Below are 53,945 nucleotides of genomic sequence, written 5' to 3'. Positions count from 1 at the left end.
CCTCAGCCGCATGGGACCCGATCTCTCGGCCCGGGAACGCAAGGTGGTGGAAGCCCTCAGCAAGGGCATCATCAACAAGGTGCTGCACAGCCCCGTGACCCACCTGAGGGCGCCCCAGCCCCGCCCCCAGCGGCACCAGGCGATGCGGGTGCTGCATGAGCTGTTCGACCTCGACCTCCCCTCCGACGAGGTCTGAGCGGGGCAGGCGGGAGGAATCCCACAGATTTGTGCGCTGCCCGACCGGCCAGCCCGTGGGGGCCAGGCGCTCCGGTACGGTGCTTCCACGCTGACGGCAGCAGTCCTGGGGGGCAGTGATGAAGCGGGTTCTGGCGATCATCCTCGGAGGCGGAGCGGGCACACGCCTCTACCCCCTCACCAAGATGCGGGCCAAGCCCGCGGTGCCCCTGGCCGGAAAATATCGGCTGATCGACATTCCGGTCAGCAACTGCATCAACTCAGGGATCAACAAGATCTATGTGCTGACCCAGTTCAACAGCGCCTCCCTGAACCGGCATCTCACCCAGACCTACAACCTCTCGGCCGGCTTCGGCCAGGGCTTCGTGGAGGTTCTGGCCGCCCAGCAGACGCCGGACAGCCCCAGCTGGTTCGAGGGCACCGCCGACGCGGTGCGCAAGTACCAGTGGCTGTTCCAGGAATGGGACGTGGACCAGTATCTGATCCTCTCCGGTGACCAGCTCTACCGGATGGACTACAGCCTGTTCGTCGACCACCACATCCGCACCGGCGCCGATCTCACCGTGGGCGCGTTACCGGTGGATGCGGCCCAGGCCCAGGCCTTCGGACTGATGCGCACCGATCTTGAGGGCAGGATCCGCGAATTCTCGGAAAAGCCCAAGGGCGAGGCGCTCGAGGCCATGCGGGTGGACACCGCCCGGCTGGGGTTGTCCGCACCGGAGGCCGAACGGCGTCCATACCTGGCCTCGATGGGGATCTACGTCTTCAACCGGGACACCCTGTTCGACCTGCTGGCCCGAAATCCAAACTCCACGGATTTCGGCAAAGAGATCATCCCCACGGCACTCAGCCGGGGCGACACGCTGAACTGCTATCTGTTCGACGACTACTGGGAGGACATCGGCACGATCGGGGCCTTCTACGAGTCCAATCTGGCGCTCACCGATCAGCCCCGGCCTGCTTTCTCGTTCTACGACGAGAAATTCCCGATCTACACCAGACCCCGCTATCTGCCTCCCAGCAAACTGCTCGACACCCAGGTGACCCAGTCGATCATCGGGGAAGGATCCCTGCTGCAGGCCTGCAGCATCCACCATTGCGTGCTCGGGGTGCGGACCCGGATCGAGGCCGAGGTGGTGCTGCAGGACACCCTGGTGATGGGCGCCGATTTCTTCGAGTCGTCGGAGGAGCGGGCGCTGCTGCGCGAACGGGGCGGCATCCCGGTGGGCGTGGGCCAGGGGACCACGGTGCGCCGCTCGATCCTCGACAAGAACGTGCGCATCGGCAGCAATGTCACCATCGTGAACAAGGATCACGTGGAGGAGGCCGACCGGCCGGAACTGGGCTTCTACATCCGCAACGGGATCGTGGTGGTGGAAAAGAACGCCACCATCGCCAACGGCACGGTGATCTGAAACACCCGGCAGGTCCGGGGAGTGGGATCACCAGCCGGGCCCCTGATCTGAGCGGTTGCTGACAGAGTCCCCCAGCCGCCGGCGTCCGGGGGGGCCGGCGGCCACACTGAGGCCGACCGGCCTGCACGCCAGACACTCATGAGCAAAGCGCACTTCGGCCTGATCGGCCTGGGAGTGATGGGCGAGAACCTGGTCCTCAACGCCGAGCGCAACGGTTTCTCCAGCGTCGTCTACAACCGCACCTGGACTAAGACCGACGACTTCCTTCAGGGGAGAGCCGCCGGGCTGGACATCGTCGGCGCCCGGAGCCTCGAGGAGTTCGTCGGGGCCCTGGAGCGCCCCCGCCGCATCCTGATGATGATCAAGGCCGGGGAGCCGATCGACGCGATGATCGCCTCCCTGAGCCCCCTGCTGGAGGAGGGCGATCTGCTCATCGACGGCGGCAACTCGCTCTACACCGACACCGAGCGCCGGGTCCGGGAGCTGGAGCGCCAGAGCTTCGGCTACATCGGGATGGGTGTCTCCGGCGGCGCCAAGGGGGCCCTGGAGGGGCCCAGCATGATGCCCGGCGGCACCAGGAGCGCCTACGACGCGATCGAGGGTCTGGTGCGCAAGATGGCCGCCCAGGTGGACGACGGCCCCTGCGTCACCTACATCGGACCGGGCGGGGCCGGCCACTTCGTCAAGACGGTGCACAACGGCATCGAGTACGGCATCGAGCAGATTCTGGTGGAGGCCTACGACCTGATGAAGCGCGGCGCCGGCCTGGACGGGGTGGCCATGGCCGATGTCTTCGACGGCTGGAACCAGCTCGAGGAACTCTCCTCCTACCTGGTGGAGATCACCGAGGTGTGCCTGCGCACCCGGGACCCCGAGGATGGCGGCGATCTGGTGGAGACGATCCTCGACGTGGCCGGCCAGAAGGGAACGGGCCTCTGGACGGTGGTGAGTGCCCTGGAAATGGGGGTGCCCGTGCCCACGATCTACGCCGCCCTGAACGCCCGGGTGCTCAGCTCCATGCGCAGCGAGCGCCTGGCGGCCGAGCCGGTGCTGCCTCCCCCCCCGCCCCAGCCCATTGACCTGGGGGATCCCGCCGCCGGTCTGCCACCCCTGCGGGATGCCGTGATCCTTGCCTGCATCGCCAGCTATGCCCAGGGCATGGCATTGATGGTGGAGGCCTCCGCCCTGCACGACTACGACCTGAACCTTTCCGGCATCGCCCAGATCTGGAAAGGGGGCTGCATCATCCGTGCCCGCCTGCTGCAGCGCATCCAGAACGCCTACGAGGCCAACCCGGCCCTGGCCAATCTGCTGGTGGATCCCTGGTTCGCCGAGCAGGTCAACGCCCGGCTGCCGGGACTGCGCCAGATGGTGGCCGCCGCTGCCCTGGCCGGCATCCCCGTGCCCTGCCTGAGCAGCACCCTCGATTACATCGACAGCTACCGCACCGGCCGCCTGCCCCAGAACCTCCTGCAGGCCATGCGCGACTGCTTCGGCGCCCACACCTACCAGAGGGTCGACCGCGAGGGCACCTTCCACACCGAGTGGCTCTGATGGGGACAGCCCACAGCGCCACCTACCGGCTGGAGCTGGTGGACGGCACGGAGCAGCTCGCCCGCCGGGCCGCCGAAACGATCGCCGCCACCATCGATCTGGCCCTGGCCGAACGCGACCGGGCCCAGATCGCCCTGGCCGGCGGCACCACGCCCGAGGCGGCCTATCGCCATCTGGGCACCGAACATCTGCCCTGGAAGCGCGTCGATGTGCTGCTTGGGGATGAACGCTGGGTGCCGGCGGCGGATCCCGCCAGCAATGCCCTCCTGCTGCGCCGATCCCTGCTGGCCGAGCCCCCCGGCTCGCTGGCCTGCTTCCACCCGGTTCCCACCGAGCTGCCCAGCCCGGAGGAGGGTGCCGCCGCCTACGGCGCCCTGCTCACCCGGCTCTGCCCAGGGGATCCGCCGATCCTCGATCTGATTCTGCTCGGCCTCGGGGAGGACGGTCACACCGCTTCCCTCTTCCCGGGCACGGCCGCCACCGGGGTGGTCGATCGTCACGCCACGGTGAGTGAGGGCAAGGGTCTGCCCCGGGTCACCCTCACCGCGCCGGTGCTCAGCGCCGCCCGCCAGGTGGTGTTCCTGGTGAGTGGGGAGGGGAAACGGGAGGCGCTTCGCCGCCTGCTGGACCCGAATGAACCGGCGGCCCGCACCCCGGCCCGACTGGTGCGCCCCCAGGGCCCGGTCCTGATCCTCGCCGACGCCGAGGCGGCCGGCACCGCGCTGCGCCAGGCTTGAGCCGCCGATGGATCTGGCCTCGATGGTGGCGCCGTTGCTGGTGGTGAGCGGGGATGGGTTCAGCGGCTGGCTCGCCCTGAACGACACGATCATGGGGGGCAGCAGCAGCGGCGTGTGCCGCAGCGGGCCCGATGGGCTCGTGCTGGAGGCGGAGGTGGTCGAGGCGGGAGGAGGCTTCGTGAGCTGCCGTTCGCCCCTGTTCTCGCCGCCCCTGGATCTGGGAGCGTATCGGGCCCTGCAGTTCGACCTGGGCGGCGACGGGCGCCGTTACAAACTGGCGGTGGCCTGCAGCGACGGGGTGGCGGGCCTGACTGAACTGATCCCCGGCGGGCTGCGCTGGGTGGCCGAGTTCCCCACCAGCCCTGACGGCCCGGCCACGGTCGAGATTCCCTTCGACGCCCTGCGGCCCTCGGTGCGGGCCCAGCCCCTGAGCCTGCCCCTGCTCCGCTTCGATGCCTGCCACATCACCCGGCTGCAGATTCTCCACTCGAAATTCGGCGACGACGGCCGCCCCAATCCCGGTTTCCGGCCGGGCCCGCTTCGCTTCGCTCTGGCGGCGATCCGGGCCGTGCCCTGAGGAAATGGAGAACCATCCCGATCGCTGGCCTGATCCCTCAGCCGACGAGGGCGCCTGGCCCCGGCTCTGCCAGCAGGCCGCCGCCGCCGCCGACCTCTGCCTGAGGCCGTTCACCCATGCGGCGGTGGCGCAACCGGAACTGCCCTCCTCCCCTGGTGGATCGACGGGGCTCAGCGACTGCGGCCTCAGGCTGCTGGCCCGGCGCGCCGATGGGGAACGCTCCCCAGCCGACGACATCGAGCTGGAGATCTACCGCAGTGGCGACGATCTCCACCTGATGCTGAGCTGGCCGGAGCTCCCCGAGCGCCCCCTGCTCTGGCAAGGCAATCATCCCGTCTGGATGGATGGCGACAGCGGCCTGCGCTGCGACCGTCCGGACACCGGCGCCCAGCTGGAGGCCCTGGCCCGACGTCTACGGGCACTCCTGGTGGGAGGCTGACTTCTGGCCCGGTGGCCGCCGCTGACGGGCGGACGATCCGCGATCGGCTGCCGGCCGCGGTCGGGTTGAGCAGGCCGGCTGTGACGCTCCGGCGGCTGGGATTCATGACCACGGCATCAAAAGCCGGGATGGATCTCCATAGACTCACCAAAACATGGCCCTGATCTGTCATGGATAACCCAGAGGTTCAGACCGGCTTCGTCACCCAGGCCGATCTCAAGTTGCTACGAGATCAGGTGGATCAACTCCAGGTGATCCTGACGGAGCCCCGCAAGCCCTGGTACCTGGAAGGTTCCACCCTCACGAGCGCTCTGGCGGTGCTGGTGGCGTTGATTTCCTTCTTCATCTCCTCTTATCAGGGCGACCAGAAGGAACTCAGAGAGAAGCGGGAGGAGTTTCGAAGTGTGCTTGAAAAGCTGGTGTCGATGAGCGAAGAAGTTGATAGGCTAAGGAGCGCTGACTTCGACACCCAAGAAGTGAGCCGAAGACTTGATTATCTTCACGACAGCAAAGATCTCTATCGTTCCTCCGCTGAAATGCTGGCCCAGGATCTGGGTCCAAACGTGCTGTTTGCGGAATATCTGATCATGGGGGACCAATTCCAAGAAGACAACAACCACCGCAAGGCGACTGAATACTATGAGAAAGCATTGGCTCCATTAATTAAGATGAAAACATGGAAGACGGATGCTGACCTGGTTGAGCAGAATCGTGCCTATAGAAGATTGGCCAGACTGCAGAACTCATTGCTACTCAAGAACGTGGCAAAAATGAATTACTACTTTGATTTAGCCATCCAAGCCGCCAAAGGGGAGGGCAATGATCTGATGAGGTTCACAGCTGGCGCCACCTACGAAGATTGGGCAGAGGCCGAGAGAAGATTGAAAAATTACAAAGAATCGCTGGTCAAGCTTGAACTGGCCGAACAGGAGTTTCTCAAGATGTCTGACGACGACCAGAACAAGCACCGATCTCTTGACCGCGTAAAGCTCCGAACTGGCTATACTTTGTTATCTATGGCAGATGCAGAAATAAACCGGGGAAACCACAAGAGCTCTTGGGAAAAACTCGCCCAGGCTGAGCAGGTATTTCTCAAAATTTCCGACTACATAGACAATAAAAAGCAGAAAGCTCTCGCTGAACTGAGGAGGTTGCGGAAGCTTGCGTCGCCCTGGACTTCGGCGTCACCGCCGACACTGGGCCCGGCGCCACTCTGGCGATCCCCTCTTCTCGATGATGCGATCAAGAATCTGGGCCGTGAGGTCCCTTCCAGTAGATCGAGTGGCACTCAGCCCTGATCGGTGACCGCCCCCAGGCTGCTGCTGCTCACCAGGCGGGCGTACTTACCGAGCACGCCGCTGCGGTAGCGGGGTTCGGGAGCCACCCAGTCGGCACGGCGCCGTTCCAGTTCGGCCGCTTCCACGTTCAGCTGAATCAGCAACCGGTGGGCATCCACGGTGATGCTGTCGCCCTCCTGAACCAGGGCGATCGTGCCGCCCACGGCGGCCTCGGGGGCGACATGACCCACCACCAACCCGTAGGAGCCGCCACTGAAGCGGCCATCGGTGATCAGCGCCACTGACTCGCCCAGCCCCTTGCCCACGATCGCGGCCGTGGGGGAGAGCATCTCACGCATGCCGGGACCGCCGACGGGCCCCTCGTAGCGCACCACCACCACATCGCCGGCGCCCACCGAGCCAGCCAAAATCGCCTCCAGGGCGCTTTCCTCGCTTTCGAACACGCGGGCCGGGCCGGTGATCACGGGAGTCTTCACGCCGCTGATCTTGGCCACCGCCCCCTCTTCCGCCAGGTTTCCCTTGAGGATGGCCAGGTGGCCCTTGGCGTAGAGCGGATTCGACAGGGGCCGGATCACGTCCTGCCCGGCCGGGGGCTCACTGGGCACATCCGCAAGCACCTCGAGCAGGGTGCGCCCCTCAATGGTGCCGCAATCGCCGTGCAACAGGCCGGCATCGAGCAGCAGCTTCATCACCTGCGGGATGCCGCCGGCCCGGTGCAGATCCACCGTCACGTAACGGCCGCTGGGCTTGAGGTCGCAGATCACCGGCACCCGCTGGCGGATGGTTTCGAAGTCGTCAATCGTGAGCGGCACCTCGGCGGTGCGAGCGATCGCCAGCAGGTGCAGCACCGAGTTGGTGGAGCCGCCGACGGCCATGATCACGCTGATCGCGTTTTCGATCGCCTCGCGGGTGATCAGGTCGCGGGGGCGGATGTTCGCCGCGATGGCGCGCACCAGCACCTCGGCCGACCGGGCAGCGCTCTCCGCCTTCTCCGGATCTTCGGCCGCCATGGTGGAGCTGCCCGGCAGGCTCAGGCCCATCGCCTCAAAGGCCGAGCTCATCGTGTTGGCGGTGAACATGCCACCGCAGCTGCCGGCGCCGGGGCAGGCGTTTTTCTCGATCGCCAGCAGCTCCTGCTCATCAATGCGGCCGCCGGAGAACTGGCCCACCGCCTCGAAGGCGCTCACCACGGTGAGATCGCAGGGGCCGAGCCGACCGGGCTTGATCGTGCCGCCATACACGAAGATCGACGGGATGTTCATGCGGGCCATCGCGAGCATGGCGCCAGGCATGTTCTTGTCGCAGCCGCCGATCGCCAGCAGCCCGTCCATGCTCTGGGCGTTGCAGGCGGTTTCGATCGAATCGGCGATCACCTCCCGGCTCACCAGGGAATACTTCATCCCCTCGGTGCCCATCGAGATGCCGTCGCTGACGGTGATCGTGCCGAAGGTCTGGGGCATGGCACCGGCCAGCCGGGCGGCCTCTTCGGCGCAGCGGGTCAGATCATTGAGGCCGATGTTGCAGGGCGTGATCGTGCTGTAGCCATTGGCGATGCCGAGGATCGGCTTGCTGAAATCCCCGTCGCCGAAGCCCACGGCCCGCAGCATGGCCCGGTTGGGAGAGCGCTGGACGCCCTGGGTGATGGCGGCGGAGCGAAGCATGAACCTGACGGGATCACAGAGCAGCAACCTACCGAGCGGTTGGTGACGGGCCGCCCTCAGCCCTCGGGGGCCAGGCTCTCGAGCTGGCGGCGCACGTCTTCGATGGCCCGGTTGAGGTCGTTGACCTTCTGCTCGAGTTCACCGTCGCGGCCTCCCGACTGGAGAGCGGAGAGGCTGAGCGGAAGGCGTGCGGTGATTCTCCCCAGGGTGAGGCGACGTTGGTCGGCGGCGCGGAGCAGCCACCAGGCCAGACCCGCGGCCCCCAGCACTGATCCGGCCAGGGCGCTGGCGAGAATGGCGCTGCCTGTGGCGCTGCGCTCGGCCATGGTGAGTTCTCCGGACAGCCTCGGGGAACAGCCTAGATCCGCTCCGCCAGGCGCAGGGCGTTGGCGATCACCGTAAGGCCGGGCGAGACCATGGGGCAACTGGGGAAGACGCTGGCATCGGCGATGGTCAGGTTGGCCAGGCCGTGGACCCGGCCGTGGCGGTCCACCACCGAGCTGGCCGGGTCATCCCCCATGCGGCAGGTGCCGCAGGCATGACCCAGCACCGCCAGGGGCGCTTCGCCCCGGGGATAGAAGGGGGCCGGGCGCACCTGGGGGGTGAGCGGATCGGCATCGACGGCTTTGAGCACGGAGAGCCAGCGGTAGACGAGGCGATCGTGGGGTTCCCGGTTGTTGGGTTCGTACTGGATGCTCAGGCGATCACCCCGCAGCTCGATGCGGTTGTCGGGATCGGGGAGCACCGGGCTCATCGCCCACCAGCAGATCGATCGCACCGCCAGCTGCTCCAGGGCCACGTTGGGCAGCAGCCGGGCCACCAGCGAGAGCACCGGCGGCGATTCGGCGAACTGGGCGTCCTGCAGCACCCCCCCACCGGTTTCGATGTGGCCGAGCGGAACACGGACGTTCTGATCGCCCCAGGCGAAGTCATTGATGCCGAGACTGCGGGGGAACCGGCCGCTGTGGGGCTCGCGGGCCAGCTGCAGGATGGCGGTGAGCTGGGGTTTCATCAGGTGGCGTCCCACCTGGCCCCAGCCGTTGGCCAGGCCATCGGGGTGGAGATCGCTGCGGGAGCGCAGCAGCAGGGCCGGAGTGTTGACCGCACCGGCGGCCAGCACCACCTGATCGCCGCGGAACAGCCAGCGCTGTCCGTCGATCTCGGCTTCCACCCCCTTCACCTCATGGCCGCTGGGATCCACATGCAGCTGGGTGACCCGGGCGTTGCGGATCAGGCGGGTACCGGCATGGCCCAAAGCTGGCTGGACACCGAACAGTTCGGCGTCGCCGCTGGGATCCTCGGGCAGGCCCGACCAGCTCAGCGGCAGGTCGTAGGGGTGGCAGCCCTGGCGCTCCAGCCCCTGGCGCAAGGGCTCGAAGAGGGGGTCGAGCGGCCGGGGGGGCTGGGGATAGGGGCCGCTGCGGGGGGGCTCCTGGGGGTCGACACCGGAGCGGCCATGGACGCGGTACAGGGCCTCGGCCCGGTCGTACCAGGGGGCCAGCTCGTCGTAGCTGAGCGGCCAGGCCGGGGCCACGCCCTCCTGCAGGGGCAGGCCCTCGAACTCCCGCGGCCACATCCGCTCGAGCACGCTCCCCCAGATCTTGGTGTTGCCCCCCAGGGCGTAGATGGTCTGGGGGGCGAACGGGTCGCCGTCGGGACCGAACCAGGATTCGCTGGGGTGGTAGCGGTCCTTGCGGAACAGGTCGACGCTGGCCACATTCTGATCGGCCAGGGCCATCGCCCCTCCCCGCTCCAGGAGCAGCACCGAACGGCCCCTGGCCGCGAGGGCCCCGGCCAGGGTGCCCCCACCGGCACCGGAGCCGATCACGATCACATCGTGGTGCTGGTCGTCGAGGATCATGACCAGGCGTAGAGCAGAAGAAAGAGCAGCACCCAGATCACATCCACGAAATGCCAGAACAGGGAGGTGGCGATCACCCCCTGCTCGCCCCCCGCATAGTTGCCGGGGCGGAAGGATCGGACCAGCATCAGGGCCATCAGCAGGATGCCGCTGAGCACATGCAGGCCGTGGAATCCGGTGAGCAGATAGAAGCAGCCGCCGAAACTGCCGCTGGTGATCCCGAACCCCAGGCTGCTCCACTCGCTCGCCTGGCCATAGAGAAACGTGCCCCCCATGGCCATGCTCAGCAGCCAGAAGGCGCGGAAACCCCAGAGCTGGCCCCGGGTGAGGCAGCGCTCCGCCAGGGCCACCGTGCCGCTGCTCGAGACCAGCACCAGCGTGTAGAGCAGTGGCGTGCGCCACTCCAGCCCCTCCACCCCGGGCGGCAGCCACTGCAGGGCGGAGAGCTTCAGCACCGCATAGCCACTGAAGAACGCCAGAAAGATGACGCTCTCGGAGCAGAGAAAGATGATGAAACCCGTCAGGCTGTGGCTGGTGTGGGCCGCGGCGGGTCCCCGCGGGGGGGAACCCGGCTGCGCCGGCATCGTGGCGTCGAGGGGGGAGGTGGCTGCCATGGCTCAGGCCTGCTGCAGGGCGCGTTCGATGGCAGCCTGGTGCTCCACCAGGGGCCGGCCGGTGCCGTAGCCGTAGGGGGGACTGATCACGGTGGGCACATGATCCTCGAAGTTCTCCGCCGGGGGTGGTGAGGGCAGCAGCCACTCCAGACCGATGGCGTTCCATGGATTGGCCGGCGCCTTGGGGCCCCGCACCCAGGAGCTGACCAGATTGAGCAGGAATGGAATGATCGACACCCCCAGCAGAAAGCCCCCAAGGCTCGCGATCACGTTCCAGAACGCAAACTCCGGGTCATAGGAGGAAACACGGCGCGGCATGCCCATCAGACCCAGGGGATGCATCGGAAAGAAATTGAGGTTGGTGCCGATGAAGGTGAGCAGAAAATGGAGCTTACCGAGGCCTTCGTAATACATGTGTCCGGTAAACTTAGGGAACCAGTGATAGATCGCGGCATAGACCCCCATGGTGGCAGCCCCATAGATGACGTAGTGGAAGTGTCCCACCACGAAATAGGTGTTGTTGACATGGATGTCGACGGGTACGGTGGCAAGCATGATCCCGGTCACACCGGCGAACACGAAGTTGAACAAGCCGCCGAGGGCAAACAACATGGCCGTGTCGAGCCGCAACTTGCCGCGCCAGAGGGTGGCCAGCCAGGCGAACACCTTGATGCCCGTGGGCACGGCGATCAGCATGGTGGTGACCATGAAGGCATCGCGCATCCACTGGGGGACACCGCTGGGGAACATGTGATGCACCCAGACGATCAGGCTGAGGCCCACGATCACCAGCGAGGCCCAGACCACGAAGACATAGCCGAACAGCGGTTTACGGGCATACACCGGAAAGAGTTCGGAAAACACCCCGAACACCGGCAGGATGATCACATACACCGCCGGGTGGGAATAGAACCAGAAGAAATGCTGGTAGAGCACCGGATCGCCGCCCCCTTCCGGCCGGTAGAAGGAGGTCCCCACCACCAGGTCAAACAGCAGCATCACCGCGCCGCCGGTGAGCGCCGGCAGCCCGATCAGCTGGATCGTCTGGGCCGAGAGGGCCGTCCAGCAGAAGACCGGCATCCGGAACAGGGTCATGCCGGGGGCCCGCATCCGCAGGATCGTGGTGACGAAATTGATCGCGCCCATGATTGAGGACACCCCCGAGAGGGCCACCGCCAGGATCCAGAGCGCCTCCCCGTTGATCCAGTGGCCGAGGGGGTTCTGCAGACTCACCGGCGGATAGGACCACCAGCCCGAGGAGGCCGGGCCGCCGGGCACCAGGAAGCTGGCCATCAGGATCACCCCGAAAACCGGCACCAGCCAGAAGGCCGCGGCATTGAGTCTGGGGAAGGCCATGTCGGGAGCACCGATCATGCAGGGAATGAGCAGGTTGTTGAGCCCGTTGAGAACCGGAAAGATGAACAGGAACAGCATGATCGTTCCGTGCATCGTGTAGAGGCCGTTGTAGACGGTGCGATCGACGAGATCTGCCGCTGGCGTGATCAGCTCACCTCGCATGATCATCGCCAGCAGGCCGCCCACCAGCAGGAAGAACAGAGCTGTGGCGATGTACTGGATACCGATCACCTTGGCGTCGGTGTTGAAGCTGAAGAAGCGCTTCCAGTTATCCGGAGCCCCCGGCACCGGATGGGGAGCCCTCAGGATGCGCGCGGAGACGCCGGCGGAGGAGGTCATGGGTGGATCAGCCGTCGTGGGGAAGGGTGTTGGAGCCGGGAACGTTCACCAGAGGCGCCGGAGCCGGCACCACGGTGGCGTATCCACTGCTGCGGCTGTCGCCGGAGCGCCGGGCGTGTTCCCCGACGGCATCACTGAGGCCCGGCTGGAGGGGCAGGGTCGCCGCCCGCCGCAGCCAGGCCTGGTAAGCCTCCTCGCTCTGCACCACCACATCCACCTGGTTGGCGGCGAACCAGGTGCCGCTGTACTCGGAATCCCGCAGGCGGTAGCGGCCCTCCCGGGTGGGGGTGAGAAAGAAGGGAATCGAGCGTCCGGGGATCACCTGCTGCTTGAGGCGGAAGGCCGGCACGTAGAACCCGTGGATCACGTCCTCGCTCTCCAGCTGCAGGGTCACCCGGCGCCCGAGCGGCAGGTGCAGTTCGGTGGAGGAGATCCCCGCCGCCGGATACCGGAACTCCCAGGACCACTGGCGGGCGATCACCTCCACCTCCGAGCGGGGCAGTGCTCCGGGGCTCGAGGACGGGGGGCGATCGCGGGCATGGGCATGGTCCATGGGCCCAATCAGGGCAATCTCGCGGTTGACCTGGATCGTGTAGACAGCGATCGCCATCACCAGCACCAGGGGAATCACGGTCCAGACGATCTCCAGGGTGGTGTTCCCCTCGATCGGCTCGGCGTCGCTGATGTCGTATTTCTCGGCGCGGTTGAACAGCACCACCCAGGCCAGCACCGAGACCACACCGGCGAAGACGAAGGTGGCCACGGCGGTTTCGAAGGCGAACAGCCCGTCCACCAGCGGGGCCGCCGAGGAGGCCTGCACCGGCAGCCAGCGGGGCACCTGGCTTTCCACCCAGAGACTCAACCCGACCAGCAGAGCGATCCAGAGGCCCAGCCCGACCAGCCGCCTGAGGGGAAATCGCCGGGGCGTGGCCGTCATGGCAGGGCCTCGCGCAGATCGGCCCCGGCGGCGAGCAGTTGGCTGGCCGTGACGTGGACGCCGAACTCCACGGCCAGCTGGGCGCCCAGGGTGCCGTGCCAGGCCATCAGAGCGAACAGAACCAGGCCGACGAGCAGGTAGCTCCACTGAACCTGCCGGCCCATCTCCCAGCGCCAGCGAAAGCGCTGGAACCCCCGCCACAGCGCCATCAGCACGATGGCGAAGAGCAACGCCACACCACCGGCCCCATGCCAGAGCATGGTGGCGGTGCTGCCCATGGCGAAGCTGCTGGTGACCCCGGGCAGGGGATCGGCCAGCTGCATCTCCACGAAGCCGGCGGCCACCGTGCCGAAGCTGATCAGGCTGCAGGCCAGCAGGTTGTACCAGCCCACGTCGTGCAGACCGGCCCGGGTGACGGGCAGTGCCAGGAAGCGGAAGAGGCGCTTCTCGAATGGGAAGAGGGCTCCGGCGATGTCGAAGGCGATGGCGATCACGAACAGCCCGATCGTGAGGTGCACCAGGTTGGGGTGGATCGGCAGCCGATAGGGCAGGCCGTTGGCACCGAACTCCATCAGACCAGACCTGCGCGCATCGCCTCCACCACCTTGACGGTGTGCAGGCCATAGACCCAGATCAGCTGGTTGCCGAGCACCACCTGCACCACCACCAGCACACTGAGCAGGCTGCCCGCTCCGAGGAAGGCGAGGGGCAGCTGGCGGGGATCACGGCTGCGGATGACATACCGCCAGGCGGTGAGCACCGAGAGCACCCCGGCCAGGACCCAGCCCAGGGTGCTGTGCAGGCTGAGGATGTCGCGGGAGGCGCCGTAGGGATTGGCCAGCCCGGCCTCCACCTGGCCGAAGATGATCGCGATGAAGATCGCCACCGTGGCGAAGAGCAGGTTCCAGAAGCTCACCTCATAGAGGGCCGGCTTGGCCGCCAGCCGGCCGATCAGATCGAAGACGAAGGCGATCAGCGCCATCGCGATCACGAAGTGAACGACGATCGGATGGATCGTGTCCATCCAGGGGAGGTTGCGGTCGTTGAGGGGGGGAAGAAGCTCGAGCATGGAACGGGTCCGGCCAGTCGCTCTGAACCTCACTCTGGTTCAGCCTGCGCCGCCGCCGGCCGTGACCGCGGCCCTGGTCAGGGAATCCCGTTCTGGGCGGAGCGGAGCGGCTGCCTACCCTGGGCCCAGCCGTGTCCCCCCCATGTCGATTCCCGCGTCCCGTCCCCTGCGCTGGCTGGCCGCCGGCCTGGTCTTCGCGGCGGCGGGGCTCTCGGTGGCCCTGCCGTTCGTTTCCGCCACCCTGCTCACGATCGCGATCGGCGGCGTGGCGATCGCCAGTGGCCTCTCCCAGCTGATCCGCCTCACCGGAGCCCAGGACGGTGGCGGCCGGATCTTCCGCGGTCTGAGCGGGGTGCTCTACCTGGCGGGAGGGGTATGGATCCTGATCGATCCGGTGATCAGCGAAGTGAGCCTGACCCTGTTCGTGGGTCTGCTGCTGGTCATCGAAGGGGTGATGGAGCTGGCCTCGGCCGCCGCCTCCAAGATTCCTGCCAAGGGTCTGGTGCTGGCCGACGGCATCATCACGGCCCTGCTGGGGGGCGTGCTGATCGCTGAATGGCCGAGTGACAGCCTCTGGGCCGTCGGCACCCTGTTCGGCGTCGCCCTGGCCTTCTCGGGGGTCAACCTCCTCACCGCCCCGCTCAGCCCCGACGCCTGACCAGCCAGGCGGCCCCCAGCAACGCCGAGAGCACCAGGCTGATCTCGATCAGACCGCCGCTCCAGAACCAGTCCTGCTGGGAGATGGTGGCGAGCGGGGCTGAAGGGAAGGCTGGTGAGGCGACGGGCACGGATCCGGAGGGGTGGAGTGATGCCCAGTCTCACTCGCCGGCCAGGGACGGTTCGGACCGCCTCGAATCCACCGCCCCGAGCGTCCCCCCACCGGGAATGGCCTCCAGCGAGTGGGCCGCCCCCATGGCGGCCGCCGGTCGCGTGCGGTGGCCCATCGCCTCCAGCAGCCGGAGGGTGTCCGGGCTGATCCCCTCCTCGACGGCCAGCTCATCGGGCCAGAGCTGGCTGTGAATCCGGCTGGCCGCCACGGCGGAGGCCAGGTTCAGACCGTGCTCGAGGCGGTTGAGCAGCACCTGGAGCACCGTGGTGATGATGCGGCTGCCACCCGGGCTGCCGGTGGCCAGCAGGGGCCCGCCCTCGCGATCGAGCACCAGGGTGGGGGCCATGGAGCTGAGCGGCTGCTTGAGCGGTGCGATGGCGTTGGCCTCCCCCTGCACCAGGCCGAAGGCATTGGGCGTCCCGGGCCGGGCGGTGAAATCGTCCATCTCGTTGTTGAGCAGGAAGCCGGCGCCGGGAACGCTGATTCCGTTGCCATAGGCGAAGTTGAGGGTGGTGGTGGTGGCCACCATCGTGCCGTCGCGGTCGATCACCGAGAGGTGGGTGGTGTTGAGGTTCTCCGCGGTGCCGCCGGCGGGGCGGGGCTGCAGTTCCCTGGCGGGCCGGTGCCGCCCGGGGAGGATCGAGCGGCGCAGGGTGGTGGCGTAGTCCGCGCTGAGCAGTCGCTCCAGAGGCAGCGTCACGAAGCGGGGATCCCCCAGCCAGCGGTTGCGATCGCGGTAGGCCAGGTTCATCGCTTCCGCCAGGCGATGCAGGCCGGCGGCACTGTTCCTCCCCAGCGCCGCCAGATCGAACCCTTCGAGAATGTTGAGCATCTGGATCAGGGTGACCCCGCCGGAGCTGGGCGGAGGCATGGCGATCACGGCGTGGCCACGCCAGTCACCCACCAGGGGGGCCTGGGGGCGGGCCCGGTAGCCGCGCAGATCCTCGGCGCTGATCAGCCCACCCCGGCGGCGCATCAGGGCCACCAGCCATTCTGCCACCGGTCCCGCGTAGAAGCCCGTCTCCCCCTCGTCGCGGATCCGGCGCAGGGTGGCGGCCAGGTCCGGCTGGCGGAGGCGGTCGCCGGGGCGGTAGGGCTCACCGCCGGGCCGGAAGAACAGCCGACGCGACTCGGGGTCGCTCCGGAGCATCGGCGCCGCCGCCGCCAGGGAGTCGGCCAGGGCCTTGCTCACCACCACGCCGTCGTCGGCCAGGCGGATCGCGGGGGCGATCAGGCGGTCCAGGGGAAGGCGGCCATAGTGGCGGTGGGCCAGCAGCAACCCTGCCACCGTGCCGGGCACACCGGTGCTGAGCAGGCTGCGGGTGGCCTTGCGGCGATCCACGCGGCCGCTGGCATCGAGCAGGAGATCGGTGCGCGCGGCGAGCGGCGCCCGTTCGCGGAAGTTGATCGTCACTGCCCGCCCCAGGCCCACCCGCCGTTCGCCCTCCCGCAGGGGGGCCCCGGGTGAGAGCCGCTCCGGCGTCCAGAGCACCAGAAACCCGCCGCCGCCGAGATTCCCCGCCTGCGGATGGGTGACCGCCAGGGCCAGGGAGGCGGCCACGGCCGCATCCACGGCGTTGCCCCCGTCCCGGAGCACGTCGCGGCCCACCCGGCTGGCCTCGACCTCCTGGCTGGCCACCATCCCCCCCGCCGACCAGGTGGGATGGAAGCGCTGACCAGCTTCCTGGAGGACGTTGGGGCCTGGGGACGGTGCCGCGGCAGGGGAGGGAGCGGATGGGAATGGGGGCGCGGGTGCGGGTACGGGTGCCGCCCAGGGGGGCGACGCCGGCAACACGGTGAGGCCGACCAGCCCCAACGCGCTCAGGGGGTGCCCCAGCCAGGGGCCCGTCCGGGATCTGGGCCGCTCAGATCGGGCCATAGCCGCCGCCCCCGGGGGTCTCGATGATCAGTCTGTCGCCCGGCTCCAGGTCCAGCTCAACGCTTCCCCCGAGCAGCCGTTCGTGGCCGGCGGCGCTGATCAGGCGGTTGCGGCCCGGCTGACCGGCGCCGCCGCCGGCGAGACCGAAGGGGGCCACCTGGCGGGAGCCGGAGAGGATCGCGGCGGTCAGCGGCGCCAGGAAGCGAAGCTCCCGCACCACCCCATCGCCGCCGCGCCAGCGGCCGCTCCCGCCACTGCCCCGCCGCAGGCCGAAGGATTCCAGCCGCACGGGGAAGCGCTCCTCGAGGATTTCCGGATCGGTGAGGCGGGAGTTGGTCATGTGGCACTGCACGGCCGAGGCCCCGGCGAATCCGCCACCGCCGAGGAAGCGCCCGGCGCCGCAGCCGCCGCAGATCGTTTCGTAGTACTGGTGGCGCGCATCGCCGAAGCTGAGGTTGTTCATGGTGCCCTGGGCCGCCGCCATCACGCCGAGGGCCCCGAACAGGGCGTTGGCGATCGCCTGGGAGGTTTCCACGTTGCCCGCCACCACGGCGGCCCCGGGCCCGGGGTGGAGCAGGGACCCGGGCGGCACCACCAGCTCCAGCGGGCGGAAGCAGCCGGCATTGAGGGGCACCTCCTCCCCCACCAGGCAGCGGAACACGTAGAGCACCACGGCCCGGGTGATCGCCAGGGGCGCGTTGCGGTTGCCGGCATCCTGGGGGGAGGTGCCGCTGAAGTCGATCACCGCCCGGCGGCCGGGCCGATCGAGGCGCACCGCCACCTCGATCACCAGACCGCCATCGAGGGGCAGGCGGAAGTGGCCGGGGGCGAGCTGGTCGATCACCCGCCGCACCACCTCGGCGCCGTTGTCCTGCACGTGGGCCATGAAGGCCCGCACGGTCCCCAGCCCCTCCCGTTCGGCCTGCGCCAGCAGCAACCGGGCGCCGAGCTGGTTGGCGGCCAGCTGGGCCTGCAGATCGGCCAGCAGCTGCTCGGGGTTCCGCACCGGCCAGGGGCCCGCCGCCAGGCGCTGCCGCCAGGGGCCCAGCAGCAGTGTCCCGTCCCGCAGCAGCGGCACGTTGTCGAGCAGCAGCCCCTCCTCTTCCAGCCGCCGGCTGAAGGGGGGCATTGAACCCGGGGTGATCCCGCCCACATCGGCGTGGTGGCCGCGGGAGGCCACGAAGAAATCGGGAGCGGAGCCGGAGCCCGGCGCGAACACCGGCGTGATCACAGTGAGATCGGGCAGGTGGGTGCCGCCGTGGGCGGGGTGATTGGCGACGATCCCGTCGCCGGGACGCAGGGGCGGGTGCTCCCCCCGCCGCACCGCGGAGAGCAGGCCGGTAACGCTGGCCCCCATCGAGCCCAGGTGCACGGGAATGTGGGGCGCATTGGCCACCAGCTCCCCGGCGGCGTCAAAGACGGCGCAGGAGAAATCGAGGCGCTCGCGGATGTTCACCGAGCGGGCGCTCTGCTGCAGCCGCACCCCCATCTGCTCGGCCACGGCGCTGAAGCGATGGTGGAACAGCTCCAGGCTGACCGGATCCACCGCTTCTGCCGCGGCGGCTCGGCTGGCCCCGGCGCCCTCGGCTGGCCCCGGGGCGAGATCTGGCCTGGGGTCTTCTTTCCCATGGTCTGGAGCTTGGGCTGTATCGGGGTCTGCATCCGGGACCGGGGCCGCCGGGTCGTCGCAGGTCGCCAGCAGCAGGCCGCCCGCCTGCAGGGCCGCCGACCAGCCCGGGGCCAGCACCAGGGTGCCGGTGGCCTCCACCACCAGGGCGGGTCCCCGGAGCCGCGCCCTCTCCGCCAGATCCCCACGGCGGTGCAGGGGAACCCGGCGCCAGCGCCCCCCCCAGTGGAGCGGCACGGTTGGATCCTGTGGCTGCACCGGGGCGGCGGTCTGCCGGGTCGGTGGGGCGAAGGCCGCCGGATCGGGCCCCGGTGCCACCAGCTCCACGAGCAGCCACTCCACCACCAGCGCCGGGCCCGCCGGCCCATCAGCCTCCGGTCCATCGGCTTCCGGCCCGTGGCCGAAGCGTTGGCGGTGGGCCCGCGCGAAGGCATGCTCCAGTGCCGGCGCGTCCGCCAGCGGCAACGACAGGGTGAGCTCACTGGCGGGGAGCCGCACCCCGACGCTCAGTTCCACCGCGAGCGGGGGGGCACCGCCGGGACCTTCGAGCCCGGCCAGGGCGCTGGAGCCCTCCGCCACCAGGGCGGCGGCCCGCTGCCGCAGCCGCGCCACCAGCGCTGCATCGAGGGGTTCGCGCACCACCTCCTCCCGCAGCAGGCGCTGGTCGGCCAGGCCGATCCCATAGGCCGAGAGCACCCCGGCCAGGGGATGGAGCAGCAGCCGGCGCAGGCCCAGCCGCTCGGCCAGGGCGCAGGCATGCTGGCCGCCGGCGCCGCCGTAGCAGACCAGGGTGGCGCCGCGGATGTCATGGCCGCGCTGGATCGAGATCCGCCGGATCGCCTCGGCCATCCGGTCGATCGCGATCGCCAGGGCCCCTTCGGCCAGGGATTCGACCGAGCGGGGCCGACCCGTCGCCAGGGCCACGCGCGCGGCCAACGTTTCAAACAGCTGCGCCACCACCTCCGGATCGGGGCCCTGATCGCCGCTCGCACCGAACACCGCCGGCAAGGTCTCCGGCTGGAGGCGGCCCAGCAGCAGGTTGGCGTCGGTGATCGTCAGGGGCCCGCCGCGGCGGTAGCAGGCCGGCCCGGGGTCGGCCCCGGCCGAGGCCGGGCCCACCTGCAGCCGCCGGCCATCGAAGTGGATCAGCGAGCCCCCGCCGGCCGCCACGGTGTGGATCGGCAGCCTTTCGGCCTGCAGGCTGAGGCCGGCGATCTCGGTGGTCTCGCTCCGCTCCCAGCCGCCGCCGCGCTCGGCGGCTTCGGCGTGAAACACATCGGTGGAGGTGCCGCCCATGTCGAAACCGACGATCGGCGTGGCCCCGCCGGTCAGCTTGACGGCCGCCACCATGCCGCCGGCCGGGCCGGAGAGAATCGTGTCCTTGGCGTGGAGCAGCTCCGGGGCGATCAGCCCCCCGCTCGACTGCATCACCCGCAGGCGGCAGTGGGGTCCCAGCTCGGCCCGCAACCGCCCCAGATAGGCCGCCAGCGCCGGGGCGACGCAGGCCTCCGCCACGGCGGTCTGGGCGCGGGGAACCAGCCGGGGCCGCAGGCCCACCCGGTGGGAGAGCACCACCGGATCGAAGCCGAAGCGCTCCAGCCAGGCGCCCAGCTGCCGCTCATGCCGGGGGTGCCGGGCGCCATGGAGCAGGGCGACGGCGCAGCTGCTCAGGCCTTCGGCCCGGGCCTCCCGGATCGCGTCCTCCAGCCCCAGATCGAGATCCAGTGGCGTGAGTTCGCGGCCATCGGCCGCCAGCCGTCCCCCCACCTCCAGCACGCGCCGGTATAGGGGGGGCGGCCGCGCGATGCACAGGGCGAACAGATCGGGGCGGTGCTGATCGCCGATCCAGACCGCGTCGGCGAAGCCCCGGGTGATCAGCAGCAGGGTGGGGGCGCCCCGGCCCTCCAGCAGGGTATTGGTGGCCACGGTGGTGCCCAGGCGCACCTCGCCCACGGCGCCCGGCGGCAGGGGCCGGCCGGGATCCACCCCCAGCAGGCCGCGGATGGCGGCCACGGCGGGATCTCCCGGTTGTCCCGGCTGCTCGGAGAGCACCTTGCGCACCACCAGGGCGCCGCCCGGGTCACGCCCGACCAGATCGGTGAAGGTGCCGCCCCGGTCGATCCAGAAGTGCCAGCCGCCGCCCGGAGCCGCCCGGGGGGCGCGGGACTCAGCGGTAATTCTCAAACTGCAACGGCAGCTCCAGGTCTTCGGCGCGCAGCAGCTGGATCACCTGCTGGAGGTCGTCCTTGTTCTTGCCGGTCACCCGCAGGCTCTCCCCCTGGATGGCCACCGTCACCTTCTTGATCTGATCCCGCACGGTCTTGGAGAGCTTCTTGGCCAGCTCCTGGCTGAGGCCCTTGCGCAGCTTCACCACCTGCTGGACGCGGTTTCCGCCGACGGCCTCGGCGGTCTGGAAATCGAAGATCTTCAGCGACAGCTCCCGCTTGGTGGCCTTCTGGCGCAGCACGTCGGCCACCGCTTCGAGGGTCATGTCGCTGGCGGTGGTGATCGTCAGGCTGTCCTCCTCCAGGGTGATCTCGGTCCTGGAGTCCTTGAGGTCGTAGCGCTGGCCCACCTCCCGGCGCAGCTGATCCACGGCGTTCACCAGCTCCTGGCGGTCGAAGTCGGAGACCACATCGAAGGAGTAGGTATCGGCCATGGGCGGTGCCGGGCGGTGGAGGGTGGCTGAATCCTAGAAAAGGGTCCCGGCCGCGCCCCGACCATGCCCTCTGCCCTGACCGCCGCGGCCCCCGCCCTGGCCTGGTCCCTGCTGCTCTCGGGCGCGGTGGTGCTCCTCAGCCTGGTGCCCCTGGGGGCCGGGCGGGCCAGCGCCGATTTCACTCCGGCCGATCTGGCCGCTCCGCGGGCGATGTTCGAACGGCTGCCGGCCTGGGGCCAGCGGGCCAGCTGGGCGCACCAGAACAGCTTCGAAGCCTTCACCCTCCACGCCCCGGCCTGCCTCCTCTGCTTGCAGGCCGGGGCCGCGGGCACCGCTGTGCTGGTGGCCGCCTGGCTGCAGCCGGTGCTGCGGCTGCTCTACATCGCCGCCTATGTGGCCGACCAGCCCCTGCTGCGCAGCCTCTGCTGGGCCGGGGCCCTGCTCTGCACGGCCACGCTCTACCTGGCCGGACTGGGGGCCGTGCTGGCCCGCTGATTCGGCCCTGATCCTTCCGGCGGGCACAGCCCTCAGCCCCTCTGCAGACCCCGCAGGGCGGTGAGCAACGCCGCCGGGCTCTGGGGATCCACCATGAGCACACTGCCGCCGGGGGCCTTGCCGAGTTCCTCACCCATCTGCATCCAGTCCTGGGCGAGCAGCAGCCGAAGGGCCTCCGAGCCCGACGGACTGGAGTCGATCAGCCGGGCCAGCTCAGCGGCGGCCCGGCCCCGGGCCAGGGCCAGCATCTCCTGCTGCTTGGCCTGGGCCTCGGCGTCGAGCAGGAGGGCCTCCTGCTGGGCCCTGGCATCAAGCACCAGCGCCTCGGCCCGGCCCTTGGCGGCATTCACATCCGATTCCCGCTGGCCTTCCGAACGCAGCACGGCCGCCCGCTTCTCCCGCTCGGCGCTCATCTGCATCTCCATCGCCTGCTGGACCCCGGGGGAGGGCATGATGTCGCGCAATTCCACCCGGGTCACCTTCACCCCCCAGGGATCGGTGGCCTGGTCGAGCTCCCGCAGCAGCATCTCGTTGACGTCCTGGCGGGTGGTGAAGGTCTGGTCGAGATCGAGCTTGCCCATCTCGGCCCGGATCTGGGTGAGCACCAGATTCACCATCGCCGCCTGCAGATCATCGACGGCGTAGTGGGCCTTGGCGTGCTCGAGCAGCTGCCAGTACACCACCGCATCCACGGTGATCGAGACGTTGTCGCGGGTGATGCACTGCTGGGGAGGGATGTCGAGCACCCGCTCCTTCATGGACTGGTTGCTGACCACCCGCTCCACGGCGGGCAGCACGAAGGAGAGGCCGGGCTGCAGTTCCCGGTCGTAGCGGCCCAGCCGCTCCACCAGCAGGGAACGGCCGCCGCTGGTGACCTTGACCCCGCTGAATCCCAGCAGGGCCAGCACCACGAGGGCAGGAATCGAGAGGACACCGTCCATGGAAAGGGGCGGTCAGCCGCAGACTGGATCCATTCTCCCCCATCCCCCGGAGACGACGATGCACCCCTTGATCTGGCTGGCCGGAGCCGGGGCGCTGCTGCTGCTTGAGCTGGTGGGTCCAGGGTTCGACGGACTGCTGATCGGGGCCGTCTCCGCCCTGCTGCTCTCAGCCCTCACCGCCCTGCTGCCGCCGCTGCCGGCCGTGGGCCAGGCGCTGCTGTTCCTGCTGCTGGCCGCCGGCGGCTATGCCGTGCTGCGGCGCTGGGGGCGGCGGGGGCGGCCCCAGCCCGAGGCCCTCAGCAGCCCCGGCAGTGAACGGGCCGAGGTGATCGAACCCTTTGATCAGCTCGGACGGGGCCGGGTGCGCTGGCAGGGCCAGAGCTGGTCGGCCGAACTGCTGGAGGGAGGCGCTGATCCGTCCCTGGCGAGCGGCACGGAGGTGATCGTGCTGCGCCGGGTGGGCACCCACCTGGAGGTGCTGCCTCCCGACTGGGCGTCGCTCAGTCGAAGAACATCAGGCTGACCACCTTGCCCATGTCCTCGGCGGTGCGGCAGCTGGAGAGCAGCGTCTCGCTGTCGTGGAAGGCGTAGCAGATCAGCTGGTCGCAGCGGCCGATGATCTCCTGGTTGCAGAGGCTGCTGGCCATCGGCAGAGGCAGCTCATCGTGCTCGGGCTTCTCGACCAGATGCAGCACCCGCTCGAGCTGGTCGCGCGACTCGCTGGGCTGGCGGTCCAGGCTCTGGGGCAGGAGCACGGTGAGCCGGGCTGGTTCGACGCTCAGCACGCTGCGGATGACCGCCGCGTTGACGCCCTGGGATCCCGAGGTGATCAGGTTATGGCCCTCCTGGGCCAGGGAGCGGGCCACCAGTTCCACCAGGTGGATGGACACCACGGGCACATGGCGGCTGCCGAGGATGGCGATCCTGCGTTTGCCCGTGTCCTGAAGGAGAGCGAGCTCCTGGGCGAGGGTGTCGATCCGGTCGAGGGCCGGCAGATCAAGGGACCGGGTCACCTCGTACGTGCATCCGTTTGAGCGAAACTAGCAGCGCCCTTATGGGGCAAGCCGATCAGACCGTCTTCAGCAGTTGGAGACGCTCGAGGAGGCGATCGAAGCGGCAGTGCTCCTCCACCAGACGGATGGCGTAGGTGGCCTTGACCGATTCGTGCAGGCGCACATGGCCGAAGGCCCGCTCGATCACCTCCACGGTGCTGAGGGTGTCGTGCTCCACCTTCAACAGGGGCACATCCAGCTCCTCGGCGCGGTGGATCAGCTGGGGCAGGGGCTCGCCGGCGCCGGTGAGGATCAAACACTGGGTGGAGGCCTCCAGAGCCGCCAGCTGGATGTCGGTGCGGTCGGCGCCGGTGACGACGGCCATGTTGCGGCGCCGGCGAAAGAACTCCATGGCGGAATTCACGTTCATCGCTCCGATCGAGAGCGTCTCCACCAGCAGATCGAGCCGCTCCGGGCAGCAGAGCACCCGCGCCTCCAGCCGCTCCACCAGCTCCTCCACCGTGACGCTGCGCAGCAGGGGACTGCGCGGCAGCACGCCGTAGACCGGCAGACCGAGGCGCTCCAGCGCTGGCACCAGCTCGGAGCGCAGGGCCGCCACCGCATCGGGATCCACGGCGTTGAGCACCACTCCCGCCAGCTGATCACCGAGCTGGGCCTGGGCCTGCAGCAACGGATCAACGCTGCGGCTGTCGTCCCAGGCGTGCACCAGCACCACCGGCGCCTGCAGGGCGGTGGCCAGCTGGGCCAGGCTCAGGCCGTACAGCCTCCCCTCGCTGAGGCTGCCGGCCGCCTCCAGCACGGTCAGGCCGTCGGGGTAGGCCGCCAGTTGGGCCCGAAAGCGCTCGAAGCCCTCCCCGGGCAGCAGGTCACCCTCCAGCAGGCGGATCTGGGCCGTGGAGGCTTCCAGCAGATGCAGGGACGGCAGCAGCTGCTCGGCCGGCAGACCAAGGATGCCGCCGACAAACCGCACGTCATCGTCGAGCCGTTCACCGGTCTCGCCGGCCTGGGCGGCGGCGCGCATGCTGGTGGCCAGCGGCTTGCCGAAGCGCACCGGGCAACCGAGCTGGGTCAGCTGTCGGGTCAGGCCGAGCACCAGGGCGGACTTGCCGCTGAAGGGATCGCAGGATCCGATCAGCAGGGTGGTGCTCATGAATCGACCTCTGGGAGGGGGCTCCGGGTCGTCAATCTATGCCGATGGGGACCCCTCGCCCTGGAGCAGCCAGCGCCAGAAGGTGTCCGGAAGATCGCTGGAACCACTTCCATCAGGGGCCCGTCCAGCGGCCTCAAGCAGATCCATCAGCCAGCGCACCAGCTGGTGGGTGGGAACTTCGAAGCCGTAGGTGACCTCCGAGGCTCCTCCGGAGGCGGCCGACACGCTCAGGTCGCAGCGGCTGAGTTCCTGGGGCGCGCCCCCCGCCCGCCAGCGGAGGAGGAAGGCCCGTCGGCCGTCGGGCCACAGCCGCCGCTGGCCCTGAATCTGGCCGACGGCGAGGCGCTCAAGCGCTTCGGCCAGCAGACCTTCCCGATCGACCCCGCCGCAGTAGGGCCCATACAGCGCCGGCAAGGCCTGTTCGGGACCGGGATCCTGGAGGGGGGCCAGCCCCAGCCAGGGCAGGGGAGGGGCGGTGGGGGGGGCCGGGATCGGGGGAGGAGCGGGTGGCCACTCCGGGCTGGTGGCCATCACACCATGTCCGATGCTGAGGCGGCCATCCAGCCCTGGCCCGAGCCGAGCCTGGATCGACGGCCTCCACCATGCCTTCCACCCTTCTGCCGCTGCGGGGCCGGACCGTGGCCATCACCGGAGCGGGCGGGACCCTGGGCCGGGCCCTGCTGCGGCGCCTGCACGGCCAGGGGGCAGTGCTGATCGCCCTGAGCTCGACCCCATCCTCCCTGGACCTGGAGGACGGCCAGGGGAACCCCCTGCCCCTGCGTCAGGTGTGCTGGCGCTGCGGCCAGGAGGGCGATCTGGCCCCCCAGCTGGCGGGGGTGGACATCCTGGTCATCAACCATGGGGTGAACCTCTACGGGGATCGTGGCCCCGACGCTATCGAGAGCAGCCTCGAGGTGAACGCCCTGAGTGCCTGGCGGCTGCTGGAACTCTTTCTCAGCTTGCCGGAGCCGCCCCGAGGCAACCCCTGCCGCGAGGTCTGGGTCAACACCTCCGAAGCCGAGCTCCTGCCGGCCCTCAGCCCGCTCTACGAGATCAGCAAGCGCCTGCTGGGCCAGCTGGTGAGCCTGCGGAGCCTCGACCGCTGCGGCGACAACCCCTGCCGGATCCGGCGCCTGGTGCTGGGCCCGTTCCGCTCCAACCTCAACCCCTACGGGGTGATGCCGGCCGACTTCGTGGCCGGGCAGGTGATCGCCCAGGCCCGGAGGGGGATCGCCCTGATCGTGGTCACCCCCAATCCCCTCACCGTGGTGCTGGTGCCCCTGGCGGTGGGGCTGCGCTGGCTCTATTTCCGCCTGTTCAGCCGTCCCGATCGGTGAGGATCTCGCAGCCATCGGAGGTCACCACGATTGTGTGCTCCCACTGGGCGGAGAGGGAGCCGTCAACGGTGACGACGGTCCAGCGATCGCGCAGGGTGCGGCAGGCCTTGCTGCCGGCGTTGAGGATCGGCTCCACCGCCAGGGTCATGCCGGGGCGCAGGGTGAGGTTGGGCAGATCGGTGCTGCGGAAGTTGAACACCGAGGGCTCCTCATGCAGGTTGCGCCCCACCCCGTGGCCGGTGTAGTCCTCCACCACGCTGTACCCGTGCGCCTCAACGTGATCCTGGACCGCGCCGGCGATGTCGAGCAGGGAGTTGCCGGCCCGGATCCGCCCCAGGCCCTGCATCAGCGCCTCCTGGGCCACGCGGCTGAGGCGCCTGGCCTCGTCGGAACTCTCTCCGACACAGATGCTGACGCAACTGTCCCCGTGGTAGCCCTCGTAATAGGCCCCGGTGTCGACCTTGAGCAGGTCACCGGCCCGGATCACCCGCTTACCGCTGGGGATTCCATGCACCACCTCGTTGTTGATGCTGGCGCAGATGCTGGCGGGGAATCCGTGATAACCCTTGAAACTGGGGGTGGCCCCCATGGAACGGATGCGCTGCTCGGCATGCCGATCCAGATCGCCGGTGGTCATGCCGGGAGCGGCCATCTCCATGATCTCGCGCAGCACCGTGGCGACGATCCGGCTGGCCTCCCGCATGATGGTGATCTCCCGGGCCGACTTGATCTCCACCCCACGGCGGCCCTTGCGGATGCGGGGACCCGCCTGGGTGACGGCGGGAACGGCGGGGGATCCGGCCGCCAGGCCCGTTGCCTTCTGCCGGGCCGCGCCCGCCGCTCCGGAACCGGCGGACAGCAGGTCAGCGAACAGATTCATCAACAACGGCCCGGGCGATCCAGAAGCAAGCTATCAACATTCCCCTGTCCTCCGCACGGCCGTCCATGCCGCTCCTGGCGCGACTGCGGCGCTGGCACGCCCTGGTGGCACCGGTGGTGCTGCTCCCGCTGCTGATCACCGTCACCAGCGGCATGAGTTACCGGCTGCTGCGGGACTGGGGGGGCCTGGGTCGGGAACAGGCCCACATCCTGATGGTCCTGCACGAGGGCGAATGGCTCGGCCCCCGGGGGGAAACCCTCGTCGTGGCCCTGAACGGGCTGGGGCTGCTCTGGATGCTGATCAGCGGTTCGGCGCTGCTGCTCCAGAAATGGCGACGGCCCGCTCCGCGTCCGAAGGGGCCGGCCGCCGAGGAGAGGGGAAGCTGAGCCGTTACAGTTGTCGTTTGGCCAGGCGCACGCGGATCTTTGGGATGGCAGCGGAAGTGAACGACAGCAGCGACATGGACGAGACAAGCCCGGCGGCCACCGCCACGGCCGATCCAGCCACGGCCACCGCCACGGTGGAGAAGCCCTCCGGGCGCACCGGCAGGCTCAGCGCCCAGGAGCTGATCCGCGCCTTCGAGGCCGAGCAGCTCAAGAGTGATCTGCCCGAGATCTACGTGGGGGACACCGTGAGGGTCGGGGTCCGCATCAGCGAAGGCAACAAGGAGCGCATTCAGCCCTACGAAGGGGTCGTGATCGCCAAGCGCCACGGCGGCATGAACGAGACGATCACCGTCCGTCGCATCTTCCAGGGCGTGGGTGTGGAGCGGGTCTTCCTGCTGCACAGCCCCCAGGTGGCCACGGTCAAGGTGGAGCGTCGCGGTAAAGTCAGGCGTGCGAAACTTTTCTATCTGCGGGACCGGGTGGGTAAAGCCACCCGGGTGAAGCAGCGCTTCGATCGCTGACGCTTCATCCCCCTTTCGCCCATGCCGGTGCCGCTCTGCGCACCGGTCGAGGGGGCATCGCCATGCGCCGTTAGTTCAGCTGGTAGAACGCAGGTCTCCAAAACCTGATGTCGGGGGTTCAAGTCCTCCACGGCGCGCTCGATGCCCCTTCCTGCTCTTTCCTGGTTCCGGACATGGAGTTGGATCTACAACCCGGTGATGTGGTCAAGGTGCTCGAGTCGGCCGCGCTGGGTTGGGTGCGTGCCCGGGTGATCCGGGTCAAATCCGGCGGACGTGTGGTCGTTCAGAGCGACCAGGGCCGGGAGTTCACCGCCCGGGGCAATCAGGTGCGCCTGATCGAGCCGGCCGGTTTCCGTCCATGAGCCCAGGCTGAATCCTGTCCAGCGCATCGCCATGCTGATCCTCACCGCCAGCAATGGCCACAACCTGCAACTGGCCCAGCTGGTGTCCGAGCAGGCCCGGGCCCGGTCCCTCCCCCACACCCTGATCGATCTGGTGGCGTTGGCTCTGCCGCTCTACACCCCCGTTCAGGAGGAGGCGGGGGCCGGTCCCGGCCTCGGCCATCTGGCCGAGGCCCTGCGCCAGCAGGGTCGTCTCTGGGTCTGCGCCCCCGAATACAACGGCTCCCTGCCCCCCACCCTGAGCAACGCCCTCGCCTGGCTGTCGCGCAGCACGGACGATTTCCGCGCCCTGTTCAACGGCCTCCCCGTGGCCCTGGCCACCCACAGCGGCGGCGGGGGCCAGAAGGCCCTCAGCGCCATGCGTCTGCAGTTCTCCCACCTGGGCTGCAGTGTGCTGGGCCGCGAGCTGCTCAGCAGCCCCCAGAAGCAGGCGAACCCCGACAGCATCCTCGCCATGCTGGAGGCCCTCCATCGCCTGCCCAGCACCGGCGCGACCGCCGGTGTCGGTTGACGGCGGGACCGGTGGCGGTGGATACTGACCAGGTCACCGGGTGACACCACTTTCAGCGCCGGGCAAGGGATCTCGTCCCCACCCCGTACAGCTGTACTGGGACTGTAGTTCAATCGGTTAGAGCACCGCCCTGTCACGGCGGAAGTTGCGGGTTCGAGCCCCGTCAGTCCCGTTGACCCATTCAGGAGCGTCTTGAAGTGACGGTGCGGGTTCGTCTGGCTCCGAGTCCCACCGGCACGCTCCATATCGGCACGGCGCGCACTGCCGTCTTCAACTGGCTGTTCGCCCGCCACCACGGTGGCCATTTCCTGCTGCGGATCGAGGACACCGATCGGGAGCGCTCCCGGGACACCTTCACCGCCGACATCCTGGAGGGCCTGGCCTGGCTCGGCCTCCACTGGGACGAGGAGCCGGTGATCCAGAGCACGCGGATCGAGGCCCACCGGCAGGCCATCGACCGGTTGCTGGCGAGTGGCCGGGCCTACCGCTGTTACGCCACCGAGGAGGAGCTGGAGGCGATGCGCGAGGCCCAGAAAGCCTCCGGAGCCGCCCCCCGCCACGACAACCGCCATCGGGACCTGGATGCGGAGCGGGAAGCGGCCTTCATCGCCGAGGGGCGCGAAGCGGTGGTGCGCTTCCGCATCGACGACGGCGCCAGCATCGGCTGGAGCGACCTGGTCCGCGGCGAGATGCGCTGGAGCGGCGCCGACCTGGGTGGTGACATGGTGATCGCCCGCCGGGCGCCGGCCGATGCCATCGGCGATCCCCTTTACAACCTGGTGGTGGTGGTGGACGATGCCGCCATGGCGATCAGCCACGTGATCCGCGGCGAGGATCACATCGCCAACACCGCCAAGCAGCTCCTGCTCTACAAGGCGCTCGGCCTGCCGGTGCCAGTGTTCGCCCACACCCCCCTGATCCTCAATCCGGAAGGCCGGAAGCTCTCCAAGCGGGATGGTGTCACCTCGGTGGGGGACTTCCGCGCCATGGGCTACACCGCCGAGGCCCTGGCCAATTACATGACTCTGCTGGGCTGGTCCCCACCGGAAGGCATGGAGGAGCGCTTCAGCCTTGCCCAGGCCGCGGCCGCCTTCTCCTTCGAGCGGGTCAACCGGGCCGGGGCCCGCTTCGACTGGGACAAGCTCAACTGGCTCAACAGCCAAATCCTGCATGGTCTCGAGCCGGCGGAGCTGCGGGACCTGCTGGAGCCGCTCTGGCGGGCGGAGGGCTGGTCTACGCCGCCACTGGCCCTGACTCAGGCGCGGGCCTGGGAGGAGGAGCTGGCCGCCCTGCTGGGTCCCTCGCTCGTCACCCTGCGCGACGGCGTCGCGCAGGCCCGTCCCTTCTTTGAACGGCCGGAGCCCGACGCGGCCGCTTTGGAGCAGCTCGCCGGAGAGGGTCCCCGCGCCGCCCTGGCCGCCCTGCTCGAGAGGCTGCCCCCGGCCACCGCCGGTGATCAGGGCGCTGGATGGCCTCTGGAGCCGGCCCGGGCCCAGGAGCTGCTGGCTGCGGCCGCGGCCGCAGCCGGCGTCAAGAAGGGCGTGCTGATGAAAAGCCTGCGGGCCGCCCTGCTGGGCAGCCTGCAGGGGCCCGACCTGGTCACCACCTGGCGGCTGCTCCAGGCCAGCGGCGAAGACCGGCGCCGGCTCGAGCGGGCTCAGCCCTGACCCGTCGCCTCCGCGGAGGCCGGGATCGCTTCGGCGGGAAGGACCTCCACCTCCAGCGGCGTCACCAGCCCGAGGCGCTCGGCCAGGGGGCTGGCCGTGAGGCCCTGCAGGCCCACCGTCATCAGGATGGTCAGGAACACCAGGCCCTGGAGCTGACCCGCTCCGGGCACACCCGCCTGGGCCAGGCGGAGGGCGAACAGGCTGGCCACGGCGGCGGTGACGATGCCCCGCGGCGCCAGCCAGCCGAGCAGAATCTTCTGGGAGCCGCTCAGGTCCAGACCCGCGGTGGCCAGCAGCATGGCCAGGGGGCGCACCACGAGCATCAGCACCAGCACGCATCCCACACCGCCGAAGCCGAGCGGACTGAGCTGCGCCCATGACACCCCGGCCGCCAACAGCGGGAAGAGAATGCTGATCGAGAGCTGGGCCAGTTGGCGGATCAGGTCATCCAGCTGGGCGGCTTCGGTGTCGGCCAGGCGGCCCACCACCAGCCCGGCCGCCACCGCCGCCGGCAAACCCGATTCCGGCAGGGCCAGCTCACAGCCGGTGAACATCAGAAAGAGGATGCCGAGGGTGATCTGAAGCCGCAGCCCGCTCTCGGGATCGACCGGCAACCGCCGCAGGATTCCGGTGAGCAGGGAGCCGCAGAGGGCACCGGCCAGCACCCCGCCCCCCAGCCGGAAGAGCAGGTTCCGGGCCAGATCCCGCCAGCCGTGCAGATCCCCCAGCACCAGCTCCAGCAGCAGCAGAGCCAGCACCGCCCCGATCGGTTCGAGCACCAGGCCTTCCCCCTCCAGCACCTCACCCAGGGGCGGGGCCAGCCGCATCTGCTGCACCAGCGGCGTGACCACCGTCGGTCCGGTGGCCAGCACGATGGCGCTGAACACCGCCGCCAGCGACCAGCTCAGGCCGGCCAGCCAGTGGGCGGCCAGCAGACCGCAGGGCAGGGCCAGCACCAGGCGGACCAGCACGATCCGCAGCACGGCCAGCCGCGACACCGTTCCCGGTAATTTCAGTTTGAGGCCACCGTCGAAGAGCACCAGGCTGACCAGCAGACCCACCACGGTCTCGAGGCCACCGCCGAGGTCAAGTGGATCCACCAGCTCCAGACCGGAGCGGCCGATCGCCAGACCGGCGGAGAGCAGCAGCACCACCGAGGGCAGGCTGGTGACCACCGCCACCAGCTGCGCCAGGGCACCGGCGAACAGGGTGGTGGCCCAGAGCAGCTGCAGCCGCTCCGGGCTGTCGGTCAGGGGGGGATCAATCATCCAGGGCGGTGAACCTGGGCTCCACCCGGATCCCGATCACGCCGCTGGGCCGCAGCACCAGGAACTCCCCCTCCCGGTCCTGGATCGGCACATTGACGAAGGCATCGGAACCGACGGCGTTGAGGACACTCCCGTACCACTGCTGAAAGGCGTCGAGGGTGGGGAACTGGACGACCTCCCGGTGCCCCCCGCGCAACAGCAGATGAATGGCGTACCGACGGGGTTGGGAGGCCATGACCACAGGTACCGGAGCCCTCAGAATGCCCCAGCATCGCCCGAACCAGCGGGCGGGGCGGATGGGGGCGGCCAGGGCGTGAGACGGGCCCCCGCCGGGGCATAGAGGGGATGGCGCGGCTGGCCGCGCCGGGTGAGACCGATCGCCCCTAGCGCTCCGGAGCGCTGGGGGCCCTCCTCGGCCAGCAGCCGCCCCAGCTGGTCGGCGCGGCCGGCCCAGCTGCCGCCGTTGCCCCAGCCCAGCCAGATGGCGGGGAGCCGGCCGGCCGGGCCCCGCTCCCACTGCCGCAGCTGGGCGCGGATCCGGCGGCGGATCCAGCTGTCGGTCTCGCGGCCGACCGGATCGGCGCAGCGCCGCAGGGCCAGGGGCGAGGCCGAGCGGAAGGAGAAGAGGTTGACCACCTCCAGGCCTCCATAGCCCCAGCCCCGCGCCAGGCCGATCAGGCGCCGCAGGGTGGGGTCGTCGCGGCGGGCGTCGGCGCTGGAGGGGTTGAGACCGATGAACAGCAGGACAGGCAGGGTGGGATCCCAGCCGCGGTGCAACCACCAGCGCCAGCGCCCGCAGGCGCTGATCGCCGCGGCGGCGCGGGTGGCAGGCTGTGGCGACGGTGACGGCATGGGGCGCAGACGCGGATGGCAGCGACGAACTCCGGCTCCGCGGCTGGCGCCCAGCGGCCGCTGCTGCTGCTGGTGGACGGCCATTCCCTGGCCTTCCGCAGCTTCTACGCCTTCGCCAAGGGGGGGGACGGTGGACTGAGCACCCGGGACGGGATTCCCACCAGCGTGACCTACGGCTTCCTCAAGGCGCTACTCGAGACGGTGAAGGGTCTCTCCCCCCAGGGGGTGGCGATCGCCTTCGACACGGCGGAGCCCACCTTCCGCCATGAGGCCGATGCCACCTACAAAGCCCACCGGGATGAGGCACCCGCCCAGTTCTTCGCCGATCTGGAGAATCTGCAGGGGATCCTGCGCGGGGCCCTCGATCTCTCCCTCTGCATGGCGCCCGGCTACGAAGCCGATGACGTGCTCGGCACCCTGGCGAACCGGGCTGCCGGGACGGGCTGGCGGGTCCGCATCCTCTCGGGCGATCGCGACCTCTTCCAGCTGGTCGATGACACCCGCGACATCGCCGTGCTCTACATGGGCAACGGCCCCGGGGCCCGGGGGACCGGACCCGTGGAGATCCGCGCGGCCGGCGTGCTCGACCGCCTCGGGGTGAGCCCGACCCATGTGGTGGATCTCAAGGCCCTCACCGGCGACAGCAGCGACAACATCCCCGGGGTGAAGGGGGTGGGTCCCAAGACCGCGATCAGCCTGCTGCAGGCCCACGGCAACCTGGACGGCATCTATGCCGCCCTTGATCAGCAGAAAGCCGCCCTGCGCCGGAAGCTCGACACCGACCGGGAGAGCGCCTACCGCTCCCGGATGCTCGCGGAGATCCTGGTGGACATTCCCCTGCCGGAGGAACCGCGGCTGGGCCTCGGCCGGGTGGATGGGGAGGCCCTGTTGCGCAGCCTCGAGACCCTCGAGCTCAGCAGCCTGGCCCGCCAGCGCTCCCTGTTCGAATCGGCCTTCTCCGCCCCCGGGACGGAGCCGGCCACCGGGGAGAGCGGGTCCGATTCCGCTCCCCCCGGTCCGGGAGACCGGCCGGCCCTGCGGCCCCGCATCATCACCAGCGAGGACGACCTCGAGGGGCTGCTGGCGCGGCTGATGGGCTGCACCGATCCGGCGGAGCCCGTCGCCCTCGACACCGAAACCACCGACCTGAACCCCTTCCACGCCGAGCTGGTGGGGGTGGGTCTCTGCTGGGGGGAGGCCCGGGACGCCCTGGCCTACATCCCGATCGGGCACCACCCCCCCGACACCGATCTGCTCAGCGACACTCCGCCGCAGCTGCCACCGCAGCTTCCGCTGGAGCGGGTGCTCGCCGCCCTGGCCCCCTGGCTGGCGAGCGCCGGCCATCCCAAGACCCTGCAGAACGCCAAGTACGACCGATTGATCCTGCTGCGCCATGGGCTGGAGTTGAACGGGGTGGTGATGGACACCCTGCTGGCCGATTACCTCCGCGACGCAGGGGAACGGCACGGGCTCGAGGCCATGGCGGAGCGGGTCTTCGGGATCGTGCCCACCCGCTTCCAGGATCTGGTGGGCAAGGGGCAGACCTTCGCGGACGTTCCGATCGACGCGGCCGCCCTCTACTGCGGCATGGACGTGCACCTGACCCGCCGGCTCACCGCCGTGCTGCGCCAGGCGCTGGAGACGATGGGCCCCCGGCTGGTCAGCCTGCTGGAGCAGGTGGAGCTGCCGCTGGAGCCCGTGCTGGCCCTGATGGAGGCCACCGGCATCCGCATCGACACGGCCTACCTGGCCGAGCTGGCCACGGAGCTGGGCGACCAGTTGCTGCGGCTGGATCAGCAGGCCCGGGAGGCCGCCGGGGTGGAGCTCAACCTGGCCTCCCCCAAGCAGCTGGGCGAGCTGCTGTTCGAGACCCTCGGGCTGGATCGCCGCAAATCCCGCCGCACCAAGACCGGCTGGAGCACCGACGCGGCCGTGCTGGAGAAGCTGGCCGACGATCATCCGGTGGTGCCCCTGGTGCTGGAGCACCGCACCCTGAGCAAGCTCAAGAGCACCTACGTGGATGCGCTGCCGTTACTGGTGGAGCCGGAAACCGGCCGGGTGCACACCGACTTCAACCAGGCGGTCACCGCCACCGGCCGCCTCTCGAGCAGCAATCCCAACCTGCAGAACATCCCGATCCGCACCCGCTTCAGCCGGCGGATCCGCAAGGCCTTCCTGCCCCAGCAGGACTGGATCCTGATCAGCGCCGACTACTCCCAGATCGAGCTGCGCATCCTCACCCACCTCTGCGGCGAGGAGCTGCTGGTGGAGGCCTTCAGCAACGGTGACGACGTGCATGCCCTCACCGCCCGGCTGCTGCTGGAGACGGAGGTGATCACGGCCGAGGAGCGCCGCCTGGGCAAGACGATCAATTTCGGAGTGATCTATGGGATGGGATCCCAGCGACTGGCCCGCGAAACCGGTCTCAGCCAGAGCCAGGCCAAGGACTTTCTCAGCCGCTACAAGGAGCGGTATCCCAGGGTGTTCGCCTACCTGGAGCGGCAGGAGCGCCTGGCCCTCAGCCAGGGCTGGGTGGAGACGATCCTGGGTCGGCGCCGGCCGTTCCACTTCGATCCCGGCGGCCTCGGGCGGCTGCGGGGCCAGCCCCCGGAGGAGATCGAGCTGGAGGTGGCCCGCCGGGCCGGGATGGAGGGCCAGCAGCTGCGGGCGGCGGCCAACGCGCCGATCCAGGGCTCCAGCGCCGACATCATCAAGCTGGCCATGGTGCAGCTGCAGCGCACGTTGCGGGAGCGCGCCCTGCCCGCCCACCTGCTGCTGCAGGTGCACGACGAGCTGGTGCTGGAGGCCGCCCCCGACGCCCGCGAGAGTGTGCTGGCGGCCGTGAAGACGACGATGGAGACCGCCATGACCCTGCGGGTGCCCCTGCGCGTGGACACCGGCTGGGGACCCAACTGGATGGAGGCGAAGTAGGGGAGGCTCGAGCCGAGCCGGTCGGTGCGCTTCACAATGGGGCCGACCTCCGACACTCCGATGCAGGCCTCCACCGAGGGTTCCCCCACGCCCCGCACCAAACGCCGGCCCAGCCGCCGGCGCCTTCCCTGTCCGGCCCATCCCGAGCAGCAACTGTGCGGCAACGGCCGCAAGTACTTTCTGCACCTGCTCACCCCCGCCCAGCTGCGGGAGCGGGGCATGTCGGACAAGCGTGCCCGGCTGGTGCTCAACGCCTACCCGGTGCTGGTGCTCAGCAACGAATGGCTGGAGGAGCTCTACTGCCCCAGCTGCGCCCAGAGCCGCTGGTGCCATGTGACCCGCCACGGCCCTCAGGAGCACGGGGTGCGCTGGGCTCCGCGCGACCTCTGGCAGCAGGTGGCCCACGTGGATGCCCCCAACGGCAACCCCAGCGTGAGCCAGTACACCCTGAGGGCCGCCCGCCGAGCGGGCAGGGGAGCCAACCGCCAGGCCAACTACTTTGAACCCCGCTGATCCCCCTGGCGGTAGGCGGCAACCGTGGCGGGGAGCCCCTCGGCCAGGGCCACCGCCGGCCGCCAGCCCAGCGTCCTGAGCCGGCCGCTGTCCAGCAGCTTGCGGGGCGTGCCGTCGGGACGGCTCCCGTCCCAGTGGATCGCGCCCCGGTAGCCGACCGTGGCCGCCACCCGATCGGCCAGCGCCCGGATCGTCACCTCCTCGCCCGAACCCACATTCAGGTGCTGCACCGGCGCGGTGGCTTCGGGGGCATAGCGTTCCAGGGCCAGCACGCAGGCCTCGCCCAGATCGTCCACGTGGAGGAACTCCCGCAAGGGGGAGCCCGATCCCCAGCAGGTCACCGCCGGGGCTCCCTCCCGTTGCGCCTGATCGAAGCGGCGGATCAGGGCCGGCAGCACATGGCTGCCGGTGGGGTGGTAATTGTCACCGGGGCCGTAGAGGTTCGTGGGCATCAGGCTGATCGCGTCGAACCCCTCCTGCCGCCGCAGGGCCTCGCAGAGCTTGATCCCGGCGATCTTGGCGATGGCGTACCAGGCGTTGGTGGGCTCCAGCGGCCCGCCCAGCAGCGCCTCCTCGCGGATCGGCTGCTCGGCCAGCTTCGGATAGATGCAGCTGCTGCCGAGGAAGAGCAGGCGGCGGGTCCCGCAACGCCAGGCGTTCTCGATCACATGGGTCTGGATCTTGAGGTTGTTCAGCAGGAAATCGGCGGGCCGGCTGCTGTTGGCCACGATCCCCCCCACCTTCGCCGCCGCCAGCACCACCACCTCGGGCCGGTGCCGCTCGAACCAGCGGCGCACGGCCTCCCCATCCTCCAGGTCCAGTTCACAGCGCGCCGCCGTGAGCAGGCGGGGGTAGCCCCGGCGCAGCAGGGCCCGGGCGATGGCGCCTCCCGCCATGCCCCGGTGGCCGGCCACGAAGATCCGATCCTCGGCGCCGATCAAGGCCGCCCGTTCGGCGGCCATCAGACCCCTCCCCCGCTGGGGCGGGGCGTCCCCACGGGACGGGAGGGCGGGTTCTCCATCGCGCCCACCACCGGAAACCCCTTGAGGCGGAGATAGGCCTCCTTCTTGGCCTCATCCCGATCGGAGGCCACCATCTCCGCCACGAGCTGCTCGAGCGTGGTGGTGGGTGTCCAGCCCAGCCGAGTGCGGGCCCGGCTCGGATCCCCCAGCAACGACTCCACTTCCGACGGCCTGAAATAGCGGGGATCGATGCGCACCACGATCTCCTCGCTCCCGCCCCGCCGGCCCACCTCCTCCACGCCCTCGCCACTCCAGTCGATCCCGCCCCAGCCCAGCTCGATCGCGGCGAGCTCAATGAAGCGCCGCACGCTCTCCTGGCGCCCCGTGGCGATCACATAGTCCTCCGGGGTGTCCTGCTGCAGCATGCGCCACTGCATCTCCACGTAATCCCGGGCATGGCCCCAGTCCCGCCGGGCGTCAAGGTGACCCATGTAAAGACAATCCTCAAGGCCCGCATCAATCCGGGCCAGACCACGGGTGATCTTGCGGGTCACGAATGTTTCTCCCCGCCGCGGGCTTTCATGGTTGAACAGGATGCCATTACAGGCATACATTCCATAGGCCTCCCGATAATTCACCGTGATCCAGTAGGCATACAGCTTGGCGACGCCATAGGGGCTTCTCGGGTAGAAGGGGGTTGTTTCAGTCTGCGGCGTCTGCTGCACCAGGCCGTACAACTCGCTGGTGCTCGCCTGATAGATCCGCGTCTTCTCACTCAGCCCCAGGATCCGCACCGCCTCGAGGATCCGGAGCGTGCCGAGGGCATCCCCATTGGCGGTGTACTCCGGGCTCTCGAAGCTCACCGCCACATGGCTCTGGGCGCCCAGGTTATAGATCTCATCGGGCTGCACCTGCTGCACGATCCGGATCAGATTGGTGCTGTCAGTCAGGTCGCCGTAGTGGAGCACCAGTGCCGGGGATTCCCCCCAGGCATCACGCTCATGGGGATCCTGGTAGAGATGATCGATGCGGGCCGTGTTGAAGCTGCTCGCCCGTCGTTTGAGCCCGTGCACGGCATAGCCCTTCTCGAGCAGCAGCTCCGCCAGGTAGGAGCCGTCCTGTCCGGTGATTCCCGTGATCAGGGCAGTTTTCGGCATCGGGGCGGGGAGGGAAAGGATCGGGGTCTGCGGACGGCGCAGGACGGGCCCGGACCGTGGCCGGCAGACTAAAGCGGCCCGGCCGGCCGGGCCGAGGGTGGGGGGACGGTACCGGCTCACCCATTACCGTGCGACGAGCCCCCGATCCCCTGCCTTGACCCTGCGGCTCACCAACACTCTCACCGGTCGTGTCGAGGCCTTCCAGCCGCTGGTTCCCGGTCAGGTGTCGATCTACTGCTGCGGCGTCACGGTCTATGACCTCTGTCATCTGGGCCACGCCCGCAGCTACATCGTCTGGGACGTGCTGCGCCGTTACCTGCAGTGGCGGGGCCTGCGGGTCACCTTCGTGCAGAACGTCACCGACATCGACGACAAGATCCTGAAGCGGGCCGCCGAAGACGGCACCAGCATGGAGGAGGTGAGCGAACGCAACATCGCCGCCTTTGAGGCCGACATGGCCGCACTGCACATCCTCCCTCCGGACCGGATGCCCCGGGCCACCCGCTGTCTGGAGGGGATCCGGGCGATGATCGGCGAACTCGAGGCCCGCGGCGCCGCCTATTCCGCCGATGGGGATGTCTATTTCTCGGTGCTCAGCAAGAGCGATTACGGCAAACTCAGCGGCCGCGTCCTGGCGGACCAGCAGGAGGGCGCCAGTGGTCGGCTCGAGCACTCCGAGGAAGCGCGCAAGCGGCACCCGTTCGATTTCGCCCTCTGGAAGGGGGCCCGGCCGGGGGAACCCAGCTTCCCCTCCCCCTGGGGTCCGGGGCGGCCCGGTTGGCACATCGAGTGCTCGGCGATGGTGCGCCAGGAACTGGGCGACACAATCGACATCCACCTCGGCGGGGCCGATCTGATTTTCCCCCACCATGAGAATGAAATCGCCCAGTCCGAAACGGCCAGCGGTCAACCGCTGGCCGGCACCTGGCTGCACAACGGCATGGTCAATGTCGGGGGCGAGAAGATGTCGAAATCGCTCGGCAACTTCACCACGATCCGCAGCCTGCTGGCCAGCGGTGTCTCGGCGATGACCCTGCGGTTCTTCGTGCTGCAGGCCCATTACCGCAAGCCGCTCGACTTCACCGCCGAAGCGCTCGAGGCGGCCGCCACCGGCTGGAGGGGCCTGAACGCCGCCCTGGCCGTGGGGCTCGGCTCCATCGGCTCCATGCCGGGCTGGAGCCTGGAGGCCCCGGCGGCGGCCCTCCCGGCGCTCACCGCGATCCGGGAGCGGTTCATCGCCGCCCTGGACGACGATCTCAACACCGCCGCCGCCCTGGCCGAGCTGTTCGAGCTGGCCCGGCCGCTGCGGGCCCTGGCCAACCGCCTGGCCCGCGGGGGAACCCCGGAGGCCGACGACCTGGACCTGGAGCCCCGCTGGCGGCTGCTGCGGCAGCTGGCCGGAGTGCTCGGCCTGGAGGCGGAGCGGGGCGGGCCGGCCGTTTCCACGGCCGCCGAGCGCACCGACGGCGCCCCCACCGAGGCCGAGATCGCCGCACTGATCGAGCGGCGGCTGACGGCCCGCTCCCGGCGGGAGTTCGCCAACGCCGACGCCATCCGCGACCAGCTCCGCGCCCATGGCATCGAGCTGATCGACCGGCCGGATGGCCGCACCGAGTGGCTGCGGCGCTGAGCGGTTGAAGCCCGGCTCAGGGCTGGGGCGGGGGGGGCGTCTTACCCCGCATCAACGCCTCGATCCGGCGGATGCGGATCCGGGTGGCCTGCCAGACCTCCAGCCGGAACGCGGCCGGGGTGTCCCTCCGATCCCCGGCAGCCGCCTGGGCGATCGAGTTCTGCAGGGCCTCCACCAGCGTGTCGATGTCCTCGCCGCGCTCGAAGGCATCCCAGATCTCGCGCTCCAGGCGCGCCCGCTCGATGAAATTCCAGCGCTGGAGCCAGAGCATGGTGGGGACCGATCCAGCCCACAGCATCCCCCAGCGGCGGATCGATGGGAGACTGGCGCCACCTGCGGCCCCTGCCTGTGAAAGCCCTCAGCGTGCTGGGATCCACGGGCTCGATCGGCACCCAGACCCTGGCGATCGTCGAGGACTGTCCCGACCGCTTCCGGGTGGTGGCCCTCAGCGCCGGTCGCAACCTCGACCTGCTGGTGGAGCAGATCCTGCGCCACCGGCCCGAGCTGGTCGCCCTGGCCGACGAGGAGCTGATTCCGGCGCTGGGCGCTCGGCTCGACAGCCTCGCCAGCTGCGGCCGCCTGGGTCGCCGGCCGGAGCTGGCCGGCGGGGTCGACGGCCTCTGCGCCGCCGCCGCCTGGCCCACCGCCGAGTTGGTGGTGACGGGGATCGTGGGCTGCGCCGGCCTGCTGCCCACCCTGGCCGCCATCCGCGCCGGCAAGGACCTGGCCCTGGCCAACAAGGAAACCCTGATTGCCGCCGGACCGGTGGTGCTCCCGGAGCTGACGCGCAGCGGCAGCCGGCTGCTGCCCGCCGATTCGGAGCACTCGGCGATCTTCCAGTGCCTGCAGGGCACCCCCTGGGCCGACACGGCCCGCCTCTCCACCGGGGTGCCCACGCCGGGCCTGCGCCGGATCCTGCTCACCGCCTCCGGCGGCGCCTTCCGCGACTGGCCCGCCGCGGATCTGGCCAAGGCCACGGTGGCCGATGCCACCAGCCACCCCAACTGGTCGATGGGACGCAAGATCACGGTGGATTCCGCCACCTTGATGAACAAGGGGCTGGAGGTGATCGAAGCGCACTATCTGTTCGGCCTCCCCTACGACCAGATCGAGATCGTCATCCATCCCCAGAGCATCATCCACTCGATGGTGGAGCTGGCCGACACCTCCGTGCTCGCCCAGCTGGGCTGGCCCGACATGAAACTGCCGCTGCTCTACTGCCTCAGCTGGCCGGAGCGGCTCGACACCCCCTGGCGGCGCCTGGACCTCGCCGAGGTGGGCCAGCTCACCTTCAGCCGGCCCGATCGTGCCAAGTACCCCTGCATGGCGCTGGCCTACGCGGCCGGCCGGGCCGGAGGCACGATGCCGGCCGTTCTCAACGCGGCCAACGAGCAGGCGGTGGCCCTCTTCCTGGAGGAGCGGATCAGCTTCCTGGCGATCCCGCACCTGATTGAAGCGGTCTGCGAGCGGCATGGGCGGGAGCTCCGGAGCAATCCCAGCCTCGAGGAGGTGCTCGCCGTCGACGCCTGGGCCCGCCGCACCACACGGGAACGGGCCGCCGCGCCGGCTCCGCTGCTGACGGCATGACCCCGGTGCCGACGACCCCAGTCCAGCGCCACCTGCTGCTCTGCGCCACCCCCAGCAACCCCCTCTGCTGCGAGCCGGGAGCCGGGGCCGCCAGCTGGGCGCGCCTGAAGCATCTGATCCGTGAGCACGGCCTCGAGGCGCCGGAGCGGGCCGGTGGGGTGGTGCTGCGCACCAAGGCCGACTGCCTGCGGATCTGCGCCGATGGTCCGGTGCTGCTGATCTGGCCCGATGGCATCGTCTATGGCGGCGTCTGCCCGGAGCGACTCGAGCGGATCGTGGCGGAGCATGTGATCGGCGGCCGGGCGATCGAAGAGTGGATCGTGCGGCGCACCCCCTTCAGCGGGGATCACCCCAGCGGCTGATCAGCCAGCGCCGCACCAGCTGGTCGGACCAGCAGCCCCCGGGGCCATGGAAGCCGTTGTGGCCACCGGTGGTGGTGAGTACCACCTCGAGGGCGGGATCGGCGGCGGAGGGCCCGGACCCGGCCAGGCTCACGGCGGCGGCCGCCGGCACCCAGGGATCATCCAGGGCCTGCAGCAGCAGGGTGGGCGGCAGGGCCGTCGGCCGGGGGGTGTGGGCCTGCAGGCGGGGCAGGGGACTGGCCTGGCTGTAATAGCGCTCCACCGTGCCGTAGCCCCAGCGGGGTGCGGTGATCAGGGCATCGAACTCCCGGATGCTGGCGACGGCATCGAGCTGGTCGCGCTCCCCATCCCGCAGGGGCCCCGGGTCCTCGCGCGTCTGCCTCCGCAGCCGCCGCAACAGCCAGCGCTCGTAGACCCGATTGCGCGGACGGGAGATGGCGGCCGAGCAGCCGGCCAGATCGAGCGGGCTGCTCACCACCGCCAGGCCATCGAGGGGCGAGCCGCCATCGAGCAGGGCGTTGAGCAGCACCGTTCCGCCCAGGGACAGGCCGACCCCCAGCAGGGGCCGGTCCCCGGCGTGGTGCCGGGCCTGGGCCAGCACGGGCCTGAGATCGGAGCTGCAGCGGGCTGCGTAGGTGCCGCTCGCCAGGCGGCGGCCCGCGCCCGCTCCCCGCAGGTTCAGCCGCAGCACCGCAAAGCCGGAGCAGCGCAAGGTCCAACCCAGGCGGCGCACCCCATCGGCCCGGCTCGATCCCCCCAGACCGTGCAGGATCAGCACCAGCCCCGCCGGTCCGCCGGTCTGGGGGACATCCAGCTCAGCCAGCAGGGCCTCGCCGGCGCCGATCTCCAGTCGCAGCGCCCGGGACGACTCCGGCGGCAGACGCGGCGGCCGGAGGGTGTCATGGAGGGTCTGCAGATCCGCCCCCCACCAGGGGGGCCGCACCCGGAAGGGCGCCAGGCCCAGCGCGGTCGGCAGCGGGGTCGGGCGGGGGGGACCGTCCCCCCTAGCGGCGCTCACACCACCTGGGGCTGGGCCGCCAGCCAGTCGGCCAGGGGAACCGGCGGCAGCTCGGGGGAGCTGGTGATCTCGAGGATGCGACCGATCGCGGCCGGGGTCTCGAGCGCATCGAGGCAGACCCGCGCCACCAGGCGGCGGGGAATGCTGGAGCTCTCCTGCTGGTCGGGACCGCTGAAGCGGATGCCCTGGGCTTCGAGGTCCTCCTCGGCCTCACTCAGCCCACCGGGCCGCACCACCGTCCAGTCCAGTCCGCTGGCCTCCAGCCAGCGCTCCCCGAGCCGCTTCCAGATCAGGATCAACCCGAACAGGTTGAGCGGGTGCAGCAGGCGCCCGCTGCAGAGCGAGCTCACCAGCACGACCCGGCGGACGCCCTTGGCGCGGCAGGCGGCGATCTGGGGCCGCAGCGCCAGGGCATCCACCTTGAACGGTCCGGTGAGGTCCACCGAGGGGCGGGCACCGGTGGCAATCACCAGGGCCGTCACCCCCTCCAGGGCGCGCTCCAGGGCCGCTCCGTCACTGAGCTCCAGCCGCAGGATCTCGGCCCCCTCCAGCCCGGTGGGAACGGTGGAACCGGGACGCAGCAGGGCCTTGACCCGATCGCCCCGCCGCAGCGCCTCCTGAACGACGCGCCAGCCGGTCTTGCCCGAAGCCCCGCTGACGGCCAGCACGCGCTGGTCCTGCCGATCGGACTGGGCAGGCGTTTCGACCATGTCAGAAATGGGGGAGCAGCTCCTGTTCTAGGCAGCGGGCCTGGCCCAGGGAGCCCTGATGCCGCAGCTGGCGGACCCGCAGGATCATCGGGTCGATGTCGCACTCCTGGGCATGGCAGCGCTCGAGATGGGCACGATCGCCGGCCGGGGGTCGGGGGAACGGGAGCTGATCGTCCATGTCCTGAACGGGGGGCACCGCAGGGGGATGGCCGGAAGTTAGGGACGCCGGCGCCGAAACCCCTGGTGACAAACACTCATCATCCTGGTGCGGAGCGCACAATGGCGCCACAACGGGTCGAAGGCGGGCGGCCATGGGAGCGACAACCGGACCCCGTCCCTCCTTCGACCTGGGTCGGCCGGTGGCGGCAGGATCCCCCCGGCTGCGGCCGCGCCGCTGGCAGAGCCAGCTGATCGAGCTGCTGCGCCGGCGGCTGGAGCGGGGCACCCCCGGGGGGGAGGACGTGCTCCTCCACGCCGGCCCCGGGGCGGGCAAGACCCTGGGGGCCCTGCTGGGATTTCAGGCCCTGCGGCGGGACGGCCGGCTCGCCCATCTGCTGGTCTTCTGCCACCGCAGCTCGATTGCGGGCCAGTGGCGTGACGCCGCCGCCGGCCTGGGGCTGGAGCTGGCGCCGTGGGACCCGGAGGCCGCCGCCGGCCCGGCCGCGGGGCACGGACTGCTGCTCAGTTACCAGAGCGCCGCCCGGCATCGGCAACGGCTCGAGCGGGACCTGGGCTCCCTGCTGGTCGGGCCGGTGCTGGCCGTCGCCGACGAGGTGCACCATCTCGGCCTGGACCCGGAGGATCCGGAGGCGGCCGCCTGGGGCCATGCTTTCACCTGCCTGAGCCGCGGCAGCGTCCTGCGCCTCGGGCTCAGCGGCACGCCCTTCCGGGCCGACAACCTGGGCTTCTGCTCCGCCCGCCGGGTGCCACGACGGGCGGAGGGGGTCCTGGTGGAGGAGATCGCGCCGGACCTGAGCGTGGAACCCCGCCAGCTGATCCTGGCCGGGGATGTGCGGCCGCTGGAATTCCGCTTCCAGGACGGCTGGGTGGACCATGGCCCCGGCGGCGGGGGCGGCCGGGAGGAGCCGGAACGCTCCCCCCTCTCGGCGGAAACCCGGGCGAGCTGGCGGGCCCGCAACCTGCGCCGGGCCATCCGGCTGGGGGACCCGGGCAGCATCGCGCTGCGGGTGCTGCTCGGGGCCCGCCGGCGCCTGGCCGGCCTGCGCGCCGGCGAGCATCGCCAGGCGGGGGGCCTGGTGATCGCCCGGGACATCGCCCATGCCCGCGGCATCGCCACCCTGTTGCAGGAGGACGGGGACCGGGTTCTGCTGGTCCATTCCCAGGACCCCGACGCCGCCGCCCATCTGGCGGCCTTCCGGCGGGGGGAGGCCGACTGGCTGGTGAGCATCGACATGTGCGCCGAGGGTTTTGACGCGCCGCGGCTGCGGGTGGTGGCCTATCTGACCACCGTGGTGACCCGCAGCCGCTTCATCCAGGGAATCACCCGGGCCGTGCGCATCGACGCCGAGCGCTCCGCCCTGGAGAGGATTCCGCGGCGGCCCTCCTACGTGTACGCCCCCGCCGACCCCCTGCTGATGGGCTTCGCCCGCACCTGGTCGGTGGCGGAGCCCTACAGCATCCGGCCCGCCAGCCCCCCGGCAGCGGAGGCGGCGGGCGGCGGGAGCGCGGCGGCGGCCCGGCCGCTGGAGGCACTGCGGGACACCGCCGGAGCGGTGATTCGCCTGAGCGGGCCCCAGCTGCCGGACTTCCTGATGGGGCACCGCTGAGCGGACGGGCCGGATCGGGCTGCAGCGGTCACTACACACCAAAGCGGCAAAGAGTGCGAACTTCTGCGAATCCACACCTCAGGCCGGGTCAGGCCCAGCCAGCTTGGTGACCATCGGGAGCAGGAACATGTCGAATGCCCCTCTCCATCGCCAACTCTCTGGGTTGGCGACCTGGGCGACCGCCCGCATCGCTGAACTCGACCGCCAGGAGCGCTTCGAGGAAAGCTATGCGCTCACCGAAGAGTTCCGCGAGTGGATGCTCTGTCTGGAGGATCACCCCGAACTGGTGGACCCCCTGATCGTGCCGGCCACCGTCATCCGAAACCCTTTTCGAGCCATCGATCGTCCGCTGGGGGAACCCGAGACAGGCCGCCAGCGCGACGGCCTGCTGGAAATCTAAAGCAATCCTTACGGGCCGGGTCCTCGGCCCCCTCCCGTTCACATCCCGTCATGACAGGGCGCCGGTCCTCGCTGGGGCGGATCGCCCGGGCCGCGTCCACGGACCGACGCGCCGTCCCGTAAACTCAACTCATAGTCAGTCCGCTTTAGCTCCATGACGGATTCCGCCCCCCGCGCCGGCGGTGTCGACCCGGACAGCTCCGGCACTCCGGTCGAGAACCTGGTGATCGTCGGCTCCGGCCCGGCGGGTTACACGGCGGCGATCTACGCGGCGCGGGCCAACCTCAGTCCCCTGCTGATCACCGGCTTCCAGGACGGCGGCATCCCCGGCGGCCAGCTGATGACCACGACCCACGTGGAGAACTACCCCGGCTTCCCCGACGGCATTCTCGGCCCCGACCTGATGGATCGGATGAAGGCCCAGGCCGTCCGCTGGGGCACCCGCCTGGTGGAGGCCGACGCCGAGGCGATCGATCTCTCCCGCCGCCCCTACCGGGTGAGCGCCGAGGGCCGCACCGTCGAGACGCAGGCGCTGATCCTGGCCACCGGCGCCAGCGCCAACCGGCTCGGCCTGCCCCAGGAGGAACGGTTCTGGAGCCAGGGCATCAGCGCCTGCGCCATCTGCGACGGGGCCACCCCCCAGTTCCGCAATGAGCAGCTGGCGGTGGTGGGTGGCGGCGATTCCGCCTGTGAGGAAGCCGTGTACCTCACCAAATACGGCAGCCAGGTCCATCTGATCGTGCGCCGCGACAGCCTCCGGGCCAGCGCCGCCATGGCCGACCGGGTGCTGGCCAACCCATCCATCACCGTCCACTGGTTCCAGGAAGTGGCCGACGCCTCCGGCGACGCCTGGCTGAGCGCCATCACCCTGCGCGATGTGCGCAGCGGCGAGACGGAGGACCTGCCGGTGCGGGGCCTCTTCTACGCGATCGGCCACACCCCCAACACCCGCCTGGTGCGCCACCAGCTGGAGGTGGATCCGAAGGGCTACCTGGTCACCCGGCCCGGCCAGCCCGACACCAGCCTGGAGGGGGTGTTCGCCGCCGGCGACGTGGCCGACGCCCAGTGGCGCCAGGGGGTGACGGCCGCCGGCAGCGGCTGCCAGGCGGCCCTGGCGGCGGAGCGCTGGCTCAGCCACCACGACCTGGCGGTGACGGTGCGGCGGGACGCGGTGGAGCCCGAACCCAGCGGCGAACCCACGCCCACGGTGGTGAGCGACGCGGAGAACTTTGATCCCGAGGCGCTCTGGCAGAAGGGGGGCTATGCCCTGCGCAAGCTCTACCACGACGACACCGGCCCCCTGCTGGTGGTCTACACCTCGCCGAGCTGCGGGCCCTGCCACGTGCTCAAACCCCAGCTCAAGCGGGTGCTCGCCGAGCTGGGCGGGGCGGCCCGGGGGGTGGAGATCGACATCGAGGCCGAGCAGGACATCGCCCAGCAGGCCGGCGTGAGCGGCACCCCCACCGTGCAGCTCTTCCACGCCAAGCAGCTCAAGCAGCAGTGGCGTGGGGTCAAGCAGCGAAGCGAGTTCAAAGCCGCGATCGAGTCCCTGCTGGCCGCCCCCGTGGGCTGAGCTCAGCGGCGCCGGGGACCTCCGGGACGGTTGCCACCTGGACGGGGGCCGGTGGCTCCGGCATTGCGCTCCCGGTAGGTGATCCGGCCGCGGGTGAGGTCGTACGGACTGATCTCCACCAGCACCTTGTCTCCGGCGAGCAGCTTGATGCGGAACTTGGTGAGCTTGCCGGCCGCTCGGCAGAGGCACTGGTGCCCGGAGGGCTGATCGAGGGTGACCAGGTAGAAGCCGTTGCCCTGTTCCTTCTCGATCACACCCGAAGTTTCGATCATGCGCTGCCGTAGCTCGATGCTGAGGTTGATGTCAGCTTAAATTGACGGCTCCCCGGCCCTGGCCCGGCATCGGGCGGCGATAGGGTCATCCCCGTTGCCACCGGCTGTCTTGGTGTTCCCACCGCTCTCGCTCGACCTGGGCCTGCTGCTGATCTCGATCGGAGCGGTGAACCTCTGGAGGGCCCGCACCGGCGGCCACTGACAGACCGCTTCCGGCGCCCTGACCACCCTGCTGTTCCACAAGCCCTACGGGGTGCTCAGCCAGTTCAGCCCCGAACCGCGCAGCGCCTGGCGCACCCTGGCCGAGTTCATCCCGGTTCGCGGCGTCTATGCGGCGGGCCGTCTCGACGCCGACAGCGAGGGCCTGCTGCTGCTCACCAGTGATGGCCAGCTTCAGCACAGGCTCACCGATCCCCGCTGGGGCCACTGGCGCCGCTACTGGGTCCAGGTGGAGGGCCGCCCCGATGGGGCGGCCCTGGCGGCCCTGCGGGAGGGCGTGATCCTGCAGGGTCGGCCCACCCTGCCGGCACGGGCCCGCCTGCTGGCCGATCCCGCTCCAGCGGAGCGCCAGCCACCGATCCGCCGGCGCCTCACGGTGCCGACCGCCTGGCTGGAGCTGGAGCTGCGGGAGGGCCGCAACCGTCAGGTGCGCCGCATGACGGCCGCCGTGGGGCTGCCGACCCTGCGTCTGCTGCGGGTCGCCATCGCTCTCACCGACGACGCACCACCCCTCGATCTGGGCGGACTGGCGGCGGGGGAGTGGCGGAGGGCGTCTGCGGCGGAGGAGCGGCGGCTGGGCGGGGCCGGCCGGGGAAAGGGGGGGCGGGGCGAGGGGGGCGGATAGGGAGGTTTGGCGGCCAGCCGGGGACGGCGGGGCCGGCGGGACGCTCAGGCGATCGACTGCTGCAGCTCGCGCACCGTCTGCAACTGGCCGTAGTAGTAGTTGGCCCGGGCGCGGCGGTCGGCGTCCTCCAGGCTGTCGAGGGCATCGAAGCCGAGGCTGATCCAGAGTTCATGACCGCAGGCCCGGTTCAGTTCGGCGACGGCCTCCTGCTCGAGGTTGGCCAGGCGACGCTGCAGATTCTTGATCTGGGCGATGGACATGACGGGGCAATCGCAGACACCGATAGTACAGACGCACTGACGGGCCGGCGCCGGGGGGCTCAGAAGGGCAGTTTCTTGCGATCTTCCTTGTCGAGATCGGCCTCCAGCTCCCGCAGCCGCCGCAGGATCGTGTCGTAGTACTCCTTCAGGTAATCCTCCAGCCGCGTGGTGTCGGCCTCCGCCAGGCCGAAGGCCCGGTAGCTCTCCTCCATCGGAGCATCGAGGCGGCGACCGCCGCCGGTCACCTCGGCGAAGGCCAGCCGCTCCGCCACGTTGAGGCCGGCCTCGAAGAAGGAGGCCACCCCCTGCATCAACCGGATCAGCACCGGCCGGACCCGGAACACCCGGGCCGGCTTGCCGCTGTATTTCTCGCAAAGCTGAACCAACTCCCCGGTGTTCCAGGCCTTCGGTCCCACGACCGGGAAGGTGCCCCGCACGGTCTCGGGGCGCTCCAGGGCCGCCACCGCAAAGCGGGCCACATCCTGGGTGTTCATGTAGGCGATCGGGGTCGGGGTGCCGCTGACCCAGACCGTCTGATTCTCGAGAACGGGAATGGCGAACTGTCCGATCACCCCCTGCATGAAGGCGACGCAGCGGAGGATCGTGTAGTCGAGATCGGAGTGCTCCAGCAGCTGCTCCGTGCAGTGCTTGATGTCCATCAACGGCACGTGGCGGTGCAGCTCGGCGTCCAGCAGGGAGATGAACACCACCCGTGTCACCCCGCTCGACTCGCAGGCCCGCAGCAGGTTGAGCTTCCCCTGCCAGTCGATCCGATGGACACCGGCGCCATCGGTGGGGCGGGCGGTGGCGGCGTCGATCATGGCCTCCTGGCCCTCGAGGGCGTAGGCCAGGCTCTCCGGCTCGAGCAGGTCGCCCCGGGTCAGTTCACAGCCCCATTCCTGCAGGAAGGCCGCCCTGCGGGGGGAGCGCACCATGCAGCGAACCTGATGACCCTGATCGAGCGCACGGCGGGCAATCTGGCGACCGAGCGTGCCGGTACCGCCGACGACCAGGAGCTGCATGAACGGCGGGAGAAGGAGGGGGAGAGCCTAAAGCTGCGCTCAGGAGGGCGCGCCAGAGGGTTGGAGGTCCCACGGATCCAGGGCCTGGCCCCCAGCGGAGCACCGGCCGGGGGTCAGTCCTTCTGGAGTTTGAGCAGCAGGGCCCCGCCCACCAGGCCGACGGGGATCAGCACCCAGAAGATCGCGGCGGTGAAGAAGATTTCCGAAGCCATGGCGGTGGCGAGAACGGCTACCTATCTAGCGCCCCATTCAGCCGCTCGGCCAGCTCCAGCACCAGCGGCCAGGGGGCGTCGGTGCGCAGCTGGCCCGCCATCACCCCGCTGACGCGCCCGCTCCAGCCCCGGGCCCGCAACGCCTCCAGCAGGGGCCGCAGCCGGGGCGGCCCACTCCCCAGGCAGCGCCCGATCTCCGCCATCGGCCAGACCCTGGCGGGGGAACCGGGATCCGCCCTGAGGGCGGCGAGCAGCCGGGCGGCGGCCGGCCCCAGCACCGCTCCCCCGGACGGCCCCGGGTCCTCCAGATCGGCCATCTCCGCCAGGGTGGTCAGGTGCTGCAGGGGACCGATCCAGAGCGGTCCGCTCACCGCCAGCGGCCGCTCCGAAGCGGCCCCGCAGGCGCAGGCGGCCCAGCCCCGGAGCCGGAGCAGGCTCTGGGGCTGCTGGTCACCGCACCCATGGCAATGGGCCAGCAGGCCCAGCTGGTCCTCCTCGCCGGGAGCGGGCCGGCGGCGCAGCTGCACGGCCGTCCGGAAGGTGCGCCCATCGCTGAAGCTGAACAGGGGACGCAGGCCCCGCCCCATCGCCCAGGCGGTGCGGGCGATCAGGCCCAGCTGCAACCGCAGGGCCAGCTCCCAGCTCGCCGGGTGGGCGCGGGCGGCCGCCCCGAGCGAGCGCACGGCGGCCCTGCGGTCGTGGCCGGTGGGGGAGCGTCCGTCGCTGCTGGCCAGGTAGAGCACCCCGTCGAAGCGCACCGCCTCCAGGGCCAGGGGCACCAGGGCCGAGGGGCAGCCGAAGCCATCGAGATCGACCAGCTCGAAACGCTCCTGCCGCAACAGACAATCCGCCAGCAGGCTCTCGGCGGTGCGGGCACTCAGCCGCACGGGGATGTCCTGGAGCAGGGGAGCCAGGTTGGCCTGCAGCAGCGGCAGCCGCTGGGGATCGGCGTCATTGGCCCAGAGCGCCGTCGCCCCCGCCTCCAGGCCATAGCGGAGCGAGCGGATGCCGCAGCCGGCCATCGGCTCGAGCAGAGCCAGGGGACCCGTACGGGCAAGCCAGCGGGCCAGCAGCACGCCGAGATCCCTGGAGGGGCGGGAATCCACCCGAAAGAAGCCATCGCCGGGCCGCACCCGCGCCGCCCCTTCGCAATAGTGAGGTTCGTCCTGCGTGGCCCAGCTCCGGTGGTGACCGCCCGCGCCCAGCCTGTCGCAACCGTGGGCATCAACTGGGGAGAGCACGGCGTCTGGCACTGGCGCGGCCTGGCCTGCCACTGGCGGATGCTGGGGGATCCCTCCCATCCCCCGCTGCTGCTGCTGCACGGCTTCGCCGCGAGCAGCGGCCACTGGCGCCACAACGCCGGAGCGCTGGCGGCCGCCGGCTGGTGCGTCTACGGCCTCGACCTGATCGGCTTCGGCGCCTCCGAGCAACCGGCCCTCCGCCTCGACAACCGGCTCTGGGCCCACCAGAGCGTCAGCTTCCTCCGCCAGGTGGTGCAACGTCCCGCCGTGCTGGTGGGCCACTCCCTCGGCGGGCTGGTGGCCCTCACCGCCGCGGTGCTGGCTCCCCCCTGGGTGCGGGCGGTGGCGGCCCTGCCCCTGCCCGATCCCACCCTGCTGATCGACCTGCCCCGGCGGCGTCCCCCCTGGCGGCGACGGTTGCAGCGGTGGCTGGTGCTGCTGCTCTGCCGGCTGCTCCCCCTGGAGCTGCTGGTGCCCCTGATCGCCCACACGCCCCTGCTGGATCTGGCCCTGCAGAGCGCCTACGCCCTGCCGGTGCTGGGTGACCCGGAGCTGCGGCGGCTGTTCGCCCGCCCGGCGCGCCGGCCCACGGCGGCCTGGGCCCTGCGGGGCATGAGCATCGGCATGGCCCTGCGGCCCCGGGGCGCCACCGCCGCGGCCCTGCTGGGACGAATGCTCCAGCCCCTGCTGGTGCTGTGGGGGGAGGCCGACCGGCTGGTGCCGATCGAGGTGGCCGACCGGCTCCTCTGCCACAAGAGCGACCTGAGGCTGGAGCGGCTGGCCGGCGTCGGCCACTGCCTCCACGACGAGGATCCGGCCCTGTTCGCAGCCCGGCTGCTGGCCTGGCTCGATCAGCTGCCGGTGGCCACGTAATTTGGATCCTGATGCTTCCCCCAGAGCCACCGCGGCCATGAAACACACCCTGTCGGTGCTGGTGGAGGATGAATCCGGCGCCCTGAGCCGCATTTCCGGGCTGTTCGCACGCCGCGGCTTCAACATCGAGAGCCTGGCGGTGGGCCCGGCGGAGTCGGGCGGCATGTCCCGCCTCACCATGGTGGTGGAGGGCGACGACCGCACCCTTGAGCAGATGACCAAGCAGCTGCACAAGCTCGTCAATGTGCTTAACGTCATCGACCTCACCCGCATCCCGGCGGTGGAGCGGGAACTGATGCTGCTGAAGGTGGCGGCGCCGCCGGAGAACCGGGCCGCGATCCTCGATCTGGTCGAGGTGTTCCGGGCCAAGGTGGTGGATGTGGCCGATCACGCCCTGATCCTTGAGGTGGTGGGCGACCCGGGCAAGCTGGTGGCCCTCGAGCAGATCCTCGAGAGCTTCGGCATCCTGGAGATCGCCCGCACCGGCCGGGTGGCCATGGAGCGGGCCTCCGGGGTGAACACGGCCTATCTGAAGGTCACCGCCTCCGACAAACGCGTTCCCGCCTGAGCTCAGGGCTTGCCCTGCACCAGGGTTCCCCCCTCCAGCAGCCGGGCCCGCACCAGGCGATCGCCCTGGCGGATCTGGTCCACCACCTCCAGCCCCTTGACCACCCGGCCGAAGACCGCGTAGCGGCCGTCGAGCTCCCCAAGGGGCTGCAGGGCGATGTAGAACTGCGCGCTGGCCGAATTGGGATCGCTGGAGCGGGCCATCGCCAGGGCGCCGCGCTCATGGCGCAGCTTGAGGCGTTCGGAGAGGCCGGGATCCAGCAGCTCCGCCCCATAGCGCGGCTCGGACTCCCCGCCCAGGGCCAGTTCGAGGGGGATCAGCCGGGGCTGGCCCGTGGCGGGATCGGAGAAGCTGCCGGTGCCGTACTGGTCGGCCGGCACCGACGCATCGGAGCTGAGCGGATCGCCACCCTGCACCACGAAGGGGCTGGGCTCGCGCACGACCCGATGGAACACGGTGTTGTCATAGGCGCCGCGCTTGACCAGATCGACGAAATTACCGGCGGTGAGCGGAGCGGCATCCCCCTGCAGCAGCACCTGCACCTCCCCGCGGGACGTCTGCAGGGCCACCAGGGCCGTGCCGCTGAGGCAGGGGGTGCCGGCCGTGGCGCAGCCGAGCGCCTGGGGGGTGTTCCGGTCGGCGGCGCAGGCGCCGAGACCGAGCGGTGCCAGCAGCAGCAGGCTGAGCAGCAGGGCGCGGGAGAATCGGATCCGCATCACCTAGACGCCCTCCAGGGGAACCCGAAGGAATCGGGCCAGTTCGGCACCGCCGCGCTCCAGCTCCGCCAGGGGCAGGGGTTCACCCACCCGGGTCAGGGGCAGGTCCCGCCGCCCCTGCAGCCGCAGGGCCAGGCGGCGGCGGGGGTTGAGCCCATCGCGCACATCCACCTTCACCGCGAGGATGTCGCGCAGGGGAATCTCGAAGCGGATCTGCTGCCGGAACCCCCGGCGGGTGATCGTGGCGCTCTGGCTGGCCTGATCGAAGCGGTTGGCGCCGGCTCCCACATCGAGAACGATCACGGTCCAGAGATAGGTGGCCAGCAGCAGGGCGGCCAGGCCGTAGGCCCCCATCACCAGGCCCTGGGGCACCCACTCGAGGGCGGCGGGATGGCCGATCGGCAGCAGGTCGACGCCGAGGCGGCTCGAGAGGCTGGTGAGCAGGAAGCCCACGCCCCCGAGGCTGACCGCCACGGCCACCACGAGGTTGGAGGGCCGGCGCGAACCCAGCACGGGCTGCTCCAGCAGGCTGGAGCGAGCGTCGGCCGCGGGACGGGGCGCCGCGCCGGCCGACGGGGAGACCTGGGCCATGGGGAAGCGAAACGGTGCGATGCAGCCATCTTGGCCGCCGCCCGACCCGGGGCGGGCGTGAATCGGAAGAAATACTTAGAATCCAGTGGGAGCAGGCGATGTCAGCCCATTGCACAGCCCCTCGCAGTGCCCGGGAACGTTGTTACCATCGCCCGGTATCCCAAGACCAGCGGGATTTCCGCACCGTTACTTCCCATGACGATCGCTCTAGGGCGCGCGCCGGCCACGAGGGGATGGTTCGACGTCCTC

Annotated in this window: 60 protein-coding genes and 2 tRNA genes (1 of these 62 running past the window's edge); 29 read left to right on the top strand and 33 right to left on the bottom strand. The window is 70.1% G+C overall.

What is annotated here, in order from left to right; all coding sequences use genetic code 11:
• From ACWJI7_RS08390 to ACWJI7_RS08360, 7 genes are all read left to right on the top strand, one after another.
• On the top strand, nt 1-196 hold the end of the coding sequence (locus ACWJI7_RS08390; RefSeq protein WP_479937036.1) for a glutamyl-tRNA reductase. Its footprint begins 1,115 nt before the window's first position; 196 of the gene's 1,311 nt are visible here — the last part of the coding sequence; the start codon falls outside the window, past its left edge; the stop codon is at nt 194-196.
• Nucleotides 197-314: 118 nt separating this feature from the next.
• Nucleotides 315-1,610 carry a glucose-1-phosphate adenylyltransferase gene (locus ACWJI7_RS08385; protein WP_479937034.1) on the top strand — a complete coding sequence of 432 codons (1,296 nt, stop codon included), beginning with the start codon at nt 315-317 and terminating at the stop codon, nt 1,608-1,610.
• A 138-nt stretch (nt 1,611-1,748) separates the two neighbouring features.
• The gene (gene gndA / locus ACWJI7_RS08380; RefSeq protein ID WP_479937032.1) at nt 1,749-3,164 is read left to right on the top strand and encodes an NADP-dependent phosphogluconate dehydrogenase; all 1,416 of its coding nucleotides are present in this window, start codon (nt 1,749-1,751) and stop codon (nt 3,162-3,164) included.
• Complete coding sequence (gene pgl, locus ACWJI7_RS08375) at nt 3,164-3,901, top strand: 6-phosphogluconolactonase (protein WP_479937030.1); 738 nt, start codon at nt 3,164-3,166, stop codon at nt 3,899-3,901. The genes gndA and pgl overlap by 1 nt, the downstream gene beginning before the upstream one ends.
• A gap of 7 nt (nt 3,902-3,908) precedes the next feature.
• A complete protein-coding gene (locus ACWJI7_RS08370) occupies nt 3,909-4,478 on the top strand; it encodes a CIA30 family protein (protein ID WP_479937028.1) in 570 nt (189 codons plus the stop codon).
• Nucleotides 4,479-4,482: 4 nt separating this feature from the next.
• Nucleotides 4,483-4,917 carry a hypothetical protein gene (locus tag ACWJI7_RS08365; RefSeq protein WP_479937026.1) on the top strand — a complete coding sequence of 145 codons (435 nt, stop codon included), beginning with the start codon at nt 4,483-4,485 and terminating at the stop codon, nt 4,915-4,917.
• Between the two features lie 170 nt (nt 4,918-5,087).
• Nucleotides 5,088-6,215, top strand: a complete 1,128-nt coding sequence (locus ACWJI7_RS08360) for a hypothetical protein (protein ID WP_479937024.1) — start codon at nt 5,088-5,090, stop codon at nt 6,213-6,215.
• On the opposite strand, the gene ilvD is transcribed toward ACWJI7_RS08360, so the two are convergent.
• From ilvD to ACWJI7_RS08320, 8 genes are read right to left on the bottom strand one after another with little or no spacing between them, the layout of a single operon-like run.
• Entirely contained in the window at nt 6,206-7,876 is a 1,671-nt protein-coding gene (gene ilvD, locus ACWJI7_RS08355; protein WP_479937022.1) for a dihydroxy-acid dehydratase, read from the bottom strand. The genes ACWJI7_RS08360 and ilvD overlap by 10 nt on opposite strands.
• Before the next feature lie 56 nt (nt 7,877-7,932).
• Entirely contained in the window at nt 7,933-8,202 is a 270-nt protein-coding gene (locus tag ACWJI7_RS08350; protein WP_479937020.1) for a hypothetical protein, read from the bottom strand.
• A gap of 32 nt (nt 8,203-8,234) precedes the next feature.
• Complete coding sequence (locus ACWJI7_RS08345; protein WP_479937018.1) at nt 8,235-9,737, bottom strand: GMC oxidoreductase; 1,503 nt, start codon at nt 9,735-9,737, stop codon at nt 8,235-8,237.
• A complete protein-coding gene (locus ACWJI7_RS08340) occupies nt 9,734-10,321 on the bottom strand; it encodes a cytochrome c oxidase subunit 3 (RefSeq protein ID WP_479937226.1) in 588 nt (195 codons plus the stop codon). Before ACWJI7_RS08340 ends, ACWJI7_RS08345 begins: the two co-directional genes overlap by 4 nt.
• 33 nt (nt 10,322-10,354) lie before the next feature.
• On the bottom strand, nt 10,355-12,046 hold the full coding sequence (locus tag ACWJI7_RS08335; protein WP_479937016.1) for a cytochrome c oxidase subunit I: 1,692 nt from the start codon (nt 12,044-12,046) through the stop codon (nt 10,355-10,357).
• 7 nt (nt 12,047-12,053) lie between these two features.
• Complete coding sequence (locus ACWJI7_RS08330) at nt 12,054-12,983, bottom strand: cytochrome c oxidase subunit II (protein WP_479937014.1); 930 nt, start codon at nt 12,981-12,983, stop codon at nt 12,054-12,056.
• Nucleotides 12,980-13,555, bottom strand: a complete 576-nt coding sequence (locus tag ACWJI7_RS08325; RefSeq protein WP_479937012.1) for a DUF2231 domain-containing protein — start codon at nt 13,553-13,555, stop codon at nt 12,980-12,982. The genes ACWJI7_RS08330 and ACWJI7_RS08325 overlap by 4 nt, the downstream gene beginning before the upstream one ends.
• Nucleotides 13,555-14,052, bottom strand: coding sequence for a DUF2231 domain-containing protein (locus ACWJI7_RS08320; RefSeq protein ID WP_479937010.1), 498 nt, complete (start codon nt 14,050-14,052; stop codon nt 13,555-13,557). Before ACWJI7_RS08320 ends, ACWJI7_RS08325 begins: the two co-directional genes overlap by 1 nt.
• A 142-nt stretch (nt 14,053-14,194) precedes the next feature.
• Between ACWJI7_RS08320 and ACWJI7_RS08315 the strand changes: the two genes are divergently transcribed.
• Nucleotides 14,195-14,710, top strand: coding sequence for an HdeD family acid-resistance protein (locus tag ACWJI7_RS08315; RefSeq protein ID WP_479937008.1), 516 nt, complete (start codon nt 14,195-14,197; stop codon nt 14,708-14,710).
• Here ACWJI7_RS08315 and ACWJI7_RS08310 read toward each other — a convergent pair.
• From ACWJI7_RS08310 to ACWJI7_RS08295, 4 genes are all read right to left on the bottom strand, one after another.
• Entirely contained in the window at nt 14,694-14,840 is a 147-nt protein-coding gene (locus ACWJI7_RS08310; RefSeq protein ID WP_479937006.1) for a hypothetical protein, read from the bottom strand. The two genes, ACWJI7_RS08315 and ACWJI7_RS08310, sit on opposite strands and share 17 nt — an antisense overlap.
• 30 nt (nt 14,841-14,870) lie before the next feature.
• Nucleotides 14,871-16,523: a gamma-glutamyltransferase gene (gene ggt / locus ACWJI7_RS08305; protein WP_479937004.1), complete on the bottom strand. Its 1,653-nt coding sequence runs from the start codon at nt 16,521-16,523 to the stop codon at nt 14,871-14,873.
• 223 nt (nt 16,524-16,746) lie between these two features.
• Nucleotides 16,747-20,565 (bottom strand): hydantoinase B/oxoprolinase family protein, encoded by a 3,819-nt coding sequence (locus ACWJI7_RS08300; protein WP_479937224.1) that lies wholly within the window; start codon nt 20,563-20,565, stop codon nt 16,747-16,749.
• Nucleotides 20,555-21,046 carry a YajQ family cyclic di-GMP-binding protein gene (locus ACWJI7_RS08295; RefSeq protein ID WP_479937002.1) on the bottom strand — a complete coding sequence of 164 codons (492 nt, stop codon included), beginning with the start codon at nt 21,044-21,046 and terminating at the stop codon, nt 20,555-20,557. The genes ACWJI7_RS08300 and ACWJI7_RS08295 overlap by 11 nt, the downstream gene beginning before the upstream one ends.
• Before the next feature lie 63 nt (nt 21,047-21,109).
• Here ACWJI7_RS08295 and ACWJI7_RS08290 point away from each other — a divergent pair, with 63 nt between their 5' ends.
• A complete protein-coding gene (locus ACWJI7_RS08290) occupies nt 21,110-21,541 on the top strand; it encodes an MAPEG family protein (RefSeq protein ID WP_479937000.1) in 432 nt (143 codons plus the stop codon).
• 32 nt (nt 21,542-21,573) lie between these two features.
• Here the strand turns inward: ACWJI7_RS08290 and ACWJI7_RS08285 are convergent, their stop codons facing one another.
• Nucleotides 21,574-22,482 (bottom strand): SPFH domain-containing protein, encoded by a 909-nt coding sequence (locus ACWJI7_RS08285; protein ID WP_479936998.1) that lies wholly within the window; start codon nt 22,480-22,482, stop codon nt 21,574-21,576.
• Nucleotides 22,483-22,540: 58 nt separating this feature from the next.
• Between ACWJI7_RS08285 and ACWJI7_RS08280 the strand changes: the two genes are divergently transcribed.
• Nucleotides 22,541-23,005 carry an NfeD family protein gene (locus ACWJI7_RS08280; RefSeq protein WP_479936996.1) on the top strand — a complete coding sequence of 155 codons (465 nt, stop codon included), beginning with the start codon at nt 22,541-22,543 and terminating at the stop codon, nt 23,003-23,005.
• Here the strand turns inward: ACWJI7_RS08280 and ACWJI7_RS08275 are convergent.
• From ACWJI7_RS08275 to ebsA, 3 genes are read right to left on the bottom strand one after another with little or no spacing between them, the layout of a single operon-like run.
• Nucleotides 22,983-23,495 carry an LOG family protein gene (locus ACWJI7_RS08275; protein ID WP_479936994.1) on the bottom strand — a complete coding sequence of 171 codons (513 nt, stop codon included), beginning with the start codon at nt 23,493-23,495 and terminating at the stop codon, nt 22,983-22,985. The two genes, ACWJI7_RS08280 and ACWJI7_RS08275, sit on opposite strands and share 23 nt — an antisense overlap.
• A gap of 55 nt (nt 23,496-23,550) precedes the next feature.
• Entirely contained in the window at nt 23,551-24,645 is a 1,095-nt protein-coding gene (locus tag ACWJI7_RS08270) for a phosphotransacetylase family protein (protein ID WP_479936992.1), read from the bottom strand.
• Nucleotides 24,646-24,681: 36 nt separating this feature from the next.
• Nucleotides 24,682-25,176 carry a type IV pilus biogenesis protein EbsA gene (ebsA, locus tag ACWJI7_RS08265; protein WP_479936990.1) on the bottom strand — a complete coding sequence of 165 codons (495 nt, stop codon included), beginning with the start codon at nt 25,174-25,176 and terminating at the stop codon, nt 24,682-24,684.
• Between the two features lie 71 nt (nt 25,177-25,247).
• Here ebsA and ACWJI7_RS08260 point away from each other — a divergent pair, with 71 nt between their 5' ends.
• Complete coding sequence (locus ACWJI7_RS08260; RefSeq protein ID WP_479936988.1) at nt 25,248-25,982, top strand: short-chain dehydrogenase; 735 nt, start codon at nt 25,248-25,250, stop codon at nt 25,980-25,982.
• Here the strand turns inward: ACWJI7_RS08260 and map are convergent.
• Nucleotides 25,963-26,862 (bottom strand): type I methionyl aminopeptidase, encoded by a 900-nt coding sequence (gene map, locus ACWJI7_RS08255; protein ID WP_479936987.1) that lies wholly within the window; start codon nt 26,860-26,862, stop codon nt 25,963-25,965. The genes ACWJI7_RS08260 and map overlap by 20 nt on opposite strands.
• 65 nt (nt 26,863-26,927) lie before the next feature.
• Here map and ACWJI7_RS08250 point away from each other — a divergent pair, with 65 nt between their 5' ends.
• From ACWJI7_RS08250 to gltX, 7 genes are all read left to right on the top strand, one after another.
• Complete coding sequence (locus ACWJI7_RS08250) at nt 26,928-27,248, top strand: peptidase (RefSeq protein ID WP_479936985.1); 321 nt, start codon at nt 26,928-26,930, stop codon at nt 27,246-27,248.
• A 44-nt stretch (nt 27,249-27,292) separates the two neighbouring features.
• On the top strand, nt 27,293-27,769 hold the full coding sequence (rplS, locus tag ACWJI7_RS08245) for a 50S ribosomal protein L19 (protein WP_479936983.1): 477 nt from the start codon (nt 27,293-27,295) through the stop codon (nt 27,767-27,769).
• 64 nt (nt 27,770-27,833) lie between these two features.
• Nucleotides 27,834-27,906, top strand: a tRNA-Trp gene (locus ACWJI7_RS08240).
• A 36-nt stretch (nt 27,907-27,942) separates the two neighbouring features.
• A complete protein-coding gene (locus ACWJI7_RS08235) occupies nt 27,943-28,131 on the top strand; it encodes an SH3 domain-containing protein (RefSeq protein WP_006043540.1) in 189 nt (62 codons plus the stop codon).
• 31 nt (nt 28,132-28,162) lie between these two features.
• The gene (locus tag ACWJI7_RS08230; protein ID WP_479936981.1) at nt 28,163-28,681 is read left to right on the top strand and encodes an NADPH-dependent FMN reductase; all 519 of its coding nucleotides are present in this window, start codon (nt 28,163-28,165) and stop codon (nt 28,679-28,681) included.
• A 98-nt stretch (nt 28,682-28,779) separates the two neighbouring features.
• Nucleotides 28,780-28,853: transfer RNA gene (locus ACWJI7_RS08225), tRNA-Asp, on the top strand.
• Nucleotides 28,854-28,878: 25 nt separating this feature from the next.
• Entirely contained in the window at nt 28,879-30,348 is a 1,470-nt protein-coding gene (gene gltX / locus ACWJI7_RS08220; protein WP_479936979.1) for a glutamate--tRNA ligase, read from the top strand.
• On the opposite strand, the gene ACWJI7_RS08215 is transcribed toward gltX, so the two are convergent.
• Genes ACWJI7_RS08215 through ACWJI7_RS08205 form a run of 3 tightly spaced genes read right to left on the bottom strand, consistent with a single transcriptional unit; the run spans nt 30,339 to nt 32,468 of the window.
• On the bottom strand, nt 30,339-31,616 hold the full coding sequence (locus ACWJI7_RS08215; protein WP_479936977.1) for a cation:proton antiporter: 1,278 nt from the start codon (nt 31,614-31,616) through the stop codon (nt 30,339-30,341). The two genes, gltX and ACWJI7_RS08215, sit on opposite strands and share 10 nt — an antisense overlap.
• Complete coding sequence (locus tag ACWJI7_RS08210) at nt 31,609-31,851, bottom strand: hypothetical protein (RefSeq protein ID WP_479936975.1); 243 nt, start codon at nt 31,849-31,851, stop codon at nt 31,609-31,611. The genes ACWJI7_RS08215 and ACWJI7_RS08210 overlap by 8 nt, the downstream gene beginning before the upstream one ends.
• Nucleotides 31,852-31,871: 20 nt before the next feature.
• Nucleotides 31,872-32,468, bottom strand: coding sequence for a DUF1643 domain-containing protein (locus tag ACWJI7_RS08205; RefSeq protein WP_479936973.1), 597 nt, complete (start codon nt 32,466-32,468; stop codon nt 31,872-31,874).
• A gap of 15 nt (nt 32,469-32,483) precedes the next feature.
• On the opposite strand from ACWJI7_RS08205, the gene polA reads away from it, so the two are divergent.
• On the top strand, nt 32,484-35,399 hold the full coding sequence (gene polA / locus ACWJI7_RS08200) for a DNA polymerase I (protein WP_479936971.1): 2,916 nt from the start codon (nt 32,484-32,486) through the stop codon (nt 35,397-35,399).
• Between the two features lie 60 nt (nt 35,400-35,459).
• Nucleotides 35,460-35,912 (top strand): hypothetical protein, encoded by a 453-nt coding sequence (locus tag ACWJI7_RS08195; RefSeq protein WP_479936969.1) that lies wholly within the window; start codon nt 35,460-35,462, stop codon nt 35,910-35,912.
• On the opposite strand, the gene ACWJI7_RS08190 is transcribed toward ACWJI7_RS08195, so the two are convergent.
• Nucleotides 35,894-36,874 (bottom strand): GDP-L-fucose synthase family protein, encoded by a 981-nt coding sequence (locus ACWJI7_RS08190; protein ID WP_479936967.1) that lies wholly within the window; start codon nt 36,872-36,874, stop codon nt 35,894-35,896. The genes ACWJI7_RS08195 and ACWJI7_RS08190 overlap by 19 nt on opposite strands.
• A complete protein-coding gene (gene gmd, locus ACWJI7_RS08185) occupies nt 36,874-38,031 on the bottom strand; it encodes a GDP-mannose 4,6-dehydratase (protein WP_479936965.1) in 1,158 nt (385 codons plus the stop codon). The genes ACWJI7_RS08190 and gmd overlap by 1 nt, the downstream gene beginning before the upstream one ends.
• Nucleotides 38,032-38,185: 154 nt before the next feature.
• Between gmd and cysS the strand changes: the two genes are divergently transcribed.
• On the top strand, nt 38,186-39,661 hold the full coding sequence (cysS, locus tag ACWJI7_RS08180) for a cysteine--tRNA ligase (protein WP_479936963.1): 1,476 nt from the start codon (nt 38,186-38,188) through the stop codon (nt 39,659-39,661).
• A 16-nt stretch (nt 39,662-39,677) separates the two neighbouring features.
• Here the strand turns inward: cysS and ACWJI7_RS08175 are convergent, their stop codons facing one another.
• Complete coding sequence (locus tag ACWJI7_RS08175) at nt 39,678-39,932, bottom strand: hypothetical protein (protein WP_479936961.1); 255 nt, start codon at nt 39,930-39,932, stop codon at nt 39,678-39,680.
• 77 nt (nt 39,933-40,009) lie between these two features.
• Here ACWJI7_RS08175 and ACWJI7_RS08170 point away from each other — a divergent pair, with 77 nt between their 5' ends.
• Together ACWJI7_RS08170 and ACWJI7_RS08165 are read left to right on the top strand one after the other, a co-directional pair.
• Nucleotides 40,010-41,248, top strand: coding sequence for a 1-deoxy-D-xylulose-5-phosphate reductoisomerase (locus tag ACWJI7_RS08170; protein WP_479937222.1), 1,239 nt, complete (start codon nt 40,010-40,012; stop codon nt 41,246-41,248).
• Complete coding sequence (locus tag ACWJI7_RS08165) at nt 41,245-41,610, top strand: (2Fe-2S) ferredoxin domain-containing protein (protein WP_479936959.1); 366 nt, start codon at nt 41,245-41,247, stop codon at nt 41,608-41,610. The genes ACWJI7_RS08170 and ACWJI7_RS08165 overlap by 4 nt, the downstream gene beginning before the upstream one ends.
• On the opposite strand, the gene ACWJI7_RS08160 is transcribed toward ACWJI7_RS08165, so the two are convergent.
• From ACWJI7_RS08160 to ACWJI7_RS08150, 3 genes are read right to left on the bottom strand one after another with little or no spacing between them, the layout of a single operon-like run.
• Entirely contained in the window at nt 41,585-42,628 is a 1,044-nt protein-coding gene (locus ACWJI7_RS08160) for an alpha/beta fold hydrolase (protein ID WP_479936957.1), read from the bottom strand. The two genes, ACWJI7_RS08165 and ACWJI7_RS08160, sit on opposite strands and share 26 nt — an antisense overlap.
• Entirely contained in the window at nt 42,625-43,338 is a 714-nt protein-coding gene (locus ACWJI7_RS08155; RefSeq protein ID WP_479936955.1) for an SDR family oxidoreductase, read from the bottom strand. Before ACWJI7_RS08155 ends, ACWJI7_RS08160 begins: the two co-directional genes overlap by 4 nt.
• A gap of 1 nt (nt 43,339) precedes the next feature.
• Nucleotides 43,340-43,516, bottom strand: coding sequence for a hypothetical protein (locus ACWJI7_RS08150; RefSeq protein ID WP_479936953.1), 177 nt, complete (start codon nt 43,514-43,516; stop codon nt 43,340-43,342).
• A gap of 133 nt (nt 43,517-43,649) precedes the next feature.
• On the opposite strand from ACWJI7_RS08150, the gene ACWJI7_RS08145 reads away from it, so the two are divergent.
• The 3 genes from ACWJI7_RS08145 to trxB all read left to right on the top strand — a co-directional run bounded on the left by ACWJI7_RS08145 (nt 43,650) and on the right by trxB (nt 47,097).
• Nucleotides 43,650-45,125, top strand: coding sequence for a DEAD/DEAH box helicase (locus ACWJI7_RS08145; protein WP_479936951.1), 1,476 nt, complete (start codon nt 43,650-43,652; stop codon nt 45,123-45,125).
• 163 nt (nt 45,126-45,288) lie between these two features.
• Nucleotides 45,289-45,525 carry a hypothetical protein gene (locus ACWJI7_RS08140; RefSeq protein ID WP_479936949.1) on the top strand — a complete coding sequence of 79 codons (237 nt, stop codon included), beginning with the start codon at nt 45,289-45,291 and terminating at the stop codon, nt 45,523-45,525.
• 153 nt (nt 45,526-45,678) lie between these two features.
• A complete protein-coding gene (trxB, locus tag ACWJI7_RS08135; RefSeq protein ID WP_479936947.1) occupies nt 45,679-47,097 on the top strand; it encodes a thioredoxin-disulfide reductase in 1,419 nt (472 codons plus the stop codon).
• A 2-nt stretch (nt 47,098-47,099) separates the two neighbouring features.
• Here the strand turns inward: trxB and infA are convergent, their stop codons facing one another.
• Nucleotides 47,100-47,369: a translation initiation factor IF-1 gene (gene infA, locus ACWJI7_RS08130; RefSeq protein ID WP_006171764.1), complete on the bottom strand. Its 270-nt coding sequence runs from the start codon at nt 47,367-47,369 to the stop codon at nt 47,100-47,102.
• Between the two features lie 253 nt (nt 47,370-47,622).
• On the opposite strand from infA, the gene ACWJI7_RS08125 reads away from it, so the two are divergent.
• Nucleotides 47,623-48,213, top strand: coding sequence for a pseudouridine synthase (locus ACWJI7_RS08125; protein ID WP_479936945.1), 591 nt, complete (start codon nt 47,623-47,625; stop codon nt 48,211-48,213).
• A gap of 44 nt (nt 48,214-48,257) precedes the next feature.
• Here ACWJI7_RS08125 and ACWJI7_RS08120 read toward each other — a convergent pair whose 3' ends face one another.
• The 4 genes from ACWJI7_RS08120 to ACWJI7_RS08105 form a co-directional block, all read right to left on the bottom strand.
• A complete protein-coding gene (locus ACWJI7_RS08120; protein WP_479936943.1) occupies nt 48,258-48,473 on the bottom strand; it encodes a hypothetical protein in 216 nt (71 codons plus the stop codon).
• A gap of 59 nt (nt 48,474-48,532) precedes the next feature.
• On the bottom strand, nt 48,533-49,495 hold the full coding sequence (locus ACWJI7_RS08115; protein ID WP_479936941.1) for an NAD(P)H-binding protein: 963 nt from the start codon (nt 49,493-49,495) through the stop codon (nt 48,533-48,535).
• A 113-nt stretch (nt 49,496-49,608) separates the two neighbouring features.
• Nucleotides 49,609-49,707, bottom strand: coding sequence for a cytochrome b6-f complex subunit PetM (petM, locus tag ACWJI7_RS08110; RefSeq protein WP_094556680.1), 99 nt, complete (start codon nt 49,705-49,707; stop codon nt 49,609-49,611).
• Between the two features lie 17 nt (nt 49,708-49,724).
• Nucleotides 49,725-50,813, bottom strand: coding sequence for a N2,N2-dimethylguanosine tRNA methyltransferase (locus ACWJI7_RS08105; protein ID WP_479936939.1), 1,089 nt, complete (start codon nt 50,811-50,813; stop codon nt 49,725-49,727).
• Between the two features lie 78 nt (nt 50,814-50,891).
• Here ACWJI7_RS08105 and ACWJI7_RS08100 point away from each other — a divergent pair, with 78 nt between their 5' ends.
• Nucleotides 50,892-51,821, top strand: coding sequence for an alpha/beta fold hydrolase (locus ACWJI7_RS08100; protein ID WP_479936937.1), 930 nt, complete (start codon nt 50,892-50,894; stop codon nt 51,819-51,821).
• 37 nt (nt 51,822-51,858) lie between these two features.
• Nucleotides 51,859-52,389, top strand: coding sequence for an acetolactate synthase small subunit (gene ilvN, locus ACWJI7_RS08095; RefSeq protein ID WP_479936935.1), 531 nt, complete (start codon nt 51,859-51,861; stop codon nt 52,387-52,389).
• A 2-nt stretch (nt 52,390-52,391) separates the two neighbouring features.
• Here ilvN and ACWJI7_RS08090 read toward each other — a convergent pair whose 3' ends face one another.
• Together ACWJI7_RS08090 and ACWJI7_RS08085 are read right to left on the bottom strand one after the other, a co-directional pair.
• Complete coding sequence (locus ACWJI7_RS08090; protein ID WP_479936933.1) at nt 52,392-53,105, bottom strand: peptidylprolyl isomerase; 714 nt, start codon at nt 53,103-53,105, stop codon at nt 52,392-52,394.
• A 3-nt stretch (nt 53,106-53,108) separates the two neighbouring features.
• A complete protein-coding gene (locus ACWJI7_RS08085; protein ID WP_479936931.1) occupies nt 53,109-53,696 on the bottom strand; it encodes a photosystem I assembly protein Ycf4 in 588 nt (195 codons plus the stop codon).
• Nucleotides 53,697-53,945 lie beyond the last annotated feature (249 nt).

This window comes from Cryptocyanus atlanticus LEGE 06306 (assembly GCF_056633155.1).
This window is presented reverse-complemented; position numbering and strand designations above follow the sequence as displayed.

Coding starts and splice junctions, on each gene's coding strand:
- ebsA (WP_479936990.1), bottom strand. CDS start 25,176: ATGGCCACCAGCCCGGAGTGGCCACCCGCTCCTCCCCCGATCCCGGCC.
- pgl (WP_479937030.1), top strand. CDS start 3,164: ATGGGGACAGCCCACAGCGCCACCTACCGGCTGGAGCTGGTGGACGGC.
- infA (WP_006171764.1), bottom strand. CDS start 47,369: ATGATCGAAACTTCGGGTGTGATCGAGAAGGAACAGGGCAACGGCTTC.
- ACWJI7_RS08120 (WP_479936943.1), bottom strand. CDS start 48,473: ATGTCCATCGCCCAGATCAAGAATCTGCAGCGTCGCCTGGCCAACCTC.
- gndA (WP_479937032.1), top strand. CDS start 1,749: ATGAGCAAAGCGCACTTCGGCCTGATCGGCCTGGGAGTGATGGGCGAG.
- ACWJI7_RS08090 (WP_479936933.1), bottom strand. CDS start 53,105: ATGCGGATCCGATTCTCCCGCGCCCTGCTGCTCAGCCTGCTGCTGCTG.
- ACWJI7_RS08230 (WP_479936981.1), top strand. CDS start 28,163: ATGCTGATCCTCACCGCCAGCAATGGCCACAACCTGCAACTGGCCCAG.
- ACWJI7_RS08175 (WP_479936961.1), bottom strand. CDS start 39,932: ATGCTCTGGCTCCAGCGCTGGAATTTCATCGAGCGGGCGCGCCTGGAG.
- ACWJI7_RS08330 (WP_479937014.1), bottom strand. CDS start 12,983: ATGACGGCCACGCCCCGGCGATTTCCCCTCAGGCGGCTGGTCGGGCTG.
- ACWJI7_RS08370 (WP_479937028.1), top strand. CDS start 3,909: ATGGATCTGGCCTCGATGGTGGCGCCGTTGCTGGTGGTGAGCGGGGAT.
- ACWJI7_RS08385 (WP_479937034.1), top strand. CDS start 315: ATGAAGCGGGTTCTGGCGATCATCCTCGGAGGCGGAGCGGGCACACGC.
- ilvN (WP_479936935.1), top strand. CDS start 51,859: ATGAAACACACCCTGTCGGTGCTGGTGGAGGATGAATCCGGCGCCCTG.
- ACWJI7_RS08350 (WP_479937020.1), bottom strand. CDS start 8,202: ATGGCCGAGCGCAGCGCCACAGGCAGCGCCATTCTCGCCAGCGCCCTG.
- ACWJI7_RS08250 (WP_479936985.1), top strand. CDS start 26,928: ATGCCGCTCCTGGCGCGACTGCGGCGCTGGCACGCCCTGGTGGCACCG.
- ACWJI7_RS08315 (WP_479937008.1), top strand. CDS start 14,195: ATGTCGATTCCCGCGTCCCGTCCCCTGCGCTGGCTGGCCGCCGGCCTG.
- ACWJI7_RS08215 (WP_479936977.1), bottom strand. CDS start 31,616: ATGATTGATCCCCCCCTGACCGACAGCCCGGAGCGGCTGCAGCTGCTC.
- ACWJI7_RS08285 (WP_479936998.1), bottom strand. CDS start 22,482: ATGGACGGTGTCCTCTCGATTCCTGCCCTCGTGGTGCTGGCCCTGCTG.
- ACWJI7_RS08295 (WP_479937002.1), bottom strand. CDS start 21,046: ATGGCCGATACCTACTCCTTCGATGTGGTCTCCGACTTCGACCGCCAG.
- ACWJI7_RS08190 (WP_479936967.1), bottom strand. CDS start 36,874: ATGGCCGCCGAACGGGCGGCCTTGATCGGCGCCGAGGATCGGATCTTC.
- ACWJI7_RS08155 (WP_479936955.1), bottom strand. CDS start 43,338: ATGGTCGAAACGCCTGCCCAGTCCGATCGGCAGGACCAGCGCGTGCTG.
- ACWJI7_RS08165 (WP_479936959.1), top strand. CDS start 41,245: ATGACCCCGGTGCCGACGACCCCAGTCCAGCGCCACCTGCTGCTCTGC.
- map (WP_479936987.1), bottom strand. CDS start 26,862: ATGAATCTGTTCGCTGACCTGCTGTCCGCCGGTTCCGGAGCGGCGGGC.
- petM (WP_094556680.1), bottom strand. CDS start 49,707: ATGGCTTCGGAAATCTTCTTCACCGCCGCGATCTTCTGGGTGCTGATC.
- ACWJI7_RS08260 (WP_479936988.1), top strand. CDS start 25,248: ATGCCTTCCACCCTTCTGCCGCTGCGGGGCCGGACCGTGGCCATCACC.
- ACWJI7_RS08145 (WP_479936951.1), top strand. CDS start 43,650: ATGGGAGCGACAACCGGACCCCGTCCCTCCTTCGACCTGGGTCGGCCG.
- ACWJI7_RS08345 (WP_479937018.1), bottom strand. CDS start 9,737: ATGATCCTCGACGACCAGCACCACGATGTGATCGTGATCGGCTCCGGT.
- ACWJI7_RS08195 (WP_479936969.1), top strand. CDS start 35,460: ATGCAGGCCTCCACCGAGGGTTCCCCCACGCCCCGCACCAAACGCCGG.
- ACWJI7_RS08235 (WP_006043540.1), top strand. CDS start 27,943: ATGGAGTTGGATCTACAACCCGGTGATGTGGTCAAGGTGCTCGAGTCG.
- ACWJI7_RS08290 (WP_479937000.1), top strand. CDS start 21,110: ATGCCCTCTGCCCTGACCGCCGCGGCCCCCGCCCTGGCCTGGTCCCTG.
- polA (WP_479936971.1), top strand. CDS start 32,484: ATGGCAGCGACGAACTCCGGCTCCGCGGCTGGCGCCCAGCGGCCGCTG.
- ACWJI7_RS08365 (WP_479937026.1), top strand. CDS start 4,483: ATGGAGAACCATCCCGATCGCTGGCCTGATCCCTCAGCCGACGAGGGC.
- ACWJI7_RS08360 (WP_479937024.1), top strand. CDS start 5,088: ATGGATAACCCAGAGGTTCAGACCGGCTTCGTCACCCAGGCCGATCTC.
- gmd (WP_479936965.1), bottom strand. CDS start 38,031: ATGCCGAAAACTGCCCTGATCACGGGAATCACCGGACAGGACGGCTCC.
- rplS (WP_479936983.1), top strand. CDS start 27,293: ATGGCAGCGGAAGTGAACGACAGCAGCGACATGGACGAGACAAGCCCG.
- ACWJI7_RS08280 (WP_479936996.1), top strand. CDS start 22,541: ATGCACCCCTTGATCTGGCTGGCCGGAGCCGGGGCGCTGCTGCTGCTT.
- ACWJI7_RS08335 (WP_479937016.1), bottom strand. CDS start 12,046: ATGACCTCCTCCGCCGGCGTCTCCGCGCGCATCCTGAGGGCTCCCCAT.
- ACWJI7_RS08340 (WP_479937226.1), bottom strand. CDS start 10,321: ATGCCGGCGCAGCCGGGTTCCCCCCCGCGGGGACCCGCCGCGGCCCAC.
- ACWJI7_RS08320 (WP_479937010.1), bottom strand. CDS start 14,052: ATGCTCGAGCTTCTTCCCCCCCTCAACGACCGCAACCTCCCCTGGATG.
- ACWJI7_RS08150 (WP_479936953.1), bottom strand. CDS start 43,516: ATGGACGATCAGCTCCCGTTCCCCCGACCCCCGGCCGGCGATCGTGCC.
- ACWJI7_RS08205 (WP_479936973.1), bottom strand. CDS start 32,468: ATGCCGTCACCGTCGCCACAGCCTGCCACCCGCGCCGCCGCGGCGATC.
- trxB (WP_479936947.1), top strand. CDS start 45,679: ATGACGGATTCCGCCCCCCGCGCCGGCGGTGTCGACCCGGACAGCTCC.
- ACWJI7_RS08085 (WP_479936931.1), bottom strand. CDS start 53,696: ATGGCCCAGGTCTCCCCGTCGGCCGGCGCGGCGCCCCGTCCCGCGGCC.
- ACWJI7_RS08115 (WP_479936941.1), bottom strand. CDS start 49,495: ATGCAGCTCCTGGTCGTCGGCGGTACCGGCACGCTCGGTCGCCAGATT.
- ACWJI7_RS08325 (WP_479937012.1), bottom strand. CDS start 13,555: ATGGAGTTCGGTGCCAACGGCCTGCCCTATCGGCTGCCGATCCACCCC.
- ggt (WP_479937004.1), bottom strand. CDS start 16,523: ATGGTGGCCAGCCAGGAGGTCGAGGCCAGCCGGGTGGGCCGCGACGTG.
- ACWJI7_RS08270 (WP_479936992.1), bottom strand. CDS start 24,645: ATGAGCACCACCCTGCTGATCGGATCCTGCGATCCCTTCAGCGGCAAG.
- ACWJI7_RS08210 (WP_479936975.1), bottom strand. CDS start 31,851: ATGGCCTCCCAACCCCGTCGGTACGCCATTCATCTGCTGTTGCGCGGG.
- ilvD (WP_479937022.1), bottom strand. CDS start 7,876: ATGCTTCGCTCCGCCGCCATCACCCAGGGCGTCCAGCGCTCTCCCAAC.